The organism is Moellerella wisconsensis (assembly GCF_022592395.1).
GTDB classification, from domain to species: domain Bacteria; phylum Pseudomonadota; class Gammaproteobacteria; order Enterobacterales; family Enterobacteriaceae; genus Moellerella; species Moellerella wisconsensis.
Genome location: NZ_CP093242.1, coordinates 1,499,456 through 1,557,126 on the forward strand (window position 1 = coordinate 1,499,456; position 57,671 = coordinate 1,557,126).

Annotated in this window: 57 protein-coding genes, 1 tRNA gene, 1 other RNA gene and 1 other annotated feature (2 of these 60 running past the window's edge); of the genes, 34 read left to right on the plus strand and 25 right to left on the minus strand. The window is 40.2% G+C overall.

What is annotated here, in order from left to right:
• Window positions 1-377, plus strand: the 3' portion of a protein-coding gene (locus MNY66_RS06705; RefSeq protein WP_241501752.1) for an MFS transporter. The gene continues 904 nt to the left of window position 1, outside the view; only the last 377 of its 1,281 coding nucleotides appear in the window; its start codon lies off the left edge, out of view; the stop codon is at window positions 375-377.
• A 111-nt stretch (window positions 378-488) separates the two neighbouring features.
• On the opposite strand, the gene MNY66_RS06710 is transcribed toward MNY66_RS06705, so the two are convergent.
• Window positions 489-947 (minus strand): GNAT family N-acetyltransferase, encoded by a 459-nt coding sequence (locus MNY66_RS06710; RefSeq protein ID WP_047254722.1) that lies wholly within the window; start codon window positions 945-947, stop codon window positions 489-491.
• Window positions 948-1,416: 469 nt separating this feature from the next.
• Between MNY66_RS06710 and MNY66_RS06715 the strand changes: the two genes are divergently transcribed.
• The 3 genes from MNY66_RS06715 to MNY66_RS06725 all read left to right on the plus strand — a co-directional run bounded on the left by MNY66_RS06715 (window position 1,417) and on the right by MNY66_RS06725 (window position 2,552).
• Window positions 1,417-1,617, plus strand: a complete 201-nt coding sequence (locus MNY66_RS06715) for a hypothetical protein (RefSeq protein ID WP_047254721.1) — start codon at window positions 1,417-1,419, stop codon at window positions 1,615-1,617.
• Window positions 1,618-1,713: 96 nt separating this feature from the next.
• Window positions 1,714-2,280 (plus strand): class I SAM-dependent methyltransferase, encoded by a 567-nt coding sequence (locus MNY66_RS06720; protein WP_241501753.1) that lies wholly within the window; start codon window positions 1,714-1,716, stop codon window positions 2,278-2,280.
• Between the two features lie 197 nt (window positions 2,281-2,477).
• Window positions 2,478-2,552, plus strand: a tRNA-Gly gene (locus tag MNY66_RS06725).
• Between the two features lie 384 nt (window positions 2,553-2,936).
• Here the strand turns inward: MNY66_RS06725 and MNY66_RS06730 are convergent.
• The gene (locus tag MNY66_RS06730) at window positions 2,937-3,116 is read right to left on the minus strand and encodes a DUF2526 family protein (protein WP_047254719.1); all 180 of its coding nucleotides are present in this window, start codon (window positions 3,114-3,116) and stop codon (window positions 2,937-2,939) included.
• Window positions 3,117-3,233: 117 nt separating this feature from the next.
• On the minus strand, window positions 3,234-3,791 hold the full coding sequence (locus MNY66_RS06735; protein ID WP_047254718.1) for an XRE family transcriptional regulator: 558 nt from the start codon (window positions 3,789-3,791) through the stop codon (window positions 3,234-3,236).
• A gap of 78 nt (window positions 3,792-3,869) precedes the next feature.
• On the opposite strand from MNY66_RS06735, the gene MNY66_RS06740 reads away from it, so the two are divergent.
• Window positions 3,870-4,526: an AzlC family ABC transporter permease gene (locus MNY66_RS06740; protein WP_241501754.1), complete on the plus strand. Its 657-nt coding sequence runs from the start codon at window positions 3,870-3,872 to the stop codon at window positions 4,524-4,526.
• A gap of 4 nt (window positions 4,527-4,530) precedes the next feature.
• A complete protein-coding gene (locus MNY66_RS06745; protein ID WP_047254717.1) occupies window positions 4,531-4,848 on the plus strand; it encodes an AzlD domain-containing protein in 318 nt (105 codons plus the stop codon).
• A gap of 187 nt (window positions 4,849-5,035) precedes the next feature.
• Here MNY66_RS06745 and MNY66_RS06750 read toward each other — a convergent pair whose 3' ends face one another.
• From MNY66_RS06750 to hxpB, 5 genes are all read right to left on the minus strand, one after another.
• Entirely contained in the window at window positions 5,036-5,554 is a 519-nt protein-coding gene (locus MNY66_RS06750) for a hypothetical protein (RefSeq protein ID WP_241501755.1), read from the minus strand.
• 327 nt (window positions 5,555-5,881) lie between these two features.
• On the minus strand, window positions 5,882-6,271 hold the full coding sequence (locus tag MNY66_RS06755; RefSeq protein WP_047254716.1) for a YkgJ family cysteine cluster protein: 390 nt from the start codon (window positions 6,269-6,271) through the stop codon (window positions 5,882-5,884).
• A gap of 467 nt (window positions 6,272-6,738) precedes the next feature.
• Window positions 6,739-8,130, minus strand: coding sequence for an L-cystine transporter (locus MNY66_RS06760; protein ID WP_047254715.1), 1,392 nt, complete (start codon window positions 8,128-8,130; stop codon window positions 6,739-6,741).
• Between the two features lie 209 nt (window positions 8,131-8,339).
• Complete coding sequence (locus MNY66_RS06765) at window positions 8,340-8,894, minus strand: metal-dependent hydrolase (protein WP_047254714.1); 555 nt, start codon at window positions 8,892-8,894, stop codon at window positions 8,340-8,342.
• 253 nt (window positions 8,895-9,147) lie between these two features.
• Complete coding sequence (hxpB, locus tag MNY66_RS06770) at window positions 9,148-9,813, minus strand: hexitol phosphatase HxpB (RefSeq protein WP_241501756.1); 666 nt, start codon at window positions 9,811-9,813, stop codon at window positions 9,148-9,150.
• Window positions 9,814-10,127: 314 nt separating this feature from the next.
• On the opposite strand from hxpB, the gene MNY66_RS06775 reads away from it, so the two are divergent.
• On the plus strand, window positions 10,128-10,667 hold the full coding sequence (locus tag MNY66_RS06775) for a YniB family protein (RefSeq protein ID WP_241501757.1): 540 nt from the start codon (window positions 10,128-10,130) through the stop codon (window positions 10,665-10,667).
• A gap of 104 nt (window positions 10,668-10,771) precedes the next feature.
• Here the strand turns inward: MNY66_RS06775 and MNY66_RS06780 are convergent, their stop codons facing one another.
• The 5 genes from MNY66_RS06780 to MNY66_RS06800 all read right to left on the minus strand — a co-directional run bounded on the left by MNY66_RS06780 (window position 10,772) and on the right by MNY66_RS06800 (window position 15,325).
• The gene (locus MNY66_RS06780) at window positions 10,772-11,638 is read right to left on the minus strand and encodes a fructosamine kinase family protein (RefSeq protein WP_047254711.1); all 867 of its coding nucleotides are present in this window, start codon (window positions 11,636-11,638) and stop codon (window positions 10,772-10,774) included.
• A gap of 130 nt (window positions 11,639-11,768) precedes the next feature.
• Window positions 11,769-12,635, minus strand: a complete 867-nt coding sequence (locus tag MNY66_RS06785; protein ID WP_047254710.1) for a metal ABC transporter permease — start codon at window positions 12,633-12,635, stop codon at window positions 11,769-11,771.
• Entirely contained in the window at window positions 12,628-13,527 is a 900-nt protein-coding gene (locus MNY66_RS06790; RefSeq protein WP_047254709.1) for a metal ABC transporter permease, read from the minus strand. The genes MNY66_RS06785 and MNY66_RS06790 overlap by 8 nt, the downstream gene beginning before the upstream one ends.
• A gap of 2 nt (window positions 13,528-13,529) precedes the next feature.
• Window positions 13,530-14,414, minus strand: coding sequence for a manganese/iron ABC transporter ATP-binding protein (locus MNY66_RS06795; protein WP_047254708.1), 885 nt, complete (start codon window positions 14,412-14,414; stop codon window positions 13,530-13,532).
• Window positions 14,414-15,325, minus strand: coding sequence for a metal ABC transporter substrate-binding protein (locus MNY66_RS06800; RefSeq protein WP_047254707.1), 912 nt, complete (start codon window positions 15,323-15,325; stop codon window positions 14,414-14,416). The genes MNY66_RS06795 and MNY66_RS06800 overlap by 1 nt, the downstream gene beginning before the upstream one ends.
• Before the next feature lie 495 nt (window positions 15,326-15,820).
• Between MNY66_RS06800 and MNY66_RS06805 the strand changes: the two genes are divergently transcribed.
• Complete coding sequence (locus MNY66_RS06805) at window positions 15,821-16,480, plus strand: transglycosylase SLT domain-containing protein (RefSeq protein WP_241501758.1); 660 nt, start codon at window positions 15,821-15,823, stop codon at window positions 16,478-16,480.
• On the opposite strand, the gene MNY66_RS06810 is transcribed toward MNY66_RS06805, so the two are convergent.
• Window positions 16,453-17,178 carry a MarC family NAAT transporter gene (locus tag MNY66_RS06810; protein ID WP_047254705.1) on the minus strand — a complete coding sequence of 242 codons (726 nt, stop codon included), beginning with the start codon at window positions 17,176-17,178 and terminating at the stop codon, window positions 16,453-16,455. The two genes, MNY66_RS06805 and MNY66_RS06810, sit on opposite strands and share 28 nt — an antisense overlap.
• A gap of 726 nt (window positions 17,179-17,904) precedes the next feature.
• Here MNY66_RS06810 and MNY66_RS06815 point away from each other — a divergent pair.
• The 24 genes from MNY66_RS06815 to MNY66_RS06925 all read left to right on the plus strand — a co-directional run bounded on the left by MNY66_RS06815 (window position 17,905) and on the right by MNY66_RS06925 (window position 39,883).
• Entirely contained in the window at window positions 17,905-18,339 is a 435-nt protein-coding gene (locus tag MNY66_RS06815; protein ID WP_241501759.1) for a hypothetical protein, read from the plus strand.
• A 165-nt stretch (window positions 18,340-18,504) separates the two neighbouring features.
• Window positions 18,505-18,954, plus strand: a complete 450-nt coding sequence (locus MNY66_RS06820) for a methyltransferase family protein (RefSeq protein WP_047255517.1) — start codon at window positions 18,505-18,507, stop codon at window positions 18,952-18,954.
• 448 nt (window positions 18,955-19,402) lie between these two features.
• Window positions 19,403-21,331: a threonine--tRNA ligase gene (thrS, locus tag MNY66_RS06825; RefSeq protein WP_047255518.1), complete on the plus strand. Its 1,929-nt coding sequence runs from the start codon at window positions 19,403-19,405 to the stop codon at window positions 21,329-21,331.
• Between the two features lie 3 nt (window positions 21,332-21,334).
• Window positions 21,335-21,874, plus strand: coding sequence for a translation initiation factor IF-3 (gene infC, locus MNY66_RS06830; protein WP_241501870.1), 540 nt, complete (start codon window positions 21,335-21,337; stop codon window positions 21,872-21,874).
• A 215-nt stretch (window positions 21,875-22,089) separates the two neighbouring features.
• Complete coding sequence (rpmI, locus tag MNY66_RS06835) at window positions 22,090-22,287, plus strand: 50S ribosomal protein L35 (protein ID WP_005968897.1); 198 nt, start codon at window positions 22,090-22,092, stop codon at window positions 22,285-22,287.
• Between the two features lie 53 nt (window positions 22,288-22,340).
• Window positions 22,341-22,697 (plus strand): 50S ribosomal protein L20, encoded by a 357-nt coding sequence (gene rplT / locus MNY66_RS06840; protein WP_047255520.1) that lies wholly within the window; start codon window positions 22,341-22,343, stop codon window positions 22,695-22,697.
• Window positions 22,698-23,135: 438 nt separating this feature from the next.
• Window positions 23,136-23,675, plus strand: coding sequence for a translation initiation factor IF-3 (gene infC, locus MNY66_RS06845; protein WP_134473693.1), 540 nt, complete (start codon window positions 23,136-23,138; stop codon window positions 23,673-23,675).
• 215 nt (window positions 23,676-23,890) lie between these two features.
• Entirely contained in the window at window positions 23,891-24,088 is a 198-nt protein-coding gene (gene rpmI / locus MNY66_RS06850; RefSeq protein ID WP_005968897.1) for a 50S ribosomal protein L35, read from the plus strand.
• A gap of 53 nt (window positions 24,089-24,141) precedes the next feature.
• Window positions 24,142-24,498 carry a 50S ribosomal protein L20 gene (gene rplT, locus MNY66_RS06855; RefSeq protein WP_047255520.1) on the plus strand — a complete coding sequence of 119 codons (357 nt, stop codon included), beginning with the start codon at window positions 24,142-24,144 and terminating at the stop codon, window positions 24,496-24,498.
• 102 nt (window positions 24,499-24,600) lie between these two features.
• Window positions 24,601-24,724, plus strand: a sequence feature (Phe leader region).
• Entirely contained in the window at window positions 24,607-24,651 is a 45-nt protein-coding gene (gene pheM, locus MNY66_RS18040; RefSeq protein WP_134473794.1) for a pheST operon leader peptide PheM, read from the plus strand. Its footprint overlaps the feature before it by 45 nt.
• A gap of 233 nt (window positions 24,725-24,957) precedes the next feature.
• Window positions 24,958-25,941 (plus strand): phenylalanine--tRNA ligase subunit alpha, encoded by a 984-nt coding sequence (gene pheS / locus MNY66_RS06860; protein WP_047255521.1) that lies wholly within the window; start codon window positions 24,958-24,960, stop codon window positions 25,939-25,941.
• A gap of 14 nt (window positions 25,942-25,955) precedes the next feature.
• On the plus strand, window positions 25,956-28,343 hold the full coding sequence (pheT, locus tag MNY66_RS06865) for a phenylalanine--tRNA ligase subunit beta (protein WP_241501760.1): 2,388 nt from the start codon (window positions 25,956-25,958) through the stop codon (window positions 28,341-28,343).
• A 4-nt stretch (window positions 28,344-28,347) separates the two neighbouring features.
• Window positions 28,348-28,644 carry an integration host factor subunit alpha gene (ihfA, locus tag MNY66_RS06870; protein WP_047255523.1) on the plus strand — a complete coding sequence of 99 codons (297 nt, stop codon included), beginning with the start codon at window positions 28,348-28,350 and terminating at the stop codon, window positions 28,642-28,644.
• A gap of 113 nt (window positions 28,645-28,757) precedes the next feature.
• Window positions 28,758-29,765, plus strand: coding sequence for a vitamin B12 ABC transporter permease BtuC (gene btuC / locus MNY66_RS06875; protein ID WP_241501761.1), 1,008 nt, complete (start codon window positions 28,758-28,760; stop codon window positions 29,763-29,765).
• A 20-nt stretch (window positions 29,766-29,785) separates the two neighbouring features.
• Complete coding sequence (locus MNY66_RS06880) at window positions 29,786-30,601, plus strand: vitamin B12 ABC transporter ATP-binding protein BtuD (RefSeq protein ID WP_241501762.1); 816 nt, start codon at window positions 29,786-29,788, stop codon at window positions 30,599-30,601.
• 124 nt (window positions 30,602-30,725) lie between these two features.
• Window positions 30,726-31,871 (plus strand): UDP-4-amino-4-deoxy-L-arabinose aminotransferase, encoded by a 1,146-nt coding sequence (gene arnB / locus MNY66_RS06885; protein WP_047255527.1) that lies wholly within the window; start codon window positions 30,726-30,728, stop codon window positions 31,869-31,871.
• Complete coding sequence (gene arnC, locus MNY66_RS06890) at window positions 31,871-32,863, plus strand: undecaprenyl-phosphate 4-deoxy-4-formamido-L-arabinose transferase (protein ID WP_047255528.1); 993 nt, start codon at window positions 31,871-31,873, stop codon at window positions 32,861-32,863. Before arnB ends, arnC begins: the two co-directional genes overlap by 1 nt.
• Window positions 32,863-34,845: a bifunctional UDP-4-amino-4-deoxy-L-arabinose formyltransferase/UDP-glucuronic acid oxidase ArnA gene (gene arnA / locus MNY66_RS06895; RefSeq protein ID WP_047255529.1), complete on the plus strand. Its 1,983-nt coding sequence runs from the start codon at window positions 32,863-32,865 to the stop codon at window positions 34,843-34,845. Before arnC ends, arnA begins: the two co-directional genes overlap by 1 nt.
• Window positions 34,845-35,738, plus strand: coding sequence for a 4-deoxy-4-formamido-L-arabinose-phosphoundecaprenol deformylase (gene arnD / locus MNY66_RS06900; protein WP_241501763.1), 894 nt, complete (start codon window positions 34,845-34,847; stop codon window positions 35,736-35,738). The genes arnA and arnD overlap by 1 nt, the downstream gene beginning before the upstream one ends.
• A 6-nt stretch (window positions 35,739-35,744) precedes the next feature.
• Entirely contained in the window at window positions 35,745-37,403 is a 1,659-nt protein-coding gene (arnT, locus tag MNY66_RS06905) for a lipid IV(A) 4-amino-4-deoxy-L-arabinosyltransferase (RefSeq protein ID WP_241501764.1), read from the plus strand.
• Entirely contained in the window at window positions 37,400-37,747 is a 348-nt protein-coding gene (arnE, locus tag MNY66_RS06910) for a 4-amino-4-deoxy-L-arabinose-phosphoundecaprenol flippase subunit ArnE (protein WP_047255532.1), read from the plus strand. The genes arnT and arnE overlap by 4 nt, the downstream gene beginning before the upstream one ends.
• Entirely contained in the window at window positions 37,744-38,151 is a 408-nt protein-coding gene (gene arnF / locus MNY66_RS06915; protein ID WP_047255533.1) for a 4-amino-4-deoxy-L-arabinose-phosphoundecaprenol flippase subunit ArnF, read from the plus strand. Before arnE ends, arnF begins: the two co-directional genes overlap by 4 nt.
• 132 nt (window positions 38,152-38,283) lie before the next feature.
• Window positions 38,284-38,766, plus strand: a complete 483-nt coding sequence (locus MNY66_RS06920) for a C40 family peptidase (protein WP_047255534.1) — start codon at window positions 38,284-38,286, stop codon at window positions 38,764-38,766.
• A gap of 100 nt (window positions 38,767-38,866) precedes the next feature.
• Window positions 38,867-39,883, plus strand: a complete 1,017-nt coding sequence (locus MNY66_RS06925; RefSeq protein ID WP_241501765.1) for a lipoate--protein ligase — start codon at window positions 38,867-38,869, stop codon at window positions 39,881-39,883.
• A 157-nt stretch (window positions 39,884-40,040) separates the two neighbouring features.
• On the opposite strand, the gene MNY66_RS06930 is transcribed toward MNY66_RS06925, so the two are convergent.
• From MNY66_RS06930 to ppsR, 9 genes are all read right to left on the minus strand, one after another.
• On the minus strand, window positions 40,041-40,412 hold the full coding sequence (locus MNY66_RS06930; RefSeq protein ID WP_047255536.1) for a helix-turn-helix domain-containing protein: 372 nt from the start codon (window positions 40,410-40,412) through the stop codon (window positions 40,041-40,043).
• Between the two features lie 678 nt (window positions 40,413-41,090).
• Window positions 41,091-41,885, minus strand: a complete 795-nt coding sequence (locus MNY66_RS06935; RefSeq protein ID WP_241501766.1) for a heme ABC transporter ATP-binding protein — start codon at window positions 41,883-41,885, stop codon at window positions 41,091-41,093.
• A gap of 2 nt (window positions 41,886-41,887) precedes the next feature.
• Window positions 41,888-42,889, minus strand: a complete 1,002-nt coding sequence (locus MNY66_RS06940; protein ID WP_241501767.1) for a FecCD family ABC transporter permease — start codon at window positions 42,887-42,889, stop codon at window positions 41,888-41,890.
• Window positions 42,886-43,707 (minus strand): heme/hemin ABC transporter substrate-binding protein, encoded by an 822-nt coding sequence (locus MNY66_RS06945; protein WP_047255539.1) that lies wholly within the window; start codon window positions 43,705-43,707, stop codon window positions 42,886-42,888. Before MNY66_RS06945 ends, MNY66_RS06940 begins: the two co-directional genes overlap by 4 nt.
• Before the next feature lie 17 nt (window positions 43,708-43,724).
• Window positions 43,725-44,774 (minus strand): hemin-degrading factor, encoded by a 1,050-nt coding sequence (locus MNY66_RS06950; protein WP_047255540.1) that lies wholly within the window; start codon window positions 44,772-44,774, stop codon window positions 43,725-43,727.
• Between the two features lie 27 nt (window positions 44,775-44,801).
• Window positions 44,802-46,823, minus strand: coding sequence for a TonB-dependent hemoglobin/transferrin/lactoferrin family receptor (locus MNY66_RS06955; RefSeq protein WP_241501768.1), 2,022 nt, complete (start codon window positions 46,821-46,823; stop codon window positions 44,802-44,804).
• A gap of 362 nt (window positions 46,824-47,185) precedes the next feature.
• Complete coding sequence (hemP, locus tag MNY66_RS06960) at window positions 47,186-47,368, minus strand: hemin uptake protein HemP (RefSeq protein WP_047255542.1); 183 nt, start codon at window positions 47,366-47,368, stop codon at window positions 47,186-47,188.
• Between the two features lie 352 nt (window positions 47,369-47,720).
• Window positions 47,721-48,767 (minus strand): 3-deoxy-7-phosphoheptulonate synthase, encoded by a 1,047-nt coding sequence (locus tag MNY66_RS06965; protein ID WP_047255543.1) that lies wholly within the window; start codon window positions 48,765-48,767, stop codon window positions 47,721-47,723.
• 123 nt (window positions 48,768-48,890) lie between these two features.
• Window positions 48,891-49,754: a posphoenolpyruvate synthetase regulatory kinase/phosphorylase PpsR gene (ppsR, locus tag MNY66_RS06970; protein ID WP_047255544.1), complete on the minus strand. Its 864-nt coding sequence runs from the start codon at window positions 49,752-49,754 to the stop codon at window positions 48,891-48,893.
• A gap of 235 nt (window positions 49,755-49,989) precedes the next feature.
• On the opposite strand from ppsR, the gene ppsA reads away from it, so the two are divergent.
• Window positions 49,990-52,371 (plus strand): phosphoenolpyruvate synthase, encoded by a 2,382-nt coding sequence (gene ppsA / locus MNY66_RS06975; protein WP_047255545.1) that lies wholly within the window; start codon window positions 49,990-49,992, stop codon window positions 52,369-52,371.
• A 633-nt stretch (window positions 52,372-53,004) separates the two neighbouring features.
• On the opposite strand, the gene rprA is transcribed toward ppsA, so the two are convergent.
• Both rprA and ydiK read right to left on the minus strand, forming a co-directional pair.
• Window positions 53,005-53,122, minus strand: an RNA gene (gene rprA, locus MNY66_RS06980) — antisense sRNA RprA.
• Window positions 53,123-53,365: 243 nt separating this feature from the next.
• A complete protein-coding gene (gene ydiK, locus MNY66_RS06985) occupies window positions 53,366-54,481 on the minus strand; it encodes an AI-2E family transporter YdiK (protein ID WP_047255546.1) in 1,116 nt (371 codons plus the stop codon).
• 565 nt (window positions 54,482-55,046) lie between these two features.
• Here ydiK and ydiJ point away from each other — a divergent pair.
• A protein-coding gene (ydiJ, locus tag MNY66_RS06990; protein WP_241501769.1) for a D-2-hydroxyglutarate dehydrogenase YdiJ crosses the window boundary here: on the plus strand, window positions 55,047-57,671 show its 5' portion. It continues 447 nt past the right edge of the window; the window shows 2,625 of its 3,072 coding nt (coding positions 1-2,625); the start codon lies at window positions 55,047-55,049; the stop codon falls past the right edge of the window.

Here is a 57,671-nt window from a genome sequence, read left to right on the forward strand (position 1 = left end):
CCGTTTCTAGTTTATTATTTTATTACTTACCACTGCATTATGGTCATAATTTTGCTATCGCATTGATTCCGGCAATTTTATTAGGTATTTTTGTCGCAGCTTTTGTGCCAATGACCGCAGTTTTCCCATCGATTGAACCTCATCACAAAGGTGCAGCTGTTTCGATTTATAATTTATCGGCTGGATTGAGTAACTTTGCTGCGCCTGCGATTGCCAGTTTAGTTTTGCCGTTCTTTGATATTGAAGGGGTAGTATGGGCATATACTTTACTGTATATCTTTGCCGGTATATTAACCTTCTTTATTCGAGTACCTCAACCTGGATTTGTGAATAATAAACGGGTTAAAACAGTAGCTCCTATATTGGCAGATAATTAGATTGGTAGCTTAAAAACTATTTTCCTTACAATTGTCATCCCCATTTCATTAAATTGAGCTGGGGATGATTAATTATTAAAACAGTATTATATTTAGATAATAATTGCTTATTTATAGTGCCATTCTATATTCAATTACACCGGGTTTTTCTGCGACCCAATCATAAAGTTTTTGTGCGGTACTATTAGTTTCTTGGGTATGCCAATATAACCGTGCACATTGTTGATCTAATGCTTGGCGTTTTACATAATCAATTAATTGTTTACCGACTTGTCTTCCTCGAATATTGGGCGCAACAAATAAATCTTCTAAATAACAAAAGTTTTTCTCTGCCCAAGTTGAGCGATGAAAAACAAAGTGTGTAAAGCCAATTAATTCATTTCCCATTTTAGCTACTGCACAATATAGCGGCTCATTAGTATCAAAAAAACGTTGCCAAGTTATTTTAGTGGTTAATTCAGAGAGTGTAACTTGATAGAAATGTTGATAGCTCTGCCAAAGAGGTAACCATTGTTGATATTCATCATGTTGAATTAATTCGATAGTAATAGTTTTTTTATCAATCGGCATAGGTTGATTTTCCAATAAAATAGTAATTTATCATTCAATAGAGGAGATGTTACGCCGTATTGTGGTACTAAATAAGGGACACTTTTTATTTTTTTATAGGATCCACTGACTGAAGTCTAATAATTTATAGATATTATTTAAGTTATGCTAGTGATGCTTTGCAGGTATAGCTATGTAATTAAGACCTTAAAAGTAACCTGTAGAGTAAGTTGCTTTCAATGTATTAAAATCAACTAAAGCTAAATTTCATGCCATTGTTTCTGGTTATATTCTAGTAATATCAAAAATATGAGAAAGATTATGGATTAATTTAATTCTAATTTATTCGATTTATTGTGTGATTTTATTATTTTTGGTTTATTTGTTTGATTATGTAATGTTCTGTAATAAATGGCTGTTACTATTGAGTCTGAAGGTAACTCTATAGTTTACTGTTATTCGAATTCAGGCAGCTAGTGGGGTTATTATTATGGGGTTTTTAAGCATGATGTTTGGGCGTAAAGCAGATAAATATCAGCAATTAAGTGATCCTCAACAGCATGGAAAAATGGCTAGTCGCTATGGTTATACGACGAATACATTCGAGCGTGATAGTGCTAAATGTTGCCATTGCAATTCACGATTAATGAAGAAATTGAGCTATTGTAATCAATGCGGTATCTGTGTTTAGTGGCTTGGATTTTTATCTGAATTTAATCCCGTATCTGGGATGCGAAATGTATCGTAATGGAAGCGAAATTATAAACATAATAATAAGGAGATAAGTATGGATTTACTGTCGTATTCTCCATTTAGTAGTTATTTTTTATATATGAAAAAGTTTATTACACAGCCAAAAAGTATGGGAACAATTATGCCTTCTTCCCGTTGGTTATGTGATGCGATGTTAAAACCAATTAATTGGCAGCAAGATTTAAATATTGCTGAAATAGGTGCGGGAGATGGTGTTTTAACCAAACAAATATTGGAATGTATGGGAGAACATTCTTTATTAGATGCCTATGAAATCGATGAAAATTTTGTTTCTATTTTAAATAAAGTTAATGATTCAAGAATGAGTGTCAAACATACTTCAGCAGAGTATTTGGTCAATAATTACGATATTATTTTATCAGGGATCCCGTTTCGTTCACTGAGTAAACGTTGCGGATTGAAAATATTGAAACAGGCGAATCACAGGCTGGCGAGTGAGTCAGGGCGGTTTATTTTATTTCAATATACTAGAGGCTGTGAAAGCATGCTAAGCCGTTACTTCACGTTTAAAAAAGTGAGAGTATACCGCAATGTTCCTCCCGCATGGGTGTATATCTGCCAGCCAAAAGATAAAATCTAGTACGCGAATAGTACATGCTAGCGGAATGTTGTGATCCACAGGGCATACCCTCTTGCTATTGGTCTGGCTTTTTATTTATTGCTATCAAAAGGTTTAATTAGCCGTTATTTGATACAGCGAGATACGATACAGGATAAAAAAATAGTGTTATGCTATTTACACTTACTGATGATAGCGCTATGATCAACACCAATGACGCGGCCATCGTATAATGGCTATTACCTCAGCCTTCCAAGCTGATGATGTGGGTTCGATTCCCACTGGCCGCTCCAATTATTTTATGTGATCCCTCGTTTTATTGATTATCCCATTAGTATTAATTCTTTTTCTTATTCAATTGTTGTATGAAATTGATTGTAGACAACATAATATTTTGATTTACCTACTTTTTTATCCACATCATAAAGCACAGCTATGAGGTTGTTATATCGCTGCGAATGTATAGGTGCGAATGTATAGGCTCGAATATAGTGTATAGAAGTTTAAACGTGGAAAATGGTCAGTTCAGTCGTTCAGTAATTAATTAATTAACCAAGTATTTAATCTAGTGTTAACAGCATTCTGACAGGTTGCTTGACCAAGCTGAATAGTGATAATCCAGCTTGGTTGTTTTAATCGTTTTTTGTTATTTAGATATCGGATGTTTACGTTTTAGACTATTTGGTTTCATGATGAATAAATATAGCTTCTCTTAAACGCTGTTGTTGTTCAAAACGTTGTTCTTGCGTCAATTTTTGATCATGTGAAAGTTGAGTTAATAAGATATTCATTTCAGTAATTGAATTTTCTTTGAGCCGAGCATCCACACTATTTTTAATTTCATCGTAGTAGTTCATTAAATATCCTCAAAATTTAGACGTATATTGTTTTATCATTGCATCAGTTATCAATTGATTACTGCTCTTGCCCTTATTAATAATCTTCTCAAACTAATCGCCATTTTTACTCGTCAATTAGCTTTTTTCAATGATCATAATAGCCATGGTATCAGGCACCAAGGCTTTCATGATATGAGGCTGTTCGGCGGAATAACAAATATAATCGCCAGGAAATAACTCGGTTTGATTATCTAAGGGACCGACTAAAGCTTGTCCAGTCATTAAGATAATATGCTCTTTAACTCCTTGCATATGGGGCTCAGAGATTCTATCTCTACCGGGCTGGGCAATAACAGTATAGATGTCTCTTCTGGCATTCGCTGGTGAGGATGATAATAAATAGACCAGATAATTAGCATGCTCAGCACTGACCATTGTGCCTTCACCGTGGCGGATAATTGTTACTTCTTGTTTTTCCGGCTCAATGAGCTTGGCAAAAGGGATATCTAATGCAATACAAATAGCCCACAGTGTTTCAATGCTGGGGTTACCAGTGCCCGATTCTAATTGAGAAAGTGTTGATTTACCGATACCCGCCCTGCGGGATACTTCTGATAATGATAAACCACTTTTCTTTCTTTCTCGTACTAGCGCCTGTGAAATTAATGCAATCGGGGGAGATGAGATGCTCAATTTACAATCCTTCCTGACTTGCTTTTATAAAATTATAACAACATAATGAACGAATGTTTAATATATAGAACGAAAATTATGTTCACAATAGCATTAAATCATAACACGGTTAAAAATATTGCGCTGGTATGCTTGGCGGATTTGATTGTGGGCGTTTCTTATGGGGCGCTAGCACATTCTCAAGGATTTGATGGGTGGGTCCCATTAACCTTATCCATTTTAGTTTTGGCGGGCGCCTCAGAATTTTTATTTATCGGTATTGTTTTTGCGGGCGGTAGTCCTATCTCCGCAGCATTAGCGGGGATCCTAGTTAATTCTCGGCATATCCCTTTTAGTTTTGCCGTGGGTAAGTTGACCGGAAAAGGTGCAAAGGCTTATTTGGGCTACCATATTATGAATGATGAAAGTGTTATTTTTGGATTAGCGCAACAGACAGAGGCAGACAAAAAAGCCGCCTTTTGGCTATGCGGTCTAGGAATTATGTTATGTTGGCCAGCCGGCGTGATTATTGGTGAAGTTTTGGGAACATTTATTCATGACACTCGAATGTTTGGTATGGATGCGATGTTCCCAGCAATTATTCTGGCCCTGTGTTTACCCGCTTTAAAGGATAAACGTTTAAGAGCCGCGGCGATTATTGGTGCGATTTTGGCTGTCATTTTAACCCCATATTTGCCTGCGGGGATACCTGTTCTGGTTTCATTATTGAGCTTATTGCTCTATGTCCGGAGATAATACAATGCCTAATTCTTGGTTAATGCTGGCGGGAATTCTTTTATTAGCGCTGGTAACTTATTTAATGCGGGCTTCGGGAGCGTTATTACAAGGGAGGATTATTTTATCTGAATACAGTAAAACTCTTTTTTCAGCCGCGGCTATTATTATTTTATTCTCTGTAGCGATGACATCTACGATATTTGAAGGTACTCAATTCTCTGATGGGGCTAAAATTATTGGGGTGATCGTGGCGGGTATTTTAACCTGGTATCAAAAACCATTTATTGTGATTGTGTTATCGGCTTCAATAGTAACGGCGTTATTACGTATCTTATTTTAAACCTAGATTGTTAATTACTATTACTTCGATATTCGAAGTAAAAAAAAGCCTGCACAGATGCACAGGCTAAAGTAGAACATGTACAATATTTAACTTTACTCAACAATTATAGTTGGGTATTGGCTGGATGCTATTTGGTTGTGCTTATTATTATAACAGGCAAAACTGATGAATATTATAGCGATATTTAGTTAGTGACCGCGGCCGGCATTACGGGTGGATTACGTGCTTCCACGATAGAAACTCTGACTTGATAAGGTTTGCCTGTAGCTAATGCCGGTGTATCTGCGACTAATTTTTTCAACGAACCATTAGGATCCGTAGTTTGTACAGAAGCCTGATAAACTGAGTTATGTTTATTTCTCATTTGATCACATTGCATGGATCTATCGCGTTGTTTGGTATTTTTTGCATCATTGATAGGTTTATTCGTCGCTAAATTACGCTCGCTAATATCAGCCACACCTACACGTACGTAATAGGATTTACCCTGCTCAATAGTCGGGGCATCCGCGACTAATTTTTTCAGTGATTCATTCGGGTTTTCAGTTTGAATTGATGATTGATAAACCGCATTATGCTGTTGTTGCGAATGCTGACGTTGAGAGTGTGGGCCAGGACCGTTATGCCATGAATTTGCAGCCGCTGCACTAAAACCAACGGTTAATAACGCGACAGCTAATAAACCAGATTTTATCTTATTCATTATATTTTCCTCTAGGTAGTTGATGCCTTGATAATCCCGTAATTCTATTTAAGCAGCAACTGTATTTACCCTGACTGACTGAAACCTCATATTGTCTGCACGATCTTCATATTTTCTCCATGAAGTGAAAAAAAGATCCATCTTCCCAAGTGTGGGATATGTTTAAGGGCGGTATTTAGTCATAGCCAGTGGCATAGTTAAGGATATGGTTGGTGGTAATTACTTGTTTAATAACATAAAGAAGAGTTTGGTAAAAATAACTAATATCAGGGAAGTAACAAATGGAGCACTTGATATCCGTGACTTAAGAGTATCAAGTGCTGATAACTAACAGGCTATTTTCGTTGGATCAGCAGGTTGTAGCGGAGGCAAATTGTAGGCTGCTCTAGCACGATCACAGGCTTCATTATGTACGCCATTCTCCCACGACGCATCAAACTCTCGACAGGTCGTTGACCGCTGCGTATAAATCGAACAGGAGACACATTCTCCAATTACACCGTCCAGAGCCACGCAACGTGTCTGATTTTTTTGATTAGTGCCTTTCATACAACTGATAAATGGTGTGACTTTTTCGACTAATTCCGCAGGGACGCTACCGTCCCCCTCGGTTGATTCAGCCCAATAGAAAGAGACACGGAAATAAGCGCAGCATGCACCACAGCTTATGCAAGGATTTTCTGGATGTTGAGTTGTTAGCGTATGAATATTAGTCATTTCTAATACCATAAAATCTGTTGTTTATGATAATAGTTTGGGGGATCCCAAACCGCCATAACTGACCGCCAACCAAAAAATAGAGGCGGATTATTGTGCAGATATTATTGTACGTCTAGGCTGATTTTTGCAAGATTTTAATTAGGTTAAATGGCTTAATTATAAATGCATACAGGCTAATAGTTTACCTTAGGGTAAATAATATTTATTATTGATTTTATTTGTATGGGATCTATACGTCAGTAATGAGGATTGATGGAAGGATAAATAATAGGGATAGATTTCAGTGTGAGTGGATGTTTATCTATAAATTGCTAAATTGCTAAATTGCTAAATTGCTAAATTGCTAAATTGCTAAATTGCAAATAGATGAGTTAGTCATAAAAAACTCCCTCGGAGAATCTGATTGAGTCTGCGAGGGAGTTGATTTTTAGTCAAACAGCACTAGGCTAAAGATAGCTTATACATTATACGTGTTTAAGCTGCTCCTCATTATCCTGATTAAAGATCTCTTTATTGGTTTCACCCATGATTTGGCTGGTAATTGTCCCTGCAGTCATGGCACCACTAACATTCAGTGCGGTACGACCCATATCAATCAATGGTTCTACTGAAATCAGTAGCGCGACTAATGTCACTGGTAATCCCATCGCAGGGAGCACAATTAAGGCGGCAAATGTTGCTCCACCACCGACCCCAGCAACGCCCGCGGAGCTAATAGTTACAATACCGACTAACGTAGCAATCCATAGAGGATCAAATGGATTGATACCCACGGTTGGTGCAACCATCACAGCTAACATTGCAGGATAGATACCTGCACAGCCATTCTGTCCGATAGTGGCACCGAATGAAGAAGAGAAGCTAGCGATAGATTCAGGCACCCCAATGCGACGTACTTGTGTTTCAACATTCAGCGGAATACTCGCAGCGCTTGAACGGCTGGTAAAGGCGAATGTAAGTAATGGGCCGGCTTTTTTGAAGAATTTAATCGGGTTGATCCCGGCAAACGAAACTAATAATCCATGGACAATAAACATTAAACCCAGTGCGATATAAGAGGCAACTACGAAGCTACCTAATTTTATGATATCAGCAAGGTTTGAGCTAGCGACCACTTTAATCATTAACGCCATAACACCGTAAGGGGTTAAACGCATAACTAAACGAACCAGTTTCATGACCCAAGCTTGAACCACATCAATCGCTGCTAAGGCTTTTTCACCGCGTGTTTTATCATCTTTCAGTAATTGTAATGCAGCAACGCCTAAGAATGCGGCGAAGATAACGACGCTGATGATAGACGTTGGATTAGCGCCAGTTAAATCGGCAAATGGATTTTTAGGTACAAACGATAAAATGAGTTGTGGTAAAGATAAATCAGATACTTTACTCACATAGTTAGCTTGAATAGCATCTAAACGTGCGCTTTCTTGCTGACCTTGCACCAGTCCATCCGCAGTTAAACCGAACATATTAGTGACTAAAATACCAATTAACGCAGCTATTGCGGTGGTAAATAGTAAGGTACCAATAGTCAGAAAACTGATTTTACCTAATGATGAAGCTTTGTGCAGTCGGGCAACAGCACTCAAAATTGAGGCAAAGACTAATGGCATGATAATCATTTGTAACAGTTGAACATAACCATTACCGACGATATTAAACCATTGAATAGATTCTTTTACCGTTTGATGATTAGTGCCATAAACTAAATGTAAAGCGACGCCATAAGCTACACCAAAAACTAAGCCAGTAAGAACTTTTTTCGATAAGCTCCAACCCTTAGCCCCTAGTTTTGCTAACAGGAACATCAATGCTACAAAAACTAGCACATTGAGAATTAACGGTAGATTCATCCCTACACTCCAGATCCAGACTGAGATTTATATTTATCATCTATTAGTGTTATCGACATTATCTATTATAAGAAAAGCGATAAAACTAACTATTGGTTATATGTTACCAGTTGAGTAAATGCATTACTTATAATTAAATCGAATTAGATAGTATTATTAATAATAGGACAATTAAGTCATAAAAGAAAATGGTCTGGGATTTATTTATCTCATTGATTACTAATCAAATTAACAATATGTGATATTTGCTGTTGTAACGGTAGTGAGATATGCGTAGGGATAAAACAGGCACAAACTGTCAAAAGAACGGCAATAAAGCGTTCTGCTTTTTTGTTAGTTTTACCGCGCAAGATAGGTAAACGGAAACGCCGAGGTAGGGGCCATAATAACGGAACTCCAGCAGGGGTTAACATATCGGCGATTAAATGACTGAAATAACCTAATAAAAAAGCTTGCAGTAAATCGTTCGGTAATACCCATTCGGCAGGAATACCGGTATAGCAAAAAAGTATTAATAATCCCCATGCGATAAAACTATGGGTAAACCCTCGATGCCCACATAATTTAAATATAGGCACTGAGATAACGCGAAATAAGCGGCCGATAATTGATGAAGGATGATCAATATCTGGTAATAAAGCGCCCAGCAATACGCCTGGCAGCATGTGTAGCCAGTCGCCCTGAGTAAACTCTGGGGTAATTTCTAATTTGTGTGCCAAAACTAATGAGGCAACAGAGAAAAGAAGATGTCCTTCAGCTGTCATGGTGGATAAAATACCATCTGTGAATCTATACAGTTAAAGGCCAGTATAAAGTTTTTTATAGTATTTAGATAGGGGGAGAATAGTAGAAAAGTGTTTAGTTATTAAGGAATAAGCGAAATATTTTATGCTGAAGGTGAATTTTATATTATTTGATATTAATAATATAAAAAATAGAAATACACAGAATAGAGGTAATTAATTGATATTCCTCCCGAAATAAACGAGAGGAATCTGTTAGCAAGTGCTCAGTGGGTTATCGCAAGTCTTTTGCTGTAAGTTCATGTAAAGATGCCAGTTTTACATCAGCTAGTGCCCAGCGGGGATCATTGAAATGATGTTGGTCTGGAACAACAATCGAACGCATTCTTGCCGCTTTAGCCGCAATCATTCCATTAAATGAATCTTCTAATGAGACACAATTAATCGGATTAACGCCAAGGGCTTGTGCCGCTTGTAAATAGACTTCAGGATTAGGTTTACTGTGAGGAAGTTCCGCGGCTGAAATAACCGCTGAAAAATAATCACGAATATTAAATAGCTCTAAGACTTTTTCTAGCATATAGAGAGGTGAGGCAGAGGCTAAGGCTATTTTCAGATTAAGTGACTGGCAAAGTTCTAAGGCTTGGTTAACGCCGGGTAGCAGTGGTCGAGTTTCTTCTACTAGGCTAATGACTCGGTCGATAATTTTCTGTGCCACTTCTTCTTGGCTATATCCTTGCCAAGGCGCGGTTTGATACCAAAGCTCAACGACATGATCAATGCGTAATCCAAGAGTGTCAGGCATTTGATCGGCCATTAAAAAATCCACGCCGATTTCGGCTAAAATTTCTTTTGTGGCTTGTGACCAAAAAGGTTCTGAATCGATCAGTAAACCATCCATATCAAAAATTGCAGCTTGGATTGATAATTTATGAGACATCAAAGGGCTCCAGTGAAACAGTTATTTATAATTGATAGTGTAGCAATTCAGCGCTCAGAAATCTTTTATTATCATTTATTGTCTATTCTAAGTACTCGATTATTAAAAATAGTTTGTGGTTAGATTTTTGACTAAATTGATGCATAAATAAGCGTCTAATAATAAATAATTTAAAGAAAGCTAGCATAGAATTATTCAGAGATAACTCGGTCGATTATAGATAAAGTCAGCCATGGCAAGACACAGTAAATATCAGCGTAGAGGATATAATTAAATTCGGTTATCATGATGCCGAAAAATACAGGGGAATAAACATGAATTTTAAGACCATGAGTTCTATCGCAATAGGTAAGCGTATTGTCGGCTGGATAATCTTTATATTTTCACTGATCTCTACTTTGATATCTCTTATTAGCTTGGCGGGTATAAAAGGAATTCAGGGGGAGGGCATTAATGCGGTATTAAATGATTTTATTAAAGTTATGGCAGAGATGGCTCGTCAAAGTTCACCTTTTTTGAATTTTTTCTGGGAAAACTCACCGGTACCTTCGACTGAAATGGGATTTTCTTCAGCAAATATTAGTTTTATTATTATTTTCTTGCTGATTTTTGTTGGTTTGGCACTCAGCGCCTCTGGTTTGCGTATGTTTCGACAAATTAAATTTATTCGCGAGAGTTTAGAAGATCACGTTATTGTTGAGAAAGCTAAAGGTAATGATATTTCACAGACTGAATTAGAACAGAAAGTGACCATTCCTCGCCACAGTATTTTTAGCGAGATCTTTGTACTGTATTTCTGGCCAATTATCTTCGGGTTAATTCTGTATTTTGGCTTTAAATTACTAAATTGGTGATTTTATTTAATGGTTTTTTATTGAACCTAATTTGATTGAATGTTCATAATGAGTTAAAAAAACGCCTGAACAAATCATGATCAGGCGGTATAACAATATAAATGTTATTCAGCTAAAAGGTTTTCAACAATTGATTGTGCCTGTAAATAGCTCTTTTCACAGCCGAATAGATTGCAACTATTCAACAAATAATAAAGCTGATAGATAGGCTGCCGGTCAATGAAACCATGAGGCAGGGGCCAGATGCTTTGATATCCGTCAATAATCTGGATGGGAATATGATTATAAGCGGTTAACATGGCTAAATCGCACTCGCGATCTCCCCAATAACAGGCTGGGTCAAAAACAACCCCAGTATATTCGTCAGTTATTGCGCTGTTTCGCGGCCATAAATCACCATGTAATAAAGATGGTTGAGGCTGGTGTCCTTGTAGGCGCTGTTTGACTATCTCGACAATTTGTGGAATATCGCCAAAAATCATACCTTTTTCAGCCGAAATTTGTAATTGCCAACCGATACGTTTTTCGGCAAAAAATGAATTCCAACGTTTTTCCCAACTATTTGGTTGAAATGTAGTACCTAAACGAGTATCGAAATCAAAGCCATAAGCGGGTTGTTCTTCCCATTGATGTAACTGAGCTAATTGTCGGCCGAATTGCCATGCGTTGGTGGGAGTAAAGGGTTTTAACTCAATATATTCGAGTAACAAAAAACTGTGAGTTTTGTTACTGCCAACGCCATAGACTTTCGGAACTCTAATTGTTTGGCTATGGGCGAGAATATCCAGCTGTTCAGCTTCTTCTTTAAAGTGTGGTAAAAATTCTCGCCTGTTTTGTTTAATGAAAACAGTGTGTCCGCCATAATCAACTTTTAGAGTGTGATGAATATCACCGCCAGAAAGAATTTGCTTATTATGTAGTTCTGCTTCACCCCAGTGCTCACTCAATACACGCCTTATCGCCTGCCACATGATCCACCTCGCTCAGCCCGCCAATGTCTTTATATAATATAGGGATGATATCAGAATGAACAGTGACAAATGTTTAAAGGAAAAGGGATATCACGGATTAAATGATATCCCTTGTAATAAATATTGAATATTAGGCCGCATTAATTGCTTGTTTATGTGATTTGGCTTTTTTACGAGCTAACAGAATTTTACTGTAAATTAATGCGATCACAAAATAGATGGCTTGAGTAATAACAATACATGGGCCAGTTGCACCATCGATATAAAAACTAACAATAGTCCCAATTACACTAGACGTTATTGACGCAATAACTGCGACTACCAGCATCCAGCCAAAACTTCGGCAGAGAATAAAAGCAATTATCCCCGGTGATATCAGCATAGCGATGACTAAAATAATACCGACCGCTTGTAATGACGCAACGATAGTTAGTGCTAATAAAGATAATAATCCGTAATGCAGTAATTTAACCGGCAAGCCGATAACTTTAGCTTGGTTGGGGTCAAAACAATAAAGCATAAAATCTTTACGCTTTAATAGAATGATGGCAATAGTAATTCCTGCAATCCATAAGGTTTGGGAAAACTCCGCATCGGTGATCCCCAGTATATTACCGAATAGAATGTGGGTTAAATGCTGATCAGTATCAATTTTAGCGAACAACACCAAACCAACGGCAAACATTCCCGAAAAAACGATCCCCATCACGGTATCTTCTTTGATACGGCTGTTATCTTTTAAGTATCCAGTGGCAAAGGCGCAAAATATGCCTGAAATAAAAGCGCCAATTGATAAGGGGATCCCAACAACAAAGGCTAAAATAATCCCCGGCAGTACGGCATGGGAGATGGCATCCCCCATTAATGACCAGCCTTTGAGCACCAAAAAGCAGGATAAAACTGCGCAGACAGCCCCGGTTACGATAGCTGCAATAATGGCTTTTTGCATAAAGGGAAAAATAAATGGGGCGGTTAATATCTCAATAAAATCATTCATTTTCCGCTCCTTGCTGTTCTTTCTGATGGATAGCGCGTAGATTGGCAGATTCTATCCTAGCGTTACGCCGAGAGGCTAATACTCCATGTTTAGGTGCGAAAAAGAATGCAATGAGGAAAATAACCGTTTGTAAGGTCACAATTAATCCACCGGTGGCACCATTGAGGAAATAGCTAGCATACGCACCAACAGCACTGCTTATTGTCCCTATCGCAACGGCAATAATTAACAAACGCTTGAATTGATCTGTCAATAAATAGGCGGTAGCTCCAGGGGTAACCACCATAGCAATGACCAAAATTGCTCCAACCGTTTGTAATGCGGCGACAGTACACGCACTTAATAGGGTGAAAAAGATAATTTTTAATTTCATCGGATTTAAACCAATAGAACGAGCATGGCTTTCATCAAAGAATACGACTAATAAATCCTTCCAAATCATCATTAAAACCACAAATGAAATACCGATAATGATTTCAACTTGCAGTACATCGGAATCAGCAATGCCAAGAATATTACCAAAAATGATGGTTTGTACGTTCACCGAGGTTGGATTTAATGAAACTATCAATAAGCCTGCGGCAAAAAAGGTTGAAAAGATAAAGCCAATTACCGCGTCTTCCCGTAATCGGGTTATATGGCGAATGAATGTCATCGCTAATGCCGCGAGAATACCGGTAAAAAAAGCACCGACAGCATAGGGTAAGCCGAGGGCGTAAGCGCCAGCGACACCGGGGACAACCGAGTGGGAGAGAGCATCTCCCATTAATGACCAGCCTTTGAGCATCAGATAAGCCGAAAGAAAGGCACAGACTGCGCCAACAATCGCACTAACCCAAATCGCCTTAACCATATAGTTGTACTCAAAAGGCTGAAGTAACAACTCAAACATTATTATTCCTTAGGTGGGTTTTTATGAACGGGAGCATCGTGGTCATGACCATAAAATACCGCCGCACGCTCATCATCAGTAATAACAGTTACGGAACGCGGATCATCATCATCGTGAAGTGTTGAACCGGATAAATTAATATGGCGTAACACACCGCCAAAGGTCATTTGTAAGTTTTTTTGTGTAAAGGTGGTTTCGGTAGGGCCACTGGCTAATACGGTACGATTAATCAAAATAACATGATCGCAAAATTCCGGTACACTGCCTAAATTATGGGTTGATACTAAAATCAAATGGCCTTCATCACGTAGGCCGCGTAATAAATCAATAATGGCATTTTCAGTTTTAACATCCACGCCAGTAAAGGGCTCATCAAGCAGCAAGACTTTGCCTTCTTGAGCTAAAGCGCGGGCTAGAAATACACGTTTTTTCTGCCCACCGGATAATTCGCCAATTTGACGATGCCCTAATCCTGTGAGGTCAACCCGAGCTAATGCGTTTGCGACCGCAGTTTTATCTGCGCTACTCGGAATGCGGAAAAATCCCATTTTTCCATAGCGTCCCATCATCACAACATCAGACACTAAAACGGGGAAATTCCAATCAACCTCTTCGGTTTGAGGCACATAAGCAATTATATTATCTTTTAAAGCCGTTTTTATCGGTTGACCATTTAGTGAAACTTGCCCCTGAGAGGGCGTAATTAGCCCCATAATAGTTTTGAATAAGGTGGATTTACCACTGCCGTTGACGCCGACGAGTGCACAAATAGAGCCACCGGTGATATCAAAACTCGCGTTATGAATGGCTGTATGCCCGTTGTTGTAAGTTACAGTGGCATCATCAACCACTAAATTAGGTTTTTCAAAGTTACTTGCGCTACTCATTACTGACCAAACCCTTTTGCTATAGTGTCTACGGTGGTATTTAATAAATCGATATACGTGGGAACAGGGCCCTCAGCAGATGAGAGCGAATCGACATACAGTACGCCGCCATATTTCGCGCCTGTCTCTTTACTTACTTGACGGGCTGCTTTATCTGAAATAGTACTTTCGCTAAACACTACTGGAATATTGTGTTTACGTACGGTATCAATGACTTTTTTAACTTGTTGTGGCGAACCTTGTTCTTCGGCATTAATCGGCCATAAATAAACTTCTTTAAGTCCATAATCTCGAGTTAAATAACTGAAGGCGCCTTCACTGGTAACTAACCAACGCTGTTGTTCAGGAATACGATTTAAACGTTCACGCAGAGGCGCGTCAAGTTGGGCGATTTTTGCTGCATAGGCTGCGGCATTTTGATTATAAGTAGCTGCATTTTGTGGATCATATTTAACTAAAGCCGCACGAATATTTTCAATATAAATAGCTGCGTTAGCGGGTGACATCCAAGCATGCGGGTTAGGCGTTCCTTGATATTCACCTTCACGGATAGACATTGGCTGAATTCCGGTGGTGACAATGACGCTCGGAACATCTTTAAAGTTTTCAAAGAAACGATTGAACCACAGCTCTAAATTCATCCCGTTCCACAAGATCAAATCAGCATCATAAGCTTTAATAATGTCCCGTGGCGTGGGTTGGTAATCATGAATTTCAGCGCCGGGCTTGGTGATTGATTCTACGATTGCTGCATCGCCTGCTACATTTTGCGCGATATCTTGAATAATAGTGAAGGTGGTGACCACTTTGAATTTTTTAGCAAATGCGGGCTGACTAATAAAGAGCATTGCAATAATTGCCATTAACGTGGTAAACAGAGGGGGAGAAAACCTCGACAATCTCTTCTTCATATTTTAAGCCTTATGGTAGTGCTGTTTAGGGTATGTATATTGCGCGATAATCTGCAATTATAGCCAGTGAGCTATCCTCAGGTGTTCTACTATCTGCTTGTCCGAGGGAAGGGGGTCAAAGGTCCAATTTTGAAATATCCTAACCGGTCAAGAAAAACACCAATTGATAATGATTATCAATATCATTAAGGAAAAGTCAAGGCTATTTCCATTATAATTACCCTATCGTTAGCAATGATTTTACCTATGAATAAAACATGTCTTAAAGTAAAAGTTAAGTAAAAATATTTTTATTTTTTTTACATTTGGTTATTCTCTGCGGAGAATACAATTTATCAGTATTATTTATTAGCATTATCTACTTATACAGTTTATTACCTTATTTATAACACGTCTCGCGAATACAAATTTTTAACATGATTATCGTATATTATGAGTGTGTATTGTGGGTGAAAGTTATACCAATTATTCGGGCTATTAGCAGAGGATCCAGAGGTGAAAAGATATATTGGTGGAGTATGTATGGCTTTGTTATTGGTTGGCTGTTCAAGCCAACAAAAAACGCCGTCATCAACTCAAAAGATGTTAAGCAAAACGCATAAGGTAAATGCTTCACCGCAGCTGGCCTCTTTTCCACGCACACCTTATGACCAATTCATTCGCGAATCTGCCCATCGTTATCAAGTCGAAGAGACTTTGATCCGTGCAATTATTGAAGTTGAGTCTAACTTCAGGCCTGATGTGGTGAGTAAATCAAATGCCGTTGGTTTAATGCAAATAAAAGCCTCAACGGCAGGACGGGATGCTTTTCGTTATCAGGGACGTAGTGGCGAGCCAAGTACGCGTGAATTAAAAGATCCCCGTACTAATATTGATTTAGGTACAGCGTATATTCGTATATTGCGCGAGCAGCAACTGACGGGCATTGCTCACCCACAAACCATGTATTATGCCACGGTGGTGGCATATGTTAATGGAGCCGGAGCGCTGCTACGCACCTTCGATAATGATAGGCGAGTGGCTATTAATAAGATTAACCGATTGACGCCTGAGGAGTTTTATCAGCATGTGCAGAGTAAACATCCTGCACCTCAGGCGCCACGTTATTTATGGAAAGTCAAAAATGCTTATAACGCTTTAGCAATGACAGATTGATGGGCTGAAATTAAATGTGGTAGGTCGGCGATAATCTCAATGACCCCATTAATCACAAATTGGACGCCCATACAAATCAGTAAAAATCCCATAATTCGTGAAATAGCATCGATCCCGCTTGAGCCCAACCATTTCATAATCGAGGTTGAGCTTTTTAATGTCAGCCACACCACCACACTAACGGCTAAAAAGGTCGCTACAGGTGCTACTTTTAAGACCCAAGGTGAAAAACCTACGTCGCCTGTCATTGAGGCTGCGGAGCTGATTATCATCGCGATAGTCCCCGGGCCGGCAGTGCTTGGCATAGCTAATGGCACAAACGCAATATTTGGCGCTTTTTGCCGTTTCTTGGAAACCGCAGGATCTTCATTTGAAAGACTGGCACTATCATCGGTAGTTTCATTACTCGGAAATAGCATGCCAAAACCAATAAACGCCACAATTAATCCCCCGGCGATACGTAAACCAGGAATCGAGATACCAAAGGTATTCATGACTAATTGCCCGGCATAAAAGGCAATTGTCATAATCGCGAAGATATACACACAGGCCATCAACGATTGCTGATTACGCTGTTCTTTGGTCATATTACCGGAAATACCCAGCATCACCGCGACGGTGGTCAATGGGTTTGCTAGAGGAAGTAGCAGGATTAACCCAATGCCGACAGCCTGAAACAGTTCAATAATATCTTTCATAATAGTTTTACGACGCCTTTATTTAGGGATTTCTACACTTCATTTAGCATATTGATCTAATTGATTATGACCATCATAACAAAAAATGTTATTAATCTGTATATTAGATGTTCGAGTGACATTAATAATCATTTATTTGATGTAGATCGCAAAACTGCACACATTTCCTGTGGATAAAACTGGCGCTCTAATGTTAATAACTCAAATTTATTCATTTTAATCAATAGGATATTTAAATTGATTAAAAAAGAGGCTAATTTGTCTTTGGGGCAGAAATAATCTCTGGGATAAACTATTTTCGTATGAAAAGAAATCAATGGAAATAAGGTTATTGGTATAAAAAAACCCTTCAAATTGAAGGGTTAAAAGTGTCTATTGGTAGGATGTTAAATATTTGGCTGTTAAAACATTCATGCATCCTTGCATCAAAATGTGATGTTATTTATAACAATTTTAATCTTGTTTAATTATTTTTTTTGTAAATAAAAAAAGATAAATGTCACGTTTTATAAAACCCGCTAATGACATATGTTTAAATACAATAGCGATTAATCGATAATAGATATTGTTTTATTTATGTTTTCTGTCTTTTCTATCTATAATTCTGTTTCTATTATTATCTAGCACTCTAATATTCTTTACAAAATATTTGTGTTTTACAGATTGATTTACACCTTTTATTTTATCATTGAGTGGTCTATTTTTAGTTTTCAGGCCAATTTTACGATGAAAAAAATAATATTATTTAGTAGCGCGCTAATCGGTAGTGCGGTGATCATATTTTTGAGTGCAGTATTTTTATTTAATCAACCGGCTAAAAATAATAATGGTGTAGAGAGTGATAATGCAGTCAGCTATTTAAAGCAAGGAATAGCCGTTATTTTACCTGAGTCTGCTTATATTATGTTGTCTCATTGGGGGCAGGATAATAGTGCATGTGAAATATTAGGCAATAATTTAGACAGTTTTGCAGATTATTTACAGGCTAATACAGCGATTGTACACATTAAAGGAATGAATGGGCTAGATGAGCAATTAGAGCTGATCCGCCAGCGAATAGAGCAAATGCCAGTAAAAATGAAACGTAGTGCCTGCCAGCATGAAATGGCAAAATTAGAGGGGTTAAAAAGTGTGTTCTTTTTAGAAGATCATAAATTATGATTATTCTAAATAATTAGACAACGGTACTCTACAACTACACTCTACAGCCATACTGTTTAGTATTAATCGATTTTATCGAACACAGCGGAACATCAGGTTTAAATAACATCAGCGAAGAGATAAGATGATAGTCAGTAATTATGATTAGGCCGGGGGAGTTACTAAATGAAGTTGTTTAATTTACCCTTTTTAAATTGGTTATTTTTAATGATACTAGCTGGTTTGTTGCTGCCTTCGGATTCATGGCAAACAATTGATATTTATTCATTACCGGTAATTATTGGTGGTATAGTGATCCTGATAAGTCTCATATGGATATTCGCCTGTGTGGGTTACTTCATTTATTTTAATACCTCGCCAGATCCCCGAAAAAACACCGCAAATTTAATAACTACAGGCCCGTTTAAGTTCTCTAGAAATCCGATGTATTTAGCTTTTTTACTAATTAGTTTAGCCATCGCTGCCATTAGTTGTTCAGCCTATTTTATTATTGCTGGTGGATTATTCTTTATATTGACGCATTATTATACCGTGCCTAAAGAAGAAAAAATGCTCGCCAGATGCTTTTCTCAACAGTGGTCTGATTATATCCAACAGACGCGTCGTTGGTTGTAAACTCGAAAGTTTTTAGCAGAAACCAGTTCAATATATAAGTTTTTAAAACCCCTATCATAAAACAAAAAATAGCGTTAACTCAGTCAATTACTTATTAATCACCGATGTTAATATTACAAAATAAGCCAATAAATTGAATAAACTGAGTGGAATATAAATGTAATAATTAGAATATCACTTCAAAGAATGGGTTAATTAATAAGCTAAGCGCCTAGAAGGTTGAAGGCTATATATTTTTTATGTGGGATTGCTGTGATATTATGGTCTCCGAGTTTTGACAATGTACATAATATATCAGTGGTACAATCTATAGAGATTTGAGTACATCGTTGTGTACACAACTTGCAGGGTGAAGCAGGTGATTGTCATTAACGTATTGAATTAATACACAAAAATAATCAAACAAGTGATCTTTCGTGGGGGTCACCACTGTTGATAAGGATTTTAAATGCCTGTAATTACTCTTCCTGACGGAAGTCAACGTCAGTTTGACCATGCTGTTTCAGTTCTCGATGTTGCGCGTGATATCGGGCCGGGTCTGGCTAAAGCCTGTATCGCGGGTCGTGTAAATGGTGAGTTAGTCGATACCTGTGAGCTGATTGAACATGATGCCAATTTGGCGATTATTACCAGTAAAGACCAAGAAGGGTTAGAAATTATTCGCCACTCTTGCGCTCATTTACTCGGTCATGCCATAAAACAATTATGGCCAAACACCAAAATGGCGATCGGTCCGATTATCGATAATGGCTTTTATTATGATGTTGACCTTGATCATCCATTAACGCAGGAAGATTTAGAAAAGCTCGAAAAGCGTATGCTGGAGCTGGCTAAAAAAGATTACGATGTGATAAAAAAACGTGTTTCTTGGCAAGAAGCGCGAGAAGTTTTTGTTGCGCGTGGCGAAGATTACAAAGTTGAAATCCTTGATCAAAATATCAGCCAAGATGATAAACCAGGTCTTTATCATCATGAAGAATATGTTGATATGTGTCGCGGGCCTCATGTGCCGAATATGCGCTTCTGCCATCACTTTAAATTACAAAAAATTTCAGGTGCATATTGGCGCGGTAATAGCGACAATAAAATGCTGCAACGTATTTATGGTACTGCATGGGCGGATAAAAAACAGCTAAATGCTTATCTGCAACGCTTGGAAGAGGCGGCAAAACGCGATCATCGTAAAATTGGTAAACAGCTTGATTTATATCATATGCAAGAAGAAGCGCCGGGAATGGCGTTCTGGCATAATGATGGCTGGACTATTTTCCGTGAATTGGAAACCTTTGTTCGCACCAAGCTAAAGTCATATCAATATCAAGAAGTTAAAGGTCCATTTATGATGGATCGCGTGATGTGGGAAAAAACAGGACATTGGGAAAACTACAAAGAAGCGATGTTTACAACCTCCTCAGAGAACCGTGAATATTGCATTAAACCAATGAACTGCCCAGGGCACGTACAAATTTTTAATCAAGGTTTGAAATCCTACCGTGATTTGCCATTAAGAATGGCAGAATTTGGTAGCTGTCATCGTAATGAGCCATCAGGCGCATTGCATGGCTTAATGCGAGTACGTGGTTTTACTCAGGATGATGCGCATATTTTCTGTACTGAAGAGCAAATCATGAGTGAAGTCAGCAGCTGCATTAAAATGATTTATGATGTTTATGCGACATTCGGCTTTGAAAAAATCGTGGTTAAATTATCCACTCGCCCAGAAAAACGTATCGGTAATGATGCGCTGTGGGATAAAGCAGAAGCCGATTTAGCTGGCGCATTAAAAGATAACAATATCGAATTTGAATATCAGCCAGGAGAAGGTGCATTCTACGGGCCAAAAATTGAATTTACCCTGTATGATTGTTTAGATCGTGCATGGCAGTGCGGTACAGTGCAGTTAGACTTTTTCTTACCGGGTCGACTGAATGCCTCTTATGTTGGTGAAAATAACGAACGTATTGTTCCGGTGATGATCCACCGTGCGGTATTGGGCTCATTAGAGCGCTTTATCGGTATTCTGACCGAGGAATATGCAGGATTCTTTCCAACATGGTTAGCGCCCCAGCAAGTTGTCGTGATGAATATTACTGATTCACAAGCAGATTATGCGCAACAATTGGCCGATAAACTGCAAAGTGTCGGGATCCGCGCTAAAGCTGACTTGAGAAATGAAAAGATTGGCTTTAAAATTCGCGAACATACGTTACGTCGTGTTCCTTACATGCTGGTTTGCGGTGATAAAGAAGTCAACGATGGAACCGTTTCAGTTCGTACGCGTCGCGGTAAAGATTTAGGCAGCTTAGATGTCAATGAATTTATGGCTAAATTGCTTGAAGAAATTCGCGGTCGTCATCTTAATCAACTGGAGGAATAAAGTATTAAAGGCGGAAAAAGAATCCCAACAGCACGTCCACATCGTATTAACGATGAAATCCGTGCAACAGAAGTTCGTTTAACTGATTTAGAAGGCGAACCTGTCGGTGTCGTCAGTTTACGAGAAGCTCTGGAAAAAGCGAGCGAGGCAGGGGTTGATTTAGTTGAAATCAGCCCAAATGCTGAGCCTCCGGTCTGCCGGATCATGGATTACGGCAAATTCTTGTATGAGAAAAGTAAATCTCAGAAAGAACAGAAAAAGAAACAAAAAATTGTCCAGATTAAGGAAATTAAATTCCGTCCTGGCACAGATGAAGGCGACTATCAGGTCAAGCTACGCAACCTGATTCGCTTTTTAGAAGATGGTGACAAAGCTAAAATCACTCTGCGTTTTCGCGGTCGTGAAATGGCACACCAACAGATCGGTATGGCGATGCTTAATCGCATCAAAACAGATCTGGAAGAACTGGCTGTGGTTGAATCCTTCCCTTCACGTGTTGAAGGGCGCCAGATGATCATGGTGTTGGCACCGAAGAAGAAATAATTAGGCATGCAAGTAATAAGTGTTCAGCAATTGCTGAGCACTTATTCGCCTGATTAATTCATGGCTTACCCCAATAGTTTGAATCGCCGTATTATGATGATTTACCTTGATTTATAAGAGCTTACAGCGTAAGTGCTTATGAGCTGAGTAGAGAGTCGTTGGGCAGTGCGTCAAATTAGGCCGGGTATATTAACAATGCGAAGTTGGAAACAATAATGCCAAAGATTAAAACAGTTCGCGGCGCGGCTAAGCGCTTCAAAAAAACCGCAGGTGGCGGCTTTAAACGTAAGCATGCAAACCTCCGTCATATTCTGACCAAGAAGTCTACTAAGCGTAAACGTCATTTACGTCCAAAAGGCATGGTATCTAAAGGCGATTTGGGTCTGGTAATTGCTTGCCTGCCTTACGCATAAGTTAACTGGTTAAAGAATATATCGAACTCGATTCGAGATGATAGGAGAATAGTATGGCTCGCGTAAAACGTGGTGTAGTGGCCCGTGCACGTCACAAGAAGATTTTGAAGCAAGCGAAAGGTTACTACGGAGCACGTTCACGTGTTTACCGTGTAGCATTTCAAGCGGTAATCAAAGCAGGTCAATATGCTTATCGTGACCGTCGTCAGCGTAAACGTCAATTCCGTCAACTGTGGATTGCACGTATTAATGCTGCAGCACGTCAAAATGGTCTGTCTTACAGCCGTTTCATTAATGGCCTGAAAAAAGCCTCAATTGAAATTGACCGTAAGATTTTAGCCGACATCGCAGTATTCGACAAAGCCGCATTCACGGCATTAGTTGAAAAAGCGAAAAGTGCTTTAGCATAACTGTTCGCAGTAAGCGCTAATTAATGCAAGGGGAGATGCGTCTCCCCTTTTAATTTAAGCTGTTTTATCCCACAAAACTCACTTCATCTATAATTACTTTGGCGAATAAATAACAATAGCGGTTGCTCATTGTTGTATTATTTAGCGTCAACAGATTGCCGCATTTGATTGTATAAATAATATTTAGTGCATTATATGCTTGAGTAATCGGGCAATAAGTTCTAAAATCTGCGGTCAAATCACCACGCTAGTGGTTATATATCTAGTATTGGTGTGATTGTAGCTGTGTTTTTTATTATAAAAATAGATTACTATAAATAAATCAGTCTATTTTCATAATAAAAAAGTTCCTGAGAGTGTCTCACGAACGCGATATAAGATGCTGCGTAAAAATAATGATATACCGTAGCTCTCTTTATCCAATTGGAGGAATAAAGTATTAAAGGCGGAAAAAGAATCCCAACAGCACGTCCACATCGTATTAACGATGAAATCCGTGCAACAGAAGTTCGTTTAACTGATTTAGAAGGCGAACCTGTCGGTGTCGTCAGTTTACGAGAAGCGCAAGAAAAAGCTGAGGAAGCGGGCGTCGATTTAGTTGAAATCAGCCCAAATGCTGAACCGCCAGTATGCCGGATCATGGATTACGGCAAATTCCTCTATGAGAAAAGCAAATCTCAAAAAGAACAGAAAAAGAAACAGAAAATTGTCCAGATTAAGGAAATTAAATTCCGTCCTGGCACAGATGAAGGCGACTATCAGGTCAAACTACGCAACCTGATTCGCTTTTTAGAAGATGGTGACAAAGCTAAAATCACTCTGCGTTTTCGCGGTCGTGAAATGGCACACCAACAGATCGGTATGGAAGTGCTTCATCGCCTGAAGGCTGATCTGGAAGAACTGGCTGTGGTTGAATCCTTCCCTTCACGAATTGAAGGGCGCCAGATGATCATGGTGTTGGCACCGAAGAAGAAATAATTAGGCATGCAAGTAATAAGTGTTCAGCAATTGCTGAGCACTTATTCGCCTGATTAATTCATGGCTTACCCCAATAGTTTGAATCGCCGTATTATGATGATTTACCTTGATTTATAAGGGCTTACAGCGTAAGTGCTTATGAGCTGAGTAGAGAGTCGTTGGGCAGCGCGTCAAATTAGGCCGGGTATATTAACAATGCGAAGTTGGAAACAATAATGCCAAAGATTAAAACAGTTCGCGGCGCGGCTAAGCGCTTCAAAAAAACCGCAGGTGGCGGCTTTAAACGTAAGCATGCAAACCTCCGTCATATTCTGACCAAGAAGTCTACTAAGCGTAAACGTCATTTACGTCCAAAAGGCATGGTATCTAAAGGCGATTTGGGTCTGGTAATTGCTTGCCTGCCTTACGCATAAGTTAACTGGTTAAAGAATATATCGAACTCGATTCGAGATGATAGGAGAATAGTATGGCTCGCGTAAAACGTGGTGTAGTGGCCCGTGCACGTCACAAGAAGATTTTGAAGCAAGCGAAAGGTTACTACGGAGCACGTTCACGTGTTTACCGTGTAGCATTTCAAGCGGTAATCAAAGCAGGTCAATATGCTTATCGTGACCGTCGTCAGCGTAAACGTCAATTCCGTCAACTGTGGATTGCACGTATTAATGCTGCAGCACGTCAAAATGGTCTGTCTTACAGCCGTTTCATTAATGGCCTGAAAAAAGCCTCAATTGAAATTGACCGTAAGATTTTAGCCGACATCGCAGTATTCGACAAAGCCGCATTCACGGCATTAGTTGAAAAAGCGAAAAGTGCTTTAGCGTAACTGCTAGTTAAAAGAGGGGAGATTTTTCTCCTCTTTTACTTTATCTAACAGTAAGTTAATGGTACAAATGCTAATTTTAAATGCTAAATGAAACGGCAGATTAACCCCATGAAAACATTGATTTTTCGCTTCTTCTTTTACTTTAGTGCCTGATATACGGGGCTTATCTGCGTAAGAGAAAAAACGAAAAGTTACGCTAAAGCCTCCTGATGGAGGCTTTTTTATTTTTCGTTTTTTGTAAAAATGCATTAAAATCAGATGAATGTCTTTTCATAGTTTGTATAGTGGTTAATATATAATCTACACAATTAGAATTATAGCAGAGTAGCAAGTGAGTTAACTCGATAAGCTTCTCCGCAGCTATTTCATGCTGTGCTCGTGGTAATTCGAAATGTGAAGGTTATATCTGCTATCAATTGATAACTAGTTAAACGACCATGAGGTCATAAAGGGGAAACAATGCCACATCTCGCTGAGTTGGTTGCACAGGCAAAAGCAGCCATTGAGGAAGCCCAGGATGTTGCTGCGTTAGAATCAGTGCGTGTTGAATACTTAGGCAAAAATGGCCATTTAACACTGCAGATGAAAACGCTGCGTGATCTGCCTGCTGAGGAGCGTCCAGCAGCAGGGGCGGTGATTAATGAAGCTAAAGTTCAAGTGCAAGAAGTGTTAAATGCTCGCAAAGAAAAAATGCAAGCAGATATTCTTAATGCACGCTTGGCATCAGAAACTATTGATGTATCGCTGCCAGGCCGCCGTATGGAAAATGGGGGCTTACATCCAGTCACCCGTACTATTCAGCGTATTGAAGAGTTTTTTGGTGAGCTCGGTTTCTCTGTTGAATCAGGTCCAGAAATTGAAGATGATTACCATAACTTTGATGCATTAAACATTCCTCCTCATCATCCAGCGCGTGCTGATCATGATACGTTTTGGTTTGATGCGACTCGTCTCCTGCGTACCCAAACTTCTGGTGTGCAGATTCGCACTATGCAAGGGCAACAGCCACCGATCCGTATTATTGCACCGGGCCGAGTGTATCGTAACGATTATGATCAAACGCATACTCCAATGTTCCATCAGACCGAAGGCTTAATTGTTGATAAAGATATCAGCTTTACTAATCTGAAAGGAACATTGCATGATTTCCTGAATAACTTCTTCGAAGAGGAAGTACAGGTGCGTTTCCGTCCTTCTTATTTCCCATTTACGGAGCCTTCTGCAGAAGTTGATGTCATGGGCAAAAATGGAAAATGGCTAGAAGTGTTAGGCTGCGGTATGGTTCATCCAAATGTTCTGCGCAGTGTTGGCATCGATCCTGAAGTTTATTCCGGCTTTGCCTTCGGTATGGGAATGGAGCGTTTAACCATGTTACGTTATGGTGTTACCGATCTCCGTGCATTCTTCGAAAATGACTTACGTTTCCTCAAACAGTTTAAATAAGGCGAGATTATCTCATGAAATTCAGTGAACTCTGGTTACGCGAGTGGGTAAATCCAGCCATTGATAGTGAAGCATTATCTGATCAAATCACAATGACTGGCTTAGAAGTTGATGGTGTTGAGCCGGTTGCGGGTGAATTCCACGGTGTTGTAGTCGGTGAGGTTGTTGAGTGTGGACAGCACCCAAATGCCGATAAACTGCGCGTAACAAAAGTGAATGTAGGCGGTGAACGCTTACTGGATATCGTTTGTGGCGCACCAAATTGCCGTTTAGGGCTAAAAGTGGCTGTAGCTACTGTTGGTGCGGTATTACCGGGTGATTTTAAAATTAAACCGGCTAAATTGCGTGGTGAACCCTCTGAAGGGATGCTGTGCTCATTTTCTGAATTAGGTATTAAAGAAGATCACAGCGGCATTATAGAATTACCGGCAGATGCTCCGATAGGTACAGATATTCGTGACTATTTAAAATTAAATGATCACGCGATTGAAATCAGCATTACACCAAACCGTGCCGACTGCTTAAGCATTTTAGGTGTGGCTCGCGATGTCGCAGCAACCAACAAAATGGCGCTGATTGAACCAGAAATTGCCGCAGTAAAAGCGACAATTAATGACAATTTTCCTATCCGCGTTGATGCCCCAGAAGCTTGCCCTCGCTTTTTAGGTCGAGTGATTAAAGATATCGATGTAACAGCACCTACACCAATGTGGATGCAAGAAAAACTGCGTCGCGGCGGTATTCGTTCAATTGATCCGGTGGTAGATATCACCAATTTCGTACTGCTTGAACTGGGTCAACCACAACATGCTTACGATTTAGATAAATTGAATGGCGCTATTATTGTTCGCATGGCACAACCTGACGAAACGTTAGTCTTACTCGATGGTACGCAAGCTAAGTTAACTCAAGATACATTAGTCATTGCAGATGAAACTGGCGCGTTAGGGATTGCGGGTATTTTCGGTGGCGAGCATTCAGGGGTTAACAAAGGGACTAAAAACATTCTGTTAGAATGTGCTTTCTTTAATCCATTATCCATCACTGGCCGTGCACGTGGCTACGGATTGCATACTGATGCATCTCATCGTTTTGAGCGTGGTGTCGACCCACAATTACAATTTAAAGCGATGGAGCGTGCTACCCAGCTGATATTGGATATTTGTGGCGGACAAGCTACGGATATTATTGATGTTACTCATCAACAGTATTTACCGAAAGCATCTACGATCACTTTAACTCGCAAAAAATTAGATCGCTTATTAGGCCATCATATTGATGATTCACAAGTCACTGATATTTTGACTCGTTTAGGTTGCCAAGTCACAGTTAACTCGGGCTCATGGGATGTAATTGCCCCGTCATGGCGCTTTGATATGGCTATCGAAGAAGATTTAGTCGAGGATGTTGCCCGTTTATACGGTTATAACAATATTCCTGATGTGCCAGTGCGTGCTGATTTAATTATGACGCAGCATAAAGAAGCTAAATTGCCATTGAAACGTGTTAAAACCTTGCTGGTTGACCGTGGTTATCAAGAAGCGATTACCTACAGTTTCGTTGATCCGAAAATTCAGGCATTAGTCCATCCAGAACAAGAGGTTCTGATTTTACCTAACCCAATTTCAGCAGATATGTCTGCAATGCGACTCTCGTTATTGACAGGATTACTGACCACTGTAGTCTATAATCAAAATCGTCAGCAAAGTCGTGTGCGATTATTTGAAACAGGCCTACGTTTTGTTCCTGATACTAAAGCAGAATATGGAGTTCGTCAGGAATTAATGCTGGCAGGTGTCATTGCGGGTAACCGTTTTGAAGAGCACTGGTCACTTGATAAACAAATTATCGATTTCTTTGATTTAAAAGGGGATGTCGAAGCTGTTTTAGAATTGACTGGCAAGCTGAATCAAATTACATTTAAACAAGAAGCTCATTTTGCGCTTCATCCGGGTCAAAGTGCTGGAATTTATCTGGAAAATGAATATATTGGATTCATCGGTGTTATTCATCCAGAACTTGAACGCAAACTGGATCTAAACAGCCGCACAGTAGTATTTGAAATTCGTTGGGATGCGATTGCAGAGCGTATACTGCCTGACGCGAAACAGATTTCACGCTATCCAGCGAACCGCCGTGATATTGCTGTGGTGATACCTGAAAATGTGGCTGCAGCTGATGTGCTAGCCGAATGTAAAAAAGTTGGCATAAATCATATAGTTGGCATAAACTTGTTTGACGTGTATTGTGGTGAAGGGATAGCAGAAGGTTATAAAAGCCTAGCTATTAGCCTTACCTTCCAAGATACCCAGCGTACCATGGAAGAAGAGGAAATTACCGCGACCGTTGATCAGTGTGTTGCTGCGTTAAAACAGCGATTCCAAGCATCCTTGAGGGACTAAACCTATGGCGCTTACTAAAGCTGAAATGTCAGAAAATCTGTTTGAAAAACTTGGTGTTAGCAAACGCGATGCCAAAGAGCTCGTAGAATATTTCTTCGAAGAAGTTCGCAGTTCTTTAGAAAATGGCGAACAAGTTAAATTATCTGGATTTGGTAATTTTGATTTACGGGATAAGAATCAACGTCCTGGACGCAATCCAAAGACAGGCGAAGATATTCCAATTACAGCTCGCCGTGTTGTCACTTTCCGCCCAGGCCAAAAATTAAAAAGCCGAGTAGAAAAAGCAACACCAAAAGAATAATTGAGTTAGAGTTCAGTTAAAAGACCGCCTAGGCGGTCTTTTATTTTACGCCGCTTGCTAATACGCGGTAGAATTCAATTCCTTATTATCACTGATGACTCATCTAATTCTCCATGCAAACGACAAATCTTATTCAACAGTTTAATCAGCGCCAAAAACGAGCAGATAGTCGTTTTATTCTGCTTTTGGTCGGTTTTTTATTAGTTATTATGTTGTTTGCATTAAGTGCTGGTGAAATTTGGCTGTGGCCGACTTCGTGGAGCAGTGATACGGCACAGTTATTTGTTTGGAATATTCGTTTACCGCGGGTATTAGCGGTTATGACCGTCGGCGCTGGATTAGCGGTCACCGGCGCAGTTATGCAGGCGCTGTTTGAAAATCCGTTAGCTGAACCGGGATTACTAGGCATCAGTAATGGGGCCGGGGTTGCGGTAGTATTTATTGTTTTATTTTATCATGGGATAGCTCCTTATTGGTTGTTGAGCCTTGGGGCGATAGCCGGAGCACTGTTATTAACTTTCATTTTATTATTTTTTGCCCGTCGAAAGCATTTTAGTAACACCAGTCTTTTATTGGTCGGAGTGGCGTTAGGAGTAATTTGTGGCGCCATCATGACATGGATGGTGTATCTCAGTAGCAGCTTAGATTTACGTCAATTATTATATTGGATGATGGGTAGCTTTAGTGGCGTTGATTGGCGACAGAGTTGGATGTTGATCGCCAGTATCCCCTGTTTATTAGGGTTAATATTACAGGGTCGAGTATTAAATTATCTTTCATTAGGGGATATCCAAGCTTATCAATTGGGTGTTTCATCATATTATTGGCGTTTAATTTTGATTGTGATAAGTGGGATTTTAATTGGCCTCAGCGTGGCGATTGCCGGAGCGATTAGTTTTGTTGGCTTAGTGGTACCACATTTATTACGTTTAGCGGGAGTAACTGATAATCGGATGTTATTACCGGCTTGTGCCTTGGCGGGCGCCGCAGGGTTATTATTAGCTGATATATTATCGCGATTATTATTATCTAATGCAGAAATTCCGATTGGCGTGATTACCGCGACTTTAGGTGTCCCTTTATTTATCGGTTTATTAATACGCAATAATCACTGGCGTTGAGATGAGGCTAGGTAGCTATTATGCAGCCAATTATTACAACTACGATAAAAACAACAAGAAAATCAACTAAACAGCCAAGTATAATAATTGAGATTATTAATTTATTTATTGATCAGCGTCTGAAAAATATTTCTCAACAGGTATACGCTGGTGAACAAATACATTTAATCGGTGCGAATGGTTCGGGTAAAAGCTCATTAATTTCAGCGCTTAGTGGCTATTTATTGTATCAAGGTCAAATTTTTATCGACGGTCATGAGTTAGCTAAATATTCAGCACCAGAGTTGGCAACAATTCGCAGTTATTTATTACAGCAATCGACATCAATACCCGCATTAAAAGTGTTTCAGTTTTTATCGTTATGTTATTCAACCATAGCTTTAGACAGTAAGATATTGGAATTACTATGTGATGATTTTCAAATACATCCATTATTATCTAAATCTGTCGAACAATTATCGGGGGGAGAGTGGCAACGGGTAAAAATTATTGCTGCCTTCTTACAAGTCTGGAAAACGGGTTCTTTGGCGGGACATTTTATTTTATTCGATGAGCCAAAGAATAATTTGGACATTGTTCATCAAGCTAATTTGGATAAATGGATTAAATATTTTTGTCATAGAGAAGGAACCGTTATAATGAGCGGGCATGATTTAAATCACTCTTACGAGCATGCCAGTCGAATATGGTTAATGCGGCAAGGTGAATTATTAGCATCAGGTCAACCTGAATACGTTATGACCGAAAAAAATCTTTCAGACGTATTTGGTGCCCCGATAAAATTGAGTGAAAAATCAACTAAACAGTTTTGGCAGGTAATTAATTTTGACGGCTAAACAAAAAGTTGTTTTAATCACTGGTTTTTAGCGAGTTATATAAAATAAATTAACAGTTGATGCTTGGTTAAATTAGCATTAGCTAAAATATTTTTTTCATTTGGCAAAACTAGGCTGCATAGATATGAATAATTTTCTTCCTTTTTCTCGTCCAGCAATTGGAGATGAAGAGGTTAAAGCAGTAGAACAGGTGTTGCGTTCTGGGTGGATTACGACAGGGCCACAGAATCATCAGCTCGAAGAGGATTTTTGTCAGCGTTATGGCTGTAAACATGCCATCGCATTAGCCTCTGCAACTGCGGGTATGCACGTTGCATTAATGGCGCTGGGTATTGGCCCTGGCGATGAAGTGATTACTCCGTCACAAACCTGGGTATCAACTATCAACATGATTACGTTACTGGGTGCTGAACCGGTTATGATTGATGTCGATCGCGATACATTGATGGTACAGCCAGACGCAGTTAAAAATGCCATTACTGCCAAAACTAAAGCGATTATTCCTGTTCACTATGCAGGGGCGCCATGTGACCTTGACGCTTTACGTGCTATCGCTAAGAACGCAGGTGTGGCGTTAATTGAAGATGCGGCTCATGCTGTTGGTACTCGTTATAAAGATGTTTGGATTGGACAAACAGGCACCGCTATTTTTTCTTTCCATGCAATAAAAAATGTGACTTGTGCGGAAGGGGGATTATTGGCGACTGATGACGATGAACTCGCAGCCCGTGTTCGCTGTCTAAAATTTCATGGATTAGGTGTCGATGCGTTTGATCGTCAAGTTCAAGGTAGAAAACCGCAGGCAGAAGTAGTTGAGCCCGGCTTTAAATATAATCTTTCCGATATTCATGCTGCGATTGCCGTAGTGCAATTATCGCGAGTCGAGCAATTGAATGCTCGTCGTGCTGCTTTAGCTACACGTTATCGCGAAGCATTGAACGATTCGCCATTACAATTATTAAGCGTGCCTGATTATCCACATATTCATGCCAATCATTTATTGATGGTACGAGTAGATAAAGATCGTTGCGGTATTGATCGCGATAGCTTTATGGAAAAATTAAAAGAAAAAAATATTGGGACCGGATTACATTTCCGTGCTGCTCATACTCAAAAATATTATCGTGAGCGTTATCCTGAACTGTCATTACCGCATTCTGAATGGAATTCAGCAACATTATGTTCGCTGCCATTGTTCCCAGATATGATAGATGCCGATGTTGATCGCGTTGTTACAGCAATAAATGAAATCCTTTTGGAGTCGAAATAGTGTCTTTTAAAGATGAGTTTGAAGAAATAAAAAAAGTTTCAGTCGTTATCCCTGTTTATAATGAAGAGCAGAGCCTACCTATTTTGCTGGAACGGACTATTGCTGCGTGTAAGCAATTATCTCAAACCTATGAGTTAATATTAGTGGATGATGGCAGCAGTGATCGCTCCGCTAAATTATTAACCGAAGCGGCTGAAAATCCAGATAATCATGTTATTGCTATTATCTTAAACCGTAACTACGGTCAGCATTCGGCGATTATGGCAGGTTTTAATCAAGCTGACGGTGATTTAGTTATTACGCTGGATGCTGATTTACAGAATCCACCTGAGGAGATCCCTCGTTTAGTTAAAACTGCTGAGCAAGGTTACGATGTCGTTGGTACACGTCGTGCGAATCGTCAAGATTCTTGGTTCCGTAAAACCGCTTCAAAAATGATCAACTCAATGATCACTCGTGCAACCGGTCGTTCAATGGGCGATTATGGCTGTATGTTGCGTGCTTATCGTCGCCACATTATTCAGGCAATGTTACAATGCCATGAAAGAAGTACCTTTATTCCTATTTTGGCCAATACTTTTGCGCGCAGAACTATCGAAATCGATGTAGCGCATGCCGAACGTGAATTTGGCGATTCCAAGTATAGCTTTATGAAGCTGATCAACTTGATGTATGATCTGCTCACCTGTTTGACTACTGCGCCATTACGTTTGCTGAGTGTTGTTGGCAGTGTGATTGCCATCTCTGGCTTCCTCTTAGCAGTATTATTAATTGTGCTGCGTCTTATTTTTGGGGCAATGTGGGCCGCGGAAGGGGTCTTCACATTATTCGCCATACTCTTTATGTTTATAGGAGCACAGTTTGTTGCTATGGGTCTACTCGGTGAATACATCGGTAGGATTTATAATGACGTACGTGCACGCCCCCGTTATTTTATTCAAAAAGTAGTCGGTACAGATGTTAAAGCCGACAAAAATCAGGAAGAAAACTAATGAAAGCTATTGTTTTTGCCTATCATGATATTGGCTGTGTTGGGCTGAAAGCGCTTAAAGAAGCGGGTTTCGATATTCAAGCTGTCTTTACGCATACCGATGATCCTAGTGAGAATCACTTTTATTCATCAGTCGCGCGTGTCAGTGCGGAGATGGAGCTTCCGGTTTATGCGCCAGAAGATGTAAATCATCCATTATGGGTAGAGCGTATCCGTGAACTGAAACCTGATGTGATCTTCTCTTTCTACTATCGTGATATGTTGAATGAAGAGCTGCTGGCATTAGCGCCAAAAGGTGCATTTAACCTGCACGGTTCTTTATTACCAAAATACCGCGGTCGTGCACCGATCAACTGGGCGGTATTGAAAGGCGAAACAGAAACAGGCGTAACGCTGCATAAAATGGTCGCTAAAGCTGATGCAGGTGATATCGTCGCGCAAGAAAAAGTGACTATTACCGAGACTGATACTTCACTGACTGTGCATGCAAAAGTGCGTGAAGCGGCTGCAACATTGTTAACGCGTGTATTACCACAAATTGAAAACGCGACTTATACAGCAACAGCTCAAAATGAGAGCGAAGCGACCTATTTCGGTCGACGTACCGCGGCTGATGGCTTGATTGACTGGAATCGTTCAGCGAAAGAAGTGTATGACCTGATCCGTGCGGTTACTGAACCCTACCCAGGCGCCTTCACTTACCTCGGTGAGCGTAAGATGATTATCTGGCGTGCACGTATTCTGGCTGAAAATAGCGATAAACGTCCGGGAACTGTTATCTCAACTAATCCGTTACGCATCGTTTGTGCTGAAGGTATAATTGAAGTTATCAGTGGTCAAAGCGAATCTGGCTTATATATGCAGGGTAATCGCTTAGCGACAGAAATGGGGATCGTCACTGATGTCCGTGTTGGCGCTAAACCAACCGCGCTTATCAAACGCCGTAAACGTGTTTTAATTCTGGGTGTCAATGGCTTCATTGGTAACCATTTAACTGAACGTTTATTACGTGATGGTAACTACGAAATCTACGGTATGGATATCAGTTCTTCGGCAATTGACCGTTTTATTGGTAACCCTAATTTCCACTTTATCGAAGGTGATGTCAGTATTCACACCGAATGGATTGAATACCACATTAAAAAATGTGACGTTATTCTGCCATTGGTGGCGATTGCAACGCCTATCGAATATACCCGTAATCCATTACGTGTATTCGAGCTAGATTTCGAAGAAAACTTAAAAGTAGTTCGCTATTGTGCTAAATATAACAAACGTATTATCTTCCCATCGACGTCAGAAGTTTATGGCATGTGTGATGATAAAGAGTTTGATGAAGATAACTCACGTCTGATTGTTGGTCCAATCAACAAACAACGTTGGATTTATTCTGTTTCTAAACAGTTGCTTGACCGAGTTATCTGGGCATACGGCGAGAAAGAAGGCTTGAAATTTACCTTATTCCGTCCATTCAACTGGATGGGACCGCGTTTAGATAGCTTGAACTCTGCGCGTATCGGTAGCTCTCGTGCTATTACTCAGCTTATTTTGAATCTGGTTGAAGGTTCGCCTATCAAGTTAGTTGACGGTGGTGAGCAAAAACGTTGTTTCACTGATATTAAAGATGGTATCGAAGCATTGTTCCGTATTATCGAAAATAAAGACGGCAAATGTGACGGCCAGATCATCAATATTGGTAACCCAACTAACGAAGCAAGTATTCGTCAATTAGCCGAAATGCTGCTTGAAAGCTTTGAAAAACATCCATCACGCAAATATTTCCCTCCATTTGCTGGCTTCCGTGAAATTGAAAGCAGCAGCTACTATGGTAAAGGATATCAGGATGTTGAACACCGTAAACCAAGCGTAGAAAACGCCCGTATTCTATTAGATTGGGTACCTACTATTGACATGAAAGATACTATCGATGAAACGTTAGATTTCTTCTTGCAAGGTGCGGTAGAAGAGTTAGGTAAAAACTGATGAAAAAAGTTGGCTTGAGAATTGATGTGGACACCTATCAAGGTACTAAACAAGGGGTTCCACAACTGCTTAAAGCACTCAAAAAGCATGACATTCAGGCCAGCTTTTTCTTCAGTGTTGGGCCGGATAATATGGGGCGTCATTTATGGCGCCTCTTACGGCCTAAATTCTTATGGAAAATGCTAAGGTCAAATGCTGCATCTCTGTACGGGCTGGATATTTTACTGGCAGGCACTGCGTGGCCGGGTAAAAAAATCGCTAAAGATTTAGGTTATCTGATGAAACAAACCTTGGATGAAGGCCACGAAGTCGGTCTGCATGCGTGGGATCATCAGGGATGGCAGGCGAAAGTCGGTCGTTGGTCAGAACAGCAACTTAACCAACAAGTTAAGCTGGGTGTTGATGCACTGCAGCAAGCGATTGGGCAGCCAGTTATGTGCTCCGCGGTTGCAGGATGGCGTGCTGATGAACGAGTACTTGATGTTAAGCAGGGCTTTGGTTTTCAGTATAATAGCGATTGTCGAGGGCAGTATCCTTTCCGTCCGATCCTGACTGATGGTTCGATAGGTACGGTGCAAATACCCGTGACATTGCCAACTTATGATGAAGTGGTTGGAACCATTATCAGCGATAATGATTTTAATGACTACATCGTACAAGCGATAAAAGACGATCAGGGCGTGCCGGTTTATACCATCCATACTGAAGTGGAAGGGATGTCAAAGGCGGCGCAATTTGATGCGTTACTAGAAAAAATACAACAAGAAAATATTCAATTCTGTAAACTCACTGAGTTACTACCTGATGATATTCAATCGCTTCCGCTCGGTAAAGTTGTGCGTTCATCTTTTCCGGGAAGAGAAGGTTGGCTAGGCTGTCAGCAAAAGGGATAAATAAATATGTTGAATAAGCGGGCTAGCAAAGTAGGCGCCTTTCTGTTGGCTCTGTTTTTTGCCTTGACCTATCTGCTACCACTGAATGGTCGCCTTATTTGGCAACCCGATGAAACTCGCTATGCAGAAATTAGTCGTGAAATGCTACAAAGTGGCGACTGGATAGTCCCTTATTTTCTGGATATACGCTATTTTGAAAAACCAGTAGCGGGATATTGGATTAATAATATCAGTCAGTTACTGTTTGGCGAAAATAATTTTGCGGTTCGATTTGGTTCAGTATTCTGTATTTTTATTAGTGCTTTATTGATTTATCAAATGGCAAAAATGATGTGGCGTAATAGCCATATTGCTTTTGTCGCCAGTTTTATTTATGTGTCGATGTTCTTAGTTTTTGCTGTCGGTACATATAGTGTGCTCGATCCAATGTTTTCCTTATGGATTACCGCCAGCATGTTTTGTTGTTTATGGGCACTGCAAAGTTCCAGTGTGCGCAGCAAAATAGTGGCATGGATTATGTTAGGTCTGGCTTGCGGTATGGCCTTTATGACCAAGGGGTTCTTAGCGCTGGCAATTCCGGTTATTGCGATGATCCCGGTGACTTTATACCAGAAACGATTCCTTGAAATGGTAAAATTTGGTCCACTGGCTATTATTTCTGCGGTATTAATTAGTTTACCGTGGGCATTGGCGGTGGCTAAACAGCAGCCTGACTATTGGAATTATTTTTTCTGGATTGAGCATGTAAAACGCTTTACTGCGGATGATGCTCAGCATGCCTCCCCGTTCTGGTACTATATCCCGGTGATCTTATTAGGGGCTATCCCATGGTTAGGATTGTTGCCGGGGGCGTTAGCTAAAGGCTGGAGGGAGCGTAGATCTCATCCTGAAATGTTCTTCCTCTTTTGCTGGTTAGTGATCCCATTCATATTCTTTAGCATATCTAAAGGTAAATTGCCGACCTACATGCTGCCATTTATGGCACCTCTGGCGTTAATGATGGCTAAATTTGGTGTTGATTGCGTACGTAATGGTAACATGAACCCAATGAAAGCTAACGGCATTATCAATGTCAGCATTGGGGTATTAGCAGTTATCGCGTTAGTTATTATGGGATTATTTGTTAAGCATCCTATTTTTGAACCTGATGAATGGCCGAAATTAGTTTTAGGGATAGTAGCCTTTGCTATTTGGGGCATTATTGGTTATTTGAGCTTAGTTTTAAATGCCAAACACTGGTTATGGGCAGCAGCATGCTCATTAGCGGTGAGCCTATGTATTGGCAATGCGCTGCCACAAAATACAATTGACTCTAAACTGCCCCAGAATTTTATTCATCAGAATCATGATATTTTGATGAATAGCCATTATATCGTTGCCAATAATGTGGGGCTGGCGGCTGGATTAGCATGGGAAACCAAACGGTCACAAATTTATCTGTACAATAGCAGCGGTGAGTTAACTTATGGACTGGAATATCCTGATAGTCAACATCGTTTAATTAAAGCGGATAATTTTGCGCAGTGGTTGGCAAAAGCGCGTAAAGAAGGGCAAGTTACAGTGGTATTCTTGCTGCGTAAACGGGAGCCGTTACCGGATATTCCACCGGCTGATGAAGTGATTAGTAATTCTCGCATGGCACTTGCGGTGTATCACCAACAATGATCGGACAATTATTATTACTGTTGTTGGTGAGTTTACTGACCTGCGCAGGACAAATCGCCCAAAAACAAGCCGTAGTTTGTTGGCAAGGTCAGCGTATTAACAAGTCAGTATCGGCGATTAAATGGCTGGTGCTGGCGCTATTATTGCTCGGTTTTGGTATGCTATTTTGGCTTAAACTACTAGAAACTATGCCGTTAAGTTTAGCTTATCCGATGCTCAGTATTAATTTTGTGTTAGTCACCCTTATAGGCCAATTTATTTATCATGAAAAAACAGGTAAACAACATTGGTTGGGCGTGTTGGCGATTATGGTCGGAATTTTACTTATGAGTCTTAACGGATGAAGGGCTATTTTTGGGGCATTGGTAGTGTACTATTGGCGACTGCTGCACAACTTTGTCTGAAAATAGGCGTAGTTGGGCTGCCTTCGTTTGAGTTAGGTTGGCATTGGCTACAAATTGACTGGTTATTAGCCAATAAAATGGCATTGGGAAGTATTTTTATTGGCTTGATTTTTTATGTGCTCTCTATGCTGTGTTGGTTATTAGCATTGAGATATATACCGCTCAATAAAGCTTATCCATTGATTAGTTTGAGTTATGTCTTTGTTTATTTGTTAGCGGTATTTTTACCGTGGTTCAATGAGACAGCCAGCGGTTTAAAAACTTTAGGAATTATTTTTATTCTGTTTGGTATTTGGTTGATAAGCCAACCGGTGAAACCAGATAAATCCCCAGCGATAAAATAGTAACTCATTATATTGATTAGTTGACACTAAACTTGAGGTTGGGGTATTAATTACTGGGGCGGTTATTGGCCCTACTTTGGGTAATGATTAGCAAGACGGTTATCACATTCAATACGGATAAATAGGCGCCTAATGAGACTAACAATACACCACTGGCCATTATTATTGAGCTTATTATTAATCGGTTGTAGTTCGGGTCCGAAGCATTCGCCTCCGCCATTAAAAACACAATTATCAGACCCTATAATGACTATTGCTCAATTGAAAGATCAGTTAGAACAATGGTACGGTGCGCCTTATCGCTATGGAGGATTAGACCGAGGTGGCGTTGACTGTTCTGGTTTTGTGTATCGTACTTTTAGCGATCGCTTTGCTATACAATTACCGCGAACTACGGTTGCTCAAACTTCACTCGGCACACAAATCCGCAAAGATGATTTAATGCCTGGAGATTTAGTGTTCTTTAAAACGGGTTCAGGTGAAAATGGATTACATGTTGGTATTTATGATACAGATAATACCTTTATCCACGCCTCGACGAGCAAAGGAGTGATCCGCTCATCGATGGACAATGTCTATTGGCGCAAAGTCTTTTGGCAAGCACGACGAATTTGATTCCAGCCTCTAATATGCGGTTCTCTTGGCGGTACGGCTATCCCCTAAACAGCCTTGATATGCTATCTTATAAAAAAGTCATATTGTTATGAGATAGCTTATGTCATCCCTTCGTTTATTAATATCAGAATCCTATGATCCTTGGTTCAACTTAGCGGTTGAAGAATGTATTTTTCGCCAAATGCCGGCTGATCAGCGGGTTATGTTCCTCTGGCGTAATGCGGATACCGTAGTTATTGGCCGAGCTCAAAATCCGTGGAAAGAGTGCAATACCCAGAAAATGGCTCAAGATGGAATTAAGCTGGCTCGTCGCAGTAGCGGCGGTGGGGCAGTTTTTCATGATTTAGGCAATACTTGCTTCACGTTTATGGCCGGTAAGCCTGAATATGACAAAACGGTGTCGACCCGAATTATTGTTGATGGTTTAGCGAATGTGGGTATTGATGCTGAAATTTCAGGCAGAAACGATTTATTAGTAAATACTACCGAAGGCGCGAGAAAAATATCGGGTTCGGCTTATCGTGAAACACTTGATCGGGGTTTTCATCATGGGACTGTATTGATTAATGCAGATTTGAGCCGTTTGGCTAATTATTTGCATCCAGATGCTAAAAAGTTGCAAGCGAAAGGAATAACTTCTGTACGCAGTCGTGTGGCTAATTTAGCTGAATTGATGCCTGAAATATCACATCAAACTGTTTGCCAAGGAATAATTGATAGTTTCTTTGCCTTTTATGGTGAAACCGTCGCTCCTGAATATATATCGCCAGAAAAACTGCCCGACTTACCTAATTTTAATGCGACTTTTGCTAAACAATCTAGCTGGGCATGGAATTTTGGACAAACACCGCTATTTTCTCAATTAGCAGATACCCGTTTTACTTGGGGCGGGGTTGAGTTGCATTTTAATATTGAGAAGGGCGTGATTAGTGATTGCCAAATTTTTACTGATAGTTTAGATCCGTCACCGCTTGAATGGTTAAGTCAACATTTACACGGACAAACTTATCAAGTTGATACTGTGAGAGCATTAACCCAGCAAATGTATCAGCAATGGCCAGATCTCAGGTCGCAATTAGTCGAGTTGGAAGCGTGGTTGATTCAGCAAGTGAGTTAATTATTGATACAGCAAAGCCGGTATAAAATGACCGGCTTTAATCTGCTTATATTATTGTTGTTTTCTTAAGTGTTCACTTCTTAGCTTTTTGGTGTCTTGATTTTACGTTTTTTAATGATCAACTTTTGATTATCAACGATTTTATTTGATTATAAAATTAGTGTCGGTTACTGCAAGACATAAAACCTTTACATTCAGGGATTTGACCATTTTGACGGAATTTTGCAGGTGTGGTATCAAAATGTTTTTTAAAGATCCGAGTGAAGGTCGCTTGTGAACTAAAACCATATTGTAAAGAAATATCTAAAATAGATGAATTACCTTCGCGTAATGATTTAGCGGCTTCAAGTAAGCGACGTTTACGCACATATTCTCCTAGCGTACAGCCTTTGAATTCTTTGAATACTCGTTGTAAATGCCATTTAGAATAACCACTTTTATCAGCGATAGAATCTATTTTAATCCCTTCATTACGCTGTAATTGAGTTTCCAGCCATTTAACAATATCGTTAACTATACTTTCTGACATATTTGACTCCTAATAAGGCGGATGATTACTCATTTAAAATAAATAATAACGTAAGAAATTACAGTCTATTCTTATCAATTTCTGGGGAAATCGATAGGCAGAACGTGCTGTTTTAAATCGATAATGATTATTGCTGAGATAGGTAAAACCAAACTTAATATCAGCAAGGCTAAGATTTTTTTAAATTAAAATTTATTTATATCAATGTGTTAATTTTAATCTAAAGTAAATTCAAGGCTAAGTAACAGTCTCATTGCTTGAGTTGTTCAGAAATACTGTTGATCTTTATCGATTTTATTTAGCAATAGAATAAAAATCTTTTTTCTCTAATAACTATCTTTATTAGAATTGTTTTTCTATGTAATAGTGCGGGATTATCGAGTTATGTTGTTTTTTATTATTAACTGTAAATATAAATTAATTTGGATTTAATGACTGGATATCGTTTGAAATCTAGCGATTAATGAAATTAATGATAAATTTTTTTCAGTGAATTAATTGTAACTGTTTTGTTTTTGATTATTACTAACAGTATAGCTCAACAGCGTAATTATTGTTAAATCGAATCGATAGGCTAAATGTATGTCCCCTTTAAGCTAGATTTATTGGCTTAAAGGGGACTAGGAAGCAAATGGCAGGTTGAGCTATTGAGAGTTGCTTTGGGTATTAATGGATGGATTATTGACGCAGATAAATTTGTGGTACGGCAGATTCAGGGTGAGGGAATACGCCTAAATCAGCTTTATACCAACGATTTAATTGTGTTTCAGTTAGTACTTCTGTAGGAGTACCTGTCGCGACCAGTTGACCTTGATGGATTAAATACACCCGATCCGCATACAGTGCGGTTAGATTGAGATCATGCAGAATACAACAAATTCCTAGCGGTTGTTCACGGCTTAGGCGATGTAGCAGACGTAAGCTATGTTGCTGATGATATAAATCCAATGCAGAGGTTGGTTCATCTAAAAATAGACAGCTAGGGGTGGGGTTCGGTTGCCACAATTGCGCCAGTACGCGCGCTAATTGAACTCGCTGCTGTTCACCGCCAGAGAGTTGGCGATAATCTCGATGGCGTAAATGTAGGCTATCTGTTTGGGTTAATACTGCCAGCAATGCCTGTTCTAAATACGCACTGCCATGCGGTGAGCGCCCCATGGTAATGACATCCTCGACACTGAATGGAAAGTTCAGTTGGCTCTGCTGTTTCATTACGGCGCGCTTTAAGGCTAATGATCTATTATCCCATTGCGTTAGTGGTTTATTGTCTAATAAACATTGTCCGCTGGTGGGGTGGCTAAAACCAGTTAATAGCTTCATTAATGTTGATTTTCCGGCACCATTTGGGCCAATAATTGCAATCAACTCGTGTTGATGAAGCGACACACTAATATCGCGGATAATCTGTTGTTCTCCAAGGGTAAATTGCAGATCCTTGGCTTCGAGTAATAACGTTTTATTCGATATATGCATGATTATATTTTTCCGGCAGGCTGGCGCAGGATCAACCATAAAAAGTAAGGTCCACCGATCAGCCCTGTCAGTAAACCGACGGGAATTTCGGCCGGAGCGACTAAGGTTCTGGCAATCGTGTCGGCAATTAATAGCAATATTGCGCCAACCAACGCCGAGCCGGGGAGCAACCAGCGGTGATCAGGCCCAAAAGTCATGCGGATTAAATGGGGGACGACTAAACCGATAAAGCCAATCACGCCGCTCATGGCGACAGCACAACCAATTAATAGGGCGCTAAGTAATAGCAGAGTAAATTTAGTACGCTCAACTTGTAATCCTAAATAATGAGCATCTTCATCACCGAGCTGCAATAAATTCAGTTTTTTTCCTTGCAAAAAGCAAATAAAGCAGGTGGGTAAAATTACTGAAGTGGCGATTAACAACGATTGCCAATCAACTTTACCTAACGAGCCCATCATCCACAGGCTAAAGGTGCGTAATTGCTGGTCGTCGCTAATGTAGCTAAGCACGCCAACAAATGACATACACAAGGCATTGATAGCGATCCCGGCGAGTAGCAAACGGGAGAGGTTACCGCTCGAGAGTCTATTTAAGCTAAAAATAATCATCGAAACAGCTAAGCTACCGACAAATGCCGCGCTGAGATGACCATAATTAGCTAAAATGCTGGGCAGTGAAAATGGGATCACAATAAAGGCCGCGACCGCTAATGCAGCGCCACTACTAATGCCTAATAACCCAGGATCAGCTAAGGGGTTACGGAATAATCCCTGCATTATTGCGCCTGAAACGGCTAAGGCTAAACCAATTAGAATGGCCAGTAATATTCGCGGCAAACGAATATTGAGCCAAATTTGCCACAGTGGATCTGACATTGGCAGTTGCCATAGCATTGAAAATGAAAGTGACATGGCGCCCAGATTAGACACGATCAACACAATGATAATTAAGCTTAATAGCAATAAACAGAGACCCATCGCAGGATATTTAAAACGGTTCATGGTGTCGTCTCTAACGCTCCACGGATCTGCTGCATAACTTGCGGTGTATTGAGGCTAAATCCAAGCAGCCCCATATCATCGACTACTAACAATGCCCGATGTTTAGCGGCTGGAGTAAGCGCGATGCCGGGCAATTGCCAAATTTTATCGATACCGCCGAGGGATTTAATTCCTTCTTCGGTCATTAAAATCAAATCGGGCTGACTGGCTATTACACCTTCTTGAGAGAGTGGCCGATAGCTAGTAAATCCTTGCATCGCATTTTTAGCGCCAGTGGCTTGGATAATGCTATCGGCGGCGGTTTTTTGCCCGGCAGCCAGTGGCATAACGCCCCCATGACTCATGATAAATAAAACTTTTTTGTCAATGGGTTGAGTCGATATTTTAGCCAGTTGTTGATTGAATTTAACTATCAACGCTTCACCTTGCTCGGTACTGTCAAGAGCCTCAGCAAGAGTACGTATTTTCTTAGGAATGGCTTCTAATGCAGGTTCACCGGTCACATTGATAATCTTGACGCCACTTTTTTCGATTTGTGTCAATGTAATGGAGGGCTTGACCAGCTCACTGGCTAATACCAATGTCGGGCGCATTGATAATACACCTTCGGCATTAAGCATGCGCATATAACCGACATCTTTCAGCGCTAAAGCTGCTTGTGGATGACGACTGGTGCTGTCACGAGCCACCACCTGTTTTCCTGCGCCTAAGGCGAAGACTATCTCGGTGATATCGCCACCTAAAGTAACAATACGTTCAGTGGCCTGGGCTGAAAAAGTGAGCAGGGCAGACACTGCAAGAAGAAACCATTTATTCATATTTTCAGTTCCGAAGATTAAATTTTTGGAAGTGCAGTCACTTGATTACGCCATTGTGGTTGTTCTGGCGTGCCTTCAGTGCGTTGTCCATACATTTGGACAATTTGATTTCCTTGATTATCAAAAACTTCCAGACTGGTAACAAAACCATCTTGAGTTTGCTTCCGCGTTACCCAGCATTCAGCCACACCGTTCTCAATCATATGCAGTGTAAAATCAGGATTGAAAATATTCAGCCATTTCAGCGGTGAACCTTCAGCTTGATAAGGCATCAAACGCTCAATTCGACCAGTAAATATCTGGGTACAGCCACGGTTACCGACAAAAATCATGATTTCATTTTGGTCAGCAAATGCGGTTTGTGTTAATTGATTAAATGAATCTAGCGGGACTTGCCACGCTAAATCATCGCTGACTGCGCGAAACACTTGCTGACGGCTTAAATTATTATTTTTTAATAATTTAAAGAATTGATGAACATCCGTCATATTACGCCATTCTTGCTCTAACTGATTTTTCAGTTCTTCACTGATCGGCGTTTGAGTGAATGGCTCCGCGGGTTTAAGAGCTAATAGCGGATTTTCATCGCTCGCATATTGTTCGATTAATGCCTGCCATGCTGCCATATCCGTATTTTCGGTGGTATACACCTTATGTACCGCATCACCATGATGGTCGAAAAATTGAATGCTATGACGTTCCCCATTTTTCGACGCTTCAGTTAAGGCAAAAGCACTGGCCCAGTGACCAAAAAACATTCTTAAATCTAATGCGCGAGGATTGAGGATTAATCCTGCATGTGGGCTAAAGCGAGCGTTTTCATAGCGACCAATTTGTTCGTGTACCACATATTCATTGCGGGTGATTGCTTTTACTTCGCCGACTTTTTCTAATGCGGTTAACAAGGTTGGTGCATCTACATCTAGGCGTTTAGCACCATCAATCCCAACACGCGCATACAGAAGCTCAGCTTCTGAAACGTCGAGATAGGCAGCTAAATCACGAGCGTATTTCGCTTTATTTTCTGTTTTAGCCTGTTGATAACGCTCATAAAGTGATGAATTCACAGTGTGTCTCCTTGAATATTAAGTGAATTACCATTGATAGCTGACAAGCAGCTTGGCATTACGGCCATCCTGTGGGATGCCTTGTGATGAATAATATTGTTTATCAAATGCATTGCCTAAAACCACGCTAGAGCCAAATCCATTAAGTGAGCCTTCACCTTGGTAGCTTAGATAGAAATCGCTTACACCATAACCGGATTGCTGTTGCATTTTGTCTGAATCTGAATAATCAGTGTGTTTGGTGAATTCGCCAATCCATCCCACGGCAAAGCCGCTATTTTGAATAGGGACATTTAAGGTACTGGTTATTGAGTCAGGTTTGATAGAAGTTAACGGTGTGCCCGTTTGTGGGCTTTTACCATTACTTGCGGTATGGTTATATGCCAGATCCCAATTGAAATAGTCGGTGTTATAGCTCAGTGTGGCATCGACACCCCAAATTTTAACATCATCAATATTTACCGATTGAGTGGTCATTTTTGCCATATCAACGTAGGTATCGATATAGTCTTTAGCTTTAGTATCAAAGTAACTGGCTTTGAATTGTAAGCCATCGTTATCCAGCAGTAGATTGTCGAATCGTAAGCCAAAACCGTATTCTTTGGTCTGGGTCGATTCAGGTTTTAGCTGTGGATTGGGTACCCAATAATTAACTCGGCCACGGATCTCAAAATGTTTGGCATCGTTATACATTTCTCCCATGCTTGGGGCGCGGAACGCTTCAGAATAGGAGGCAAACAACATCGACCAATCGGTTGGGGTAATACTTACGGCCCCTTTTGAGGACCAGTTATTCGCGGTAATACTGTTATTGCCATCCGATTGACTTTTGAAATGGTCGTAACGGGTACCGGCTATAAATGAAATTGGCAGGTCTTTAAGTGTAATTTCATCTTGCAAGAAACCCGAGCCATAAGTGATTTTGGCATTAGGGAAGCTGGTGGTATTTGCGAAAGGATCTTGCTTTTGTTGATAAGTTTCTGCGCCATAAGTCAAATTATGCGCAGCAATAGGCAAGTTATATACATTGCTACGATTATCGACTTTCAGCCCATAAGTTTTCTGCTGACGGCCTTCATAGCCAGTATTTATTGCTTTGGCGGTTGGTCGGGCTGTAATATTGACATCAGAATAATAGGCGGTGGTTTTGAGATTTAGCCAATCTTGATCTGCGGGTTTGAGCTGATAAGTTAGCTGAGTATCCCGCTGCCGAGTTGTGCGGTTAGTCTCAGGATTAGATTTATCATTTTGTTTAACTTGCTGTGGGTTTTTAGGCTCGTAAGCATCGTTATTATAATAACGCAGTTGTCCACTTAATTTTTGGCTATCATCAATCAACCAACTCCCTTTGGCTAATAGGTTGCTGATAGTTTCATCGTTCGTCGTTTCTTCGCCACCACCTTGGCGAATATTGCCGACATCTTTGGCAACAAAGCTAAATAAACCATCGAACTTTTCGTTACGACCAAAAGCTGATCCACCAAATCCGAAACTATGATCGCCAGTAGCGGCGGTAGTAAATACTCTAAAGCCTAAATTTTGATTGTCTTTTAATAAATCTTTGGCGTCTACGGTTTCCCACGCTATAACGCCGCCCATAGCACCACTGCCGTATAATAATGCCGAAGGACCGCGAATAATTTCGACTTGTTTAATCAGGGCAGGATCAATAAAGGTACCATTAATATGCCCAGTATCTGTGCCTTGGCGCACGTTATCTACCAGGGTCAATACATCTTTAGGTCCAAAGCCGCGCATTGAAACATCTTGACCGTTAGTGCGACCTGTACCAGAAACATCAATTCCTGGTACTTTTTTCAATATATCATTGGCGGTGTTAGCAGTTTGGGTTTGTGGTGAATTGTTTTTGATTACGGTCACCATCATCGGAGCTTCAAAGCTGTCGCGTTCGTTACCAGTCGCATATACGGTAATGATATCTTTAGATTTTTTGTGTAAGTTTGTAGTCTCTGTTTCCGCAGCTTGTACAGGGGATAGTACACTGGTGATGGCGGCAGCAAGTACTGAAAGACGTAAAGTAGCTGACATTAAGACGATCTCCATAACATAATTTTAGGTGGCAATCGGTGTTTAGTTGCACCATTGCACAGGGGGCACATTTAATTAAAAAAATTAATTAATCACCATAAATAGCGAGCACTGAAATGGAGGTTCTGCCCCTTAAAGAGGGTTTAATACAACAGATATGCGAGAAAATGCGCTTAAGCGCTGCATGAGATAAATTGATTTTTTGAGGCGTAACAGCAAATGCAGACATCAGTTTTAACTCCATAGGAAATCCTTTCCTAACTGTATGGATGTGAAAGCTGGCTGCCTGGATACGGAGATCTGGGTGGCTTGCAGAGTAAAATAAATAGTAAAAGGTAAAGAATAATCGTTAACAACAGTCGCTATTTGGTTAAAATTAGCTTTCCGGCCTGGGTTTGCCTAAGTTGGTAAACTTCACCACGATGACGAATATGTACCCGCCCGGTTTTGCCTAATAGCTGATGGCTGTCGATATAATCAACAACGTCAGATGATGATTTCTGTGAGTTATCTTCTTTTGTATGTTTAAGATGCAAATCAGCCATAGTTTATCAATGTAAGTTAATAGGTTATCGATATAAATTAAGTGATAATCTTTCTAATAGTGAGAATCATTATCTTTAAGTTGTGAGATAACATCAAGTATTATTTACAACTAGAATTAATATTTAACATATAATAAATATCGTAGCTACTCATTGCACATCAGGCTCTTGATCCAACTCGCCAGAAAATAGCCGAAAGTATAGAGCGAAATAAAAACTTAGGGATGAAGTGACCCCAATAGTTGGACAAGTATGTAATTTACGATGGTAGGATATATAAAAGCCAGGGAGCAATTGCGCCTCTGGCTTTTATATGGCTGTCAACGGTACCGTAGCGGGGAAGGTAGGCATTTTAAAAACGACTGTCGACTGCCTCGGCTAATAATGCCAATAACAGCTCAGTATCTTGCCAGCTAAGGCAAGGGTCGGTAATCGATTGGCCATAAGTCAATGGTTGGCCGGCGATCATTTTTTGTGTGCCTTCCAGCAGAAAACTTTCAGCCATAACGCCGGCGATTGCACTTGAGCCATCTTTGATTTGCTGGGCAATATCACGGGCAACATCTAATTGTCGTCGATGGATTTTCTGGCAATTACCGTGACTAAAATCGACAACCAAATGTTCTGGTAAATCGAATTCGCGCAATTTATCACAGGCATCGGCAATATCACCGGCTGAGTAATTAGGCCGCTTTCCGCCGCGCATAATGATATGTCCGTACGGGTTTCCTTGGGTTTGATAAATGGTCATTTGTCCGGTCTTATCCGGGGACAAAAACATATGCCCGGCACGTGCAGCACGGATTGCATCAATCGCAATGCGCGTATTGCCATCGGTTCCATTTTTAAAGCCCACAGGGCAAGAGAGCGCAGAGGCCATTTCTCGGTGAATTTGGCTTTCTGTCGTGCGTGCGCCAATAGCTCCCCAGCTAATGAGGTCAGCAATATATTGGCCTGTGACCATATCGAGAAATTCAGTGGCAGTCGGAATGCCTAATTGATTCACATCGATTAATAATTTTCTTGCTAGGCGAATACCTTTATTTACTTGGCAAGAGTTATCCAGATTAGGATCAGAAATTAAGCCTTTCCAGCCAACCACCGTGCGAGGTTTTTCAAAGTAGGTGCGCATGACGATTTCGAGTCGATGGTGATATTTTTCACGTAATACCGTGAGTTTTTGTGCATATTCTAACGCTGCATCAATATCATGGATCGAACAAGGACCAACTATTACTAGTAGGCGAGAGTCATCACCGGATAAAATAGCTTCGATACGTTTGCGTGACATTGTCACATTTTCAGCGACAGCCAAGGAAATCGGGTATTCATCAGCCAGTGTTTGCGGAGTGATCAGGCTCGCAACTCTCTGGGTTCGTAGTTCATCAGTTTTATGCATCTTACTTTCTCAATATGTTTCCAAAGGCCATGCTGCATTAGTGATAGAGATCACAATAAACGAAAACACGTCAAATTCAACCGCTAGCGATAGGTTATTACAGATTTTATGCAAAATAGGAATTTAAAACATACGACGCTGTAGCCCCATAATATCAATCACTTTGGCCGAAATTTCTTCAACCGAATAATTAGTTGTATTTAAATAGTTGATTTTATTCTTTCTAAATAAAGCTTCGACTTCTGCGATTTCAATTCGACATTGGCGTAATGATGCATAGCGACTATTTTCACGGCGTTCTTCACGGATTGCAGCTAATCTTTCTGGGCTAATGGTTAAACCAAATAGTTTATGAATATGCGGTTTTAAATCTACCGGTAATTGCAAATTATCCATATCATCTGCTGTAAAGGGATAGTTAGCCGCTTGAATACCAAATTGCATGGCTAAATACAGGCTGGTGGGCGTTTTTCCGCAGCGTGAAACACCGATTAAAATGACTTGCGCCTGATCTAAATTACGTAAAGAAACACCATCATCATGCGCTAAGGTATATTCAATTGCCGCTATACGGGCATCATATTGATTTAAATTTTGGCGTGATAATCCATGGGTACGATTTAATATCGGCTCAGGCTCTAAACCCACTTCTTTTTGAATCGGCGCGACTAAGGTTTGTACGATATCTTGGCAAAAACCGGTGCTTTGGGTAATTATTTTGCGCACTGAAGGTGAGATAATTGAATAAAAAACTAACGGTCGAGTGTGTGTGCTTTGATAAATACTGTCTATTTTTTGTTTTATTTCTTCAGCGCGTTGTTCTGTGGTGACAAATGGCAACGTATAAGAAACAAATGTTAGTGGAAATTGAGAAAGAACCGCATGTCCTAAAATTTCTGCAGTAATTGCTGTGCCATCTGAAATGAAAAAAACAGTTCTTTGGGTATTATTAGTTTCATTAATTACGCTATTTGTCAGGGGAGTCATATTGTGACCTTTGAGTTATATAGATAAATATTCAAAATTAGTAGGGTTTTATAAACAAAATTAATAATCTACCGATATTTTATTTAATTTAAAAAAATATTCTTATAAGTGGAACGATTCACCTGTCTATCTCGATGAAAAGTATGTGCTAGTCTATTTCACGCGGCGATATATCGCCAATGGGATTTTAACGATTTGTACTTTGTCACTAGATTGTTTAAAAGGATCGCATTCAATGTCCAATAATGGCAGCACTCCGTCTAATGTACTTTGGTATAACCAATTAGGAATGAACGATGTTGACCGCGTTGGAGGCAAGAATGCCTCCCTCGGGGAAATGATCACTAATTTATCCGAGCTCGGTGTGTCTGTGCCGAATGGATTTGCGACAACATCACAAGCATTCAATGATTTTCTAGAGCAGAGCGGAGTTAATCAGCGTATTTACCAACTGTTGGATCAGGTCGATGTTGATGATGTTAATCAGCTGGCCACCGCAGGTACGCAGATCCGCCAATGGGTAATTGATACGCCGTTTACACCTCAGTTAGAGAAAGATATTCGTTCCGCTTATGAACAACTTGCCGAAGGTGCAGTGGGGGCATCATTTGCAGTTCGTTCTTCAGCCACCGCAGAAGATATGCCTGATGCGTCCTTTGCTGGGCAGCAGGAAACATTTTTAAATGTTCGGGGTATTGACGCGGTCATGGTGGCTATTAAACATGTCTTTGCATCGCTATTTAATGATCGCGCTATTTCTTATCGTGTACACCAAGGATATGACCATCGGGGGATCGCATTATCCGCGGGTATTCAACGTATGGTACGTTCTGATTTAGCCTCCTCTGGGGTGATGTTTACTATTGATACCGAATCGGGCTTCGATCAAGTGGTCTTTATCACTTCGGCTTATGGTCTCGGCGAAATGGTCGTTCAGGGGGCGGTTAATCCTGATGAATTTTATGTTCATAAACCAACGTTGTTAAAAGGTCGTCCTGCGATTGTTCGTCGTAATTTAGGCTCTAAAAAATTACAAATGGTGTACGCAGAAAGCCTAGACCATGGACAACAAGTTAGAATTGAAGATACCCCTGATGCGTTATCGCAGCGTTTTTCTCTGGAAGATCACGAAGTCGAAGAGTTGGCTCGTCAAGCGTTGTTAATCGAACAACACTATGGCCGTCCTATGGATATTGAATGGGCGAAGGACGGTGAAACGGGGCGGTTGTATATTGTACAAGCCCGTCCTGAAACCGTTCGCTCTAATCAACAAGTAATGGAGCGCTACCAGCTAAAAGAACAGAGTAATGTGTTAGTAGAAGGGCGTGCGATTGGTCATCGTATTGGTGCTGGAGCTGTAAAAGTTATCCATAATTTGAAAGAGATGGATAGGATCCAACCGGGAGATGTCTTGGTGACAGACATGACTGATCCTGATTGGGAACCCATTATGAAAAAAGCCGCGGCCATTGTGACAAATCGTGGAGGAAGAACTTGTCATGCGGCGATTATCGCCCGTGAATTAGGTATCCCCGCGGTTGTCGGTTGTGGTGATGCAACCGAGCGTCTGCATGAAGGTCAAGAAGTGACTGTCTCATGCTCTGAAGGTGATACAGGGTTTGTCTATGCTGAGAAACTAGATTTTGATATTCACAGCTCACAAGTTGATACCATGCCGGATTTAGCGTTAAAAATCATGATGAACGTTGGTAACCCTGACCGTGCATTTGATTTCGCTTGCTTGCCAAATGAAGGCGTCGGTTTAGCACGTTTGGAATTTATTATTAACCGCATGATTGGTGTGCATCCGCGTGCATTGCTAGAATTTGACCAACAATCGCCACAGTTGCAAGCGGAAATCCGCAGCATGATGGCGGGGTATAGTGATCCTGTTGAGTTTTATATCAGCAAATTGACCGAAGGGATTTCAACCTTGGCGGCGGCGTTCTGGCCAAAACGGGTGATTGTTCGTTTATCTGATTTTAAATCAAACGAATACGCAAATTTGGTTGGTGGCGATATTTATGAGCCAGAAGAAGAGAACCCAATGCTTGGTTTCCGTGGCGCGGGGCGTTATGTGTCTGATAGCTTCCGCGATTGTTTTGCGCTGGAATGTGAAGCGGTTAAGCGGGTACGTAATGAGATGGATCTGACTAACGTAGAAGTGATGATCCCGTTTGTACGTACCGTGGCTCAAGCTGAAGCTGTAGTTGCTGAGTTGGCAAAACACGGTCTGAAACGTGGCGAAAATGGCTTAAAGCTGATCATGATGTGTGAAATCCCATCCAATGCCTTATTAGCGGATCAATTCTTAGCTCACTTTGATGGATTCTCTATTGGCTCGAATGATATGACCCAGTTAACCTTAGGCCTAGACAGGGATTCTGGCGTTGTTTCTGAGCTATTTGATGAGCGTAATGAAGCAGTTAAAGCCTTATTGTCGATGGCAATTAGTGCGGCTAAACGTCAAGGTAAATACGTCGGTATTTGTGGTCAAGGTCCTTCAGATCATCAAGATTTTGCCCAATGGTTGATGGATGAGGGGATTGATAGCTTGTCATTAAATCCAGATACGGTGGTTCAAACTTGGCTATTACTGGCAGAAAATCAGCACTGATAGTGTCTATTGATGATTTAATGATTAATCCATCAATATTTGGTCAATAAACCCGCTTAAATGTGATGAATAAATATTTGGCTCAGCAAATCTTGTTTGCTGAGCTTTTTTCATATGTAGGCGCTGAACCTTAGGCTCTTGTGATTAAATTTAGGTTTAATTCAAGAGATTTAAACTATATTTAAGTCATTAAGTCATTAAGTCATTAAGTCATTAAGTCAAATGATAATCTAAGCTAAATCGATAACTGTAATTTAGAACGGGAGAATAATGGATATGATTGGTTTAGTCTTAGGATAAATAACTGGTAGATGAATCAATAACGTGGCTAAAATAATCGTTTCAGCTAATTGAATATTGAAAAAATTGAATAAATAGTCACTAAAAAGTTAACTTAAGTTAGCATTAGCATGGCGATATGATGCTCGATTAATAAAGGCTAACTAATTAATAATTAGAGTATATTTTTAAATTATAATTGAGTTTATTATTTTATAAATAATCAGTTAATCAAGCTGTAAGCAATTAAAATATTATTATTACTTATTCAATATATTGAATGAGATTACGGCTATTTATTTTTTATTACGAAGAGATATAATACCTTGAGGTTTTTAATATAAGAAAAATAAATAAAAAAAAAGCCTATCATGGGCTGACAGGCAAAGACTACACACAGCAATTCTTTTTTAGTAGATAGTATCTAAAATTTTAGATTATATTACCGACCCTATCTTAAATTTATAAACACATTACGTATTCGATTTTTGTATCATAGTATAAGTTAATATAAATAGCACTAAGATTTTTCTCAATGAAATCCTTAGTTATTGTAACTAAAAGAAAAAATAATGTTTTAAAATATTATTTTGATTAAAAATAACAGTAAATAATAACCTAATGTTAAATCATGTTTCTAAATATTTCGTATTTACCCGTTTTACGATGAAAAGAATAAGAGTAAATTTATACTCTTATTCTTTTTTATCTGTATTTATTTCTTCATTTTAAATTCTTGTTCTAAAAACCTTTCTGTTTCACTTAAATCATTTGAAGGTTCAGCCACTTCATTCATCCAAGCTCTTAGCAAACTATAAGAGACGGCTAAAACAACCGGGCCAATAAACAGACCTATCATTCCAAAAGATAATATTCCGCCAATAACCCCAATTAGAATTAATACCATGGGTAAATCAGCGCCCATTTTAATTAACCACGGCCTTAATACTCCATCCATAGTCGCTACAACGGCACTCCATACCGCCAAGATAATTGCCCAAGTGGTATCACCGGTCCAAAATAACCAGATCACAGAAGGGACCATTACTAACAGAGGCCCTAACTGAGCAACACAGCAAACAAATAGAATAATGGTAAAGATAGCAGCATAAGGAATACCGGAAACCGCGAGACCAATTCCCCCCACGACAGCTTGTACTAAGGCTGTAACTACTACGCCCAAGGCAACGGCGCGGATAGATTGAGCCGCCAGCACTACCGCTGCATCACCACGAATACCGGCTAGGCGCGTCGCGAAGTGACGAATGCCTAGCATGACACTTTCACCTTTCATATATAACAACGCACTAAACAGCAACATGATGGCTAAGTGGAACATAAATCGACCAACATTGACGGCTTGAGTTAAAAACCAGCCAGCCGTTTGTCCAATATAAGGTTGCAGTTTGGCTAAAATCGCATTACCTCCGCTGGCAATCAGGCTATGCCAGGTGTAATACAGTTTACTTCCCACCATAGGAATACTTTGCAGCCAATCTAAATCTGGCAGCGTGATATTGCCCGGAGATTTGGCCAGTTCAAATAACGGACCGCTATTTTGTACAATGCTGCCAATTAAAATAGCAAACGGGATAACAAACAGAAGCAAGATTAATAGAGTCATTATACTCGCCGCCAACCAGCGTTTATGGCCGACACGTGCTTCGATTTTTTCCAGCAGTGGCCATGTTGCAATTACCACCATACCGGCCCAAACAAAGCCCAAAATAAACGGATTCAACACCCAAATACAGGCTACTGTGAGCAATAAAAGTGCCAGTAGACCAAAGACAATCTTGGGTAAATCTGTTCGTTGCTGAGATTTTTCCATCAAATAGAGATCCTTTAACAATAAAAATACTGCCAGTAAGTGTTTTTTCTAGGCAAAAATAATGTAATTCTAATTCCCACTTAAAAAATCACATTATTATGATATGGTGCTGTATAGACAGTATAAGCCTGACATTCAGCCACCATGATTTCAACGTATAACGTTATTTTAGCTCCCGAAGCTAAAATTATGGGAGATGATTAAACAGCGCACAGTAAATAAATATCAGAATGTTCGGTTTTTGAAGGGCGTTAATCCGATGACGTTAATCAAATTAACTTTCCTCAAGCTAAATTTATAGCGTTCTGATTTAAGATTATCGGTCAATGAGCTGTTTGTGGTTCCTGAATAATTGATAGCCACGAGTGATACCGTAGGATAATTCTTCGTCATTATGCATTAGCCGAATGACCAGCGGTTGAACAATTGTCGGTATGATATCTGACGCTAGGCTATCCAATAATAGTGTACCTAATAATATTGGACTGAAAATAAAATATTGTGCTGAAAAAATATTGTCCTAACGAGCAATGCTAACACTAATTAACAAGAGTCATCCTAAATAATGATCCCTCGTATATCAGAAGCACCTCACTTAAGCGAACTAACTAAAAATTATTTAATACAGTTAGAAGCCGCAGGATTTACTGGCGATGTAGAAACCCGTTATTCTGAACGGCTTACTATGGCGACAGATAACAGCATCTATCAATTACTTCCTCAAGCCATTATTTTTCCTCGCTCGACCGCTGATGTACAGCTATTAACCCGAGTGGCAGGTAGCGAACAATTTTCTGCACTAACGTTTACTCCGCGCGGTGGTGGAACTGGTACTAATGGCCAGTCCTTAACCGAGGGTATTGTGGTTGATATGTCGCGTTATATGAAACGTATTTTAGATATTAACCTCCAGCAAGGTTGGGTAAAAGTTGAAGCGGGAGTGATTAAAGATCAGCTGAATGAATATTTGAAACCGTTCGGCTATTTTTTCTCACCAGAATTATCCACCAGTAACCGAGCGACACTTGGCGGCATGATTAATACCGATGCTTCAGGGCAGGGATCATTAGTGTACGGTAAGACTTCTGATCATGTTTTAGGGGTGAAGGCTGTGCTGCTGGGGGGGGTAATGTTAGAAACCCGGGCTATGTCAGTTGCTATCGCGGAATCGATTGCCTCGGAAGATTCAGTCGTGGGGCGTATTTATCACACCGTGCTAAATCGCTGCCGCCAACAGCGAGAGCTTATTCTCAAAAAATTCCCTAAACTAAATCGTTTTTTGACCGGTTATGATTTGCGTCATGTCTTTAACGAAGATATGAGTCAATTTGATTTGACGCGTATTTTAACCGGTTCAGAAGGTTCATTAGCTTTTATTACTGAAGCTAAACTGAATATTACCCCCATCCCCAAAGCGCGCCGTTTGGTTAATGTGAAATATGATTCCTTTGATTCTGCGCTGCGTAATGCGCCGTTCATGGTGACAGCTCAAGCATTATCGGTAGAAACGGTTGATTCTAAAGTGCTGAATCTTGCTCGTGAAGATATTGTCTGGCATTCGGTGAATGAACTGATCCTTGATGTGCCTAATAAACAGTTGCTTGGATTGAATATTGTCGAATTTAGTGGTGACGATGAGCAACAAGTTGACGCGCAGATGAACGCGTTATGCCAACAGTTAGATGCGTTGATGGCAGACAATCAAGCTGGGGTTATCGGTTATCAGACTTGCCATGATTTGGCTGATATTAACCGTATTTATGGAATGCGTAAAAAAGCGGTTGGCTTATTGGGCAATGCAAAAGGGGCGGCGAAACCTATTCCTTTTGTTGAAGATACCTGTGTTCCTCCAGAACATTTAGCTGATTATATTGCTGAATTTCGCGCATTATTAGATGGTTATCAATTAGATTACGGAATGTTTGGTCATGTTGATGCCGGGGTATTACATGTGCGTCCGGCATTAGATATGTGCGATCCCCAGCAAGAAATATTGATGAAACAAATTTCTGATCAAATTGTTAAGTTAACTGCCAAATATGGTGGATTACTGTGGGGCGAGCACGGTAAAGGTTTCCGCGCTGAATATAGTCCTGAATTCTTTGGTGAAATTTTATATGGTGAATTACGCCAAATTAAAGCTGCATTTGATCCGCTTAATCGATTAAATCCAGGCAAAATATGCCCGCCTGCGGGGTTAGATGCGCCAATGATGCGAGTGGATGCAACTAAACGCGGAACTTACGATAGAACTATTCCGATATCTGTACGGCAGTCATTCCGTGGCGCAATGGACTGCAACGGTAACGGGCTATGTTTTAACTACGATGCGAAAAGCCCGATGTGCCCCTCAATGAAAATCTCACAGCAGCGTATACATTCGCCTAAAGGGCGAGCAACCTTGGTCAGAGAATGGTTACGTTTATTGACTGAACAAGGGGTGACACCACAATTGCTAGAAAATGGCTTTAATATATCGCGTCCATCACTAAAAGGGTTGTTGGATAAAACCCGCAATAGTTGGCGTGCTCGTCACGGAGAATATGATTTTTCTCATGAAGTAAAACAGGCAATGTCAGGGTGTTTAGCCTGCAAAGCGTGTTCAACTCAGTGCCCGATTAAAATAGATGTACCTTCATTTAGGGCTAAATTTTTGGCGCTCTATCATGGGCGATATTTACGTCCTGCTCGTGATCATATTGTGGCAAATGTTGAGGTAACCGCGCCATTAATGGCGAAAGCGCCCGCAGTATTTAATTTCTTTTTAAAACAGCCATGGGTTCAAAAAATCAGTGAGCGCACGATTGGTATGGTTGATTTACCGCTGTTTTCTCAACCTTCACTAAAACAGCAGTTATCTGGGCACACGGCTTCACGGGTGACATTAGAACAATTAGAGCAAATGAACGAGCAGCAACGCCAATCTTATGTGCTGGTGGTACAAGACCCATTTACCAGCTACTACGATGCTAAAGTGGTGGCAGATTTTGTCCGTTTAATTGAAAAATTGGGTTATCAGCCGGTATTATTACCATTCTCACCAAATGGTAAGGCTCAGCATATTAAAGGTTTTTTAGCTAAATTTGCTAAAACCGCACATAAAACGGCTGATTTTCTTAATCGTGTTGCGCGTTTACAATTGCCGATGGTCGGTGTCGATCCAGCATTAGTACTTTGTTATCGTGATGAA

Excerpts from the sequence above, each read along its gene's own strand:
- MNY66_RS06710 (WP_047254722.1), bottom strand. The coding sequence starts at position 947 with ATGCCGATTGATAAAAAAACTATTACTATCGAATTAATTCAACATGAT.
- MNY66_RS06715 (WP_047254721.1), top strand. The coding sequence starts at position 1,417 with ATGGGGTTTTTAAGCATGATGTTTGGGCGTAAAGCAGATAAATATCAG.
- MNY66_RS06720 (WP_241501753.1), top strand. The coding sequence starts at position 1,714 with ATGGATTTACTGTCGTATTCTCCATTTAGTAGTTATTTTTTATATATG.
- MNY66_RS06730 (WP_047254719.1), bottom strand. The coding sequence starts at position 3,116 with ATGAACTACTACGATGAAATTAAAAATAGTGTGGATGCTCGGCTCAAA.
- MNY66_RS06740 (WP_241501754.1), top strand. The coding sequence starts at position 3,870 with ATGTTCACAATAGCATTAAATCATAACACGGTTAAAAATATTGCGCTG.
- MNY66_RS06745 (WP_047254717.1), top strand. The coding sequence starts at position 4,531 with ATGCCTAATTCTTGGTTAATGCTGGCGGGAATTCTTTTATTAGCGCTG.
- MNY66_RS06750 (WP_241501755.1), bottom strand. The coding sequence starts at position 5,554 with ATGAATAAGATAAAATCTGGTTTATTAGCTGTCGCGTTATTAACCGTT.
- MNY66_RS06755 (WP_047254716.1), bottom strand. The coding sequence starts at position 6,271 with ATGACTAATATTCATACGCTAACAACTCAACATCCAGAAAATCCTTGC.
- MNY66_RS06760 (WP_047254715.1), bottom strand. The coding sequence starts at position 8,130 with ATGAATCTACCGTTAATTCTCAATGTGCTAGTTTTTGTAGCATTGATG.
- MNY66_RS06765 (WP_047254714.1), bottom strand. The coding sequence starts at position 8,894 with ATGACAGCTGAAGGACATCTTCTTTTCTCTGTTGCCTCATTAGTTTTG.
- hxpB (WP_241501756.1), bottom strand. The coding sequence starts at position 9,813 with ATGTCTCATAAATTATCAATCCAAGCTGCAATTTTTGATATGGATGGT.
- MNY66_RS06775 (WP_241501757.1), top strand. The coding sequence starts at position 10,128 with ATGAATTTTAAGACCATGAGTTCTATCGCAATAGGTAAGCGTATTGTC.
- MNY66_RS06780 (WP_047254711.1), bottom strand. The coding sequence starts at position 11,638 with ATGTGGCAGGCGATAAGGCGTGTATTGAGTGAGCACTGGGGTGAAGCA.
- MNY66_RS06785 (WP_047254710.1), bottom strand. The coding sequence starts at position 12,635 with ATGAATGATTTTATTGAGATATTAACCGCCCCATTTATTTTTCCCTTT.
- MNY66_RS06790 (WP_047254709.1), bottom strand. The coding sequence starts at position 13,527 with ATGTTTGAGTTGTTACTTCAGCCTTTTGAGTACAACTATATGGTTAAG.
- MNY66_RS06795 (WP_047254708.1), bottom strand. The coding sequence starts at position 14,414 with ATGAGTAGCGCAAGTAACTTTGAAAAACCTAATTTAGTGGTTGATGAT.
- MNY66_RS06800 (WP_047254707.1), bottom strand. The coding sequence starts at position 15,325 with ATGAAGAAGAGATTGTCGAGGTTTTCTCCCCCTCTGTTTACCACGTTA.
- MNY66_RS06810 (WP_047254705.1), bottom strand. The coding sequence starts at position 17,178 with ATGAAAGATATTATTGAACTGTTTCAGGCTGTCGGCATTGGGTTAATC.
- MNY66_RS06815 (WP_241501759.1), top strand. The coding sequence starts at position 17,905 with ATGAAAAAAATAATATTATTTAGTAGCGCGCTAATCGGTAGTGCGGTG.
- MNY66_RS06820 (WP_047255517.1), top strand. The coding sequence starts at position 18,505 with ATGAAGTTGTTTAATTTACCCTTTTTAAATTGGTTATTTTTAATGATA.
- thrS (WP_047255518.1), top strand. The coding sequence starts at position 19,403 with ATGCCTGTAATTACTCTTCCTGACGGAAGTCAACGTCAGTTTGACCAT.
- rpmI (WP_005968897.1), top strand. The coding sequence starts at position 22,090 with ATGCCAAAGATTAAAACAGTTCGCGGCGCGGCTAAGCGCTTCAAAAAA.
- rplT (WP_047255520.1), top strand. The coding sequence starts at position 22,341 with ATGGCTCGCGTAAAACGTGGTGTAGTGGCCCGTGCACGTCACAAGAAG.
- rpmI (WP_005968897.1), top strand. The coding sequence starts at position 23,891 with ATGCCAAAGATTAAAACAGTTCGCGGCGCGGCTAAGCGCTTCAAAAAA.
- rplT (WP_047255520.1), top strand. The coding sequence starts at position 24,142 with ATGGCTCGCGTAAAACGTGGTGTAGTGGCCCGTGCACGTCACAAGAAG.
- pheS (WP_047255521.1), top strand. The coding sequence starts at position 24,958 with ATGCCACATCTCGCTGAGTTGGTTGCACAGGCAAAAGCAGCCATTGAG.
- pheT (WP_241501760.1), top strand. The coding sequence starts at position 25,956 with ATGAAATTCAGTGAACTCTGGTTACGCGAGTGGGTAAATCCAGCCATT.
- ihfA (WP_047255523.1), top strand. The coding sequence starts at position 28,348 with ATGGCGCTTACTAAAGCTGAAATGTCAGAAAATCTGTTTGAAAAACTT.
- btuC (WP_241501761.1), top strand. The coding sequence starts at position 28,758 with ATGCAAACGACAAATCTTATTCAACAGTTTAATCAGCGCCAAAAACGA.
- MNY66_RS06880 (WP_241501762.1), top strand. The coding sequence starts at position 29,786 with ATGCAGCCAATTATTACAACTACGATAAAAACAACAAGAAAATCAACT.
- arnB (WP_047255527.1), top strand. The coding sequence starts at position 30,726 with ATGAATAATTTTCTTCCTTTTTCTCGTCCAGCAATTGGAGATGAAGAG.
- arnA (WP_047255529.1), top strand. The coding sequence starts at position 32,863 with ATGAAAGCTATTGTTTTTGCCTATCATGATATTGGCTGTGTTGGGCTG.
- arnD (WP_241501763.1), top strand. The coding sequence starts at position 34,845 with ATGAAAAAAGTTGGCTTGAGAATTGATGTGGACACCTATCAAGGTACT.
- arnT (WP_241501764.1), top strand. The coding sequence starts at position 35,745 with ATGTTGAATAAGCGGGCTAGCAAAGTAGGCGCCTTTCTGTTGGCTCTG.
- arnE (WP_047255532.1), top strand. The coding sequence starts at position 37,400 with ATGATCGGACAATTATTATTACTGTTGTTGGTGAGTTTACTGACCTGC.
- arnF (WP_047255533.1), top strand. The coding sequence starts at position 37,744 with ATGAAGGGCTATTTTTGGGGCATTGGTAGTGTACTATTGGCGACTGCT.
- MNY66_RS06920 (WP_047255534.1), top strand. The coding sequence starts at position 38,284 with ATGAGACTAACAATACACCACTGGCCATTATTATTGAGCTTATTATTA.
- MNY66_RS06925 (WP_241501765.1), top strand. The coding sequence starts at position 38,867 with ATGTCATCCCTTCGTTTATTAATATCAGAATCCTATGATCCTTGGTTC.
- MNY66_RS06930 (WP_047255536.1), bottom strand. The coding sequence starts at position 40,412 with ATGTCAGAAAGTATAGTTAACGATATTGTTAAATGGCTGGAAACTCAA.
- MNY66_RS06935 (WP_241501766.1), bottom strand. The coding sequence starts at position 41,885 with ATGCATATATCGAATAAAACGTTATTACTCGAAGCCAAGGATCTGCAA.
- MNY66_RS06940 (WP_241501767.1), bottom strand. The coding sequence starts at position 42,889 with ATGAACCGTTTTAAATATCCTGCGATGGGTCTCTGTTTATTGCTATTA.
- MNY66_RS06945 (WP_047255539.1), bottom strand. The coding sequence starts at position 43,707 with ATGAATAAATGGTTTCTTCTTGCAGTGTCTGCCCTGCTCACTTTTTCA.
- MNY66_RS06955 (WP_241501768.1), bottom strand. The coding sequence starts at position 46,823 with ATGTCAGCTACTTTACGTCTTTCAGTACTTGCTGCCGCCATCACCAGT.
- hemP (WP_047255542.1), bottom strand. The coding sequence starts at position 47,368 with ATGGCTGATTTGCATCTTAAACATACAAAAGAAGATAACTCACAGAAA.
- MNY66_RS06965 (WP_047255543.1), bottom strand. The coding sequence starts at position 48,767 with ATGCATAAAACTGATGAACTACGAACCCAGAGAGTTGCGAGCCTGATC.
- ppsR (WP_047255544.1), bottom strand. The coding sequence starts at position 49,754 with ATGACTCCCCTGACAAATAGCGTAATTAATGAAACTAATAATACCCAA.
- ppsA (WP_047255545.1), top strand. The coding sequence starts at position 49,990 with ATGTCCAATAATGGCAGCACTCCGTCTAATGTACTTTGGTATAACCAA.
- ydiK (WP_047255546.1), bottom strand. The coding sequence starts at position 54,481 with ATGGAAAAATCTCAGCAACGAACAGATTTACCCAAGATTGTCTTTGGT.